Annotated in this window: 55 protein-coding genes; 20 read left to right on the top strand and 35 right to left on the bottom strand. The window is 69.7% G+C overall.

Features of this window, described 5'->3' with window-relative positions:
• Positions 1 to 276, bottom strand: a 276-nt coding sequence (locus tag NL1_RS25280; RefSeq protein ID WP_305781670.1) for a biotin/lipoyl-containing protein, incomplete at its 3' end; no start/stop codon positions are given.
• Between the two features lie 260 nt (positions 277 to 536).
• Here NL1_RS25280 and NL1_RS25285 point away from each other — a divergent pair.
• Positions 537 to 899, top strand: coding sequence for an oxidoreductase (locus NL1_RS25285; protein WP_067844254.1), 363 nt, complete (start codon positions 537 to 539; stop codon positions 897 to 899).
• A 67-nt stretch (positions 900 to 966) separates the two neighbouring features.
• Here the strand turns inward: NL1_RS25285 and NL1_RS25290 are convergent, their stop codons facing one another.
• Together NL1_RS25290 and NL1_RS25295 are read right to left on the bottom strand one after the other, a co-directional pair.
• Complete coding sequence (locus tag NL1_RS25290; RefSeq protein ID WP_067844257.1) at positions 967 to 2,478, bottom strand: leucyl aminopeptidase; 1,512 nt, start codon at positions 2,476 to 2,478, stop codon at positions 967 to 969.
• A gap of 9 nt (positions 2,479 to 2,487) precedes the next feature.
• Positions 2,488 to 3,297 (bottom strand): TetR/AcrR family transcriptional regulator, encoded by an 810-nt coding sequence (locus NL1_RS25295; RefSeq protein WP_067844260.1) that lies wholly within the window; start codon positions 3,295 to 3,297, stop codon positions 2,488 to 2,490.
• 88 nt (positions 3,298 to 3,385) lie between these two features.
• On the opposite strand from NL1_RS25295, the gene NL1_RS25300 reads away from it, so the two are divergent.
• From NL1_RS25300 to NL1_RS25310, 3 genes are all read left to right on the top strand, one after another.
• Positions 3,386 to 3,997, top strand: a complete 612-nt coding sequence (locus NL1_RS25300) for a GNAT family N-acetyltransferase (RefSeq protein WP_067844264.1) — start codon at positions 3,386 to 3,388, stop codon at positions 3,995 to 3,997.
• Between the two features lie 67 nt (positions 3,998 to 4,064).
• Positions 4,065 to 5,165, top strand: a complete 1,101-nt coding sequence (gene gcvT, locus NL1_RS25305) for a glycine cleavage system aminomethyltransferase GcvT (protein ID WP_067844266.1) — start codon at positions 4,065 to 4,067, stop codon at positions 5,163 to 5,165.
• 144 nt (positions 5,166 to 5,309) lie between these two features.
• The gene (locus NL1_RS25310; protein ID WP_067844269.1) at positions 5,310 to 6,410 is read left to right on the top strand and encodes a branched-chain amino acid aminotransferase; all 1,101 of its coding nucleotides are present in this window, start codon (positions 5,310 to 5,312) and stop codon (positions 6,408 to 6,410) included.
• 219 nt (positions 6,411 to 6,629) lie between these two features.
• Here the strand turns inward: NL1_RS25310 and NL1_RS25315 are convergent, their stop codons facing one another.
• From NL1_RS25315 to NL1_RS25340, 5 genes are all read right to left on the bottom strand, one after another.
• Positions 6,630 to 7,343: an MBL fold metallo-hydrolase gene (locus NL1_RS25315; RefSeq protein WP_067844272.1), complete on the bottom strand. Its 714-nt coding sequence runs from the start codon at positions 7,341 to 7,343 to the stop codon at positions 6,630 to 6,632.
• A 409-nt stretch (positions 7,344 to 7,752) separates the two neighbouring features.
• Positions 7,753 to 8,511 carry an adenosylcobinamide-GDP ribazoletransferase gene (locus NL1_RS25325; RefSeq protein ID WP_067844278.1) on the bottom strand — a complete coding sequence of 253 codons (759 nt, stop codon included), beginning with the start codon at positions 8,509 to 8,511 and terminating at the stop codon, positions 7,753 to 7,755.
• On the bottom strand, positions 8,508 to 9,584 hold the full coding sequence (gene cobT / locus NL1_RS25330) for a nicotinate-nucleotide--dimethylbenzimidazole phosphoribosyltransferase (protein WP_067844281.1): 1,077 nt from the start codon (positions 9,582 to 9,584) through the stop codon (positions 8,508 to 8,510). Before cobT ends, NL1_RS25325 begins: the two co-directional genes overlap by 4 nt.
• A 220-nt stretch (positions 9,585 to 9,804) precedes the next feature.
• Positions 9,805 to 10,356: a bifunctional adenosylcobinamide kinase/adenosylcobinamide-phosphate guanylyltransferase gene (gene cobU, locus NL1_RS25335; RefSeq protein ID WP_067844284.1), complete on the bottom strand. Its 552-nt coding sequence runs from the start codon at positions 10,354 to 10,356 to the stop codon at positions 9,805 to 9,807.
• 67 nt (positions 10,357 to 10,423) lie between these two features.
• A complete protein-coding gene (locus NL1_RS25340; RefSeq protein WP_067844287.1) occupies positions 10,424 to 11,398 on the bottom strand; it encodes a helix-turn-helix domain-containing protein in 975 nt (324 codons plus the stop codon).
• A gap of 86 nt (positions 11,399 to 11,484) precedes the next feature.
• Here NL1_RS25340 and NL1_RS37845 point away from each other — a divergent pair, with 86 nt between their 5' ends.
• Positions 11,485 to 11,640 carry a hypothetical protein gene (locus tag NL1_RS37845; RefSeq protein ID WP_156095035.1) on the top strand — a complete coding sequence of 52 codons (156 nt, stop codon included), beginning with the start codon at positions 11,485 to 11,487 and terminating at the stop codon, positions 11,638 to 11,640.
• Positions 11,641 to 11,695: 55 nt separating this feature from the next.
• Here the strand turns inward: NL1_RS37845 and NL1_RS25345 are convergent, their stop codons facing one another.
• A complete protein-coding gene (locus NL1_RS25345; RefSeq protein ID WP_067844290.1) occupies positions 11,696 to 12,367 on the bottom strand; it encodes a DUF3043 domain-containing protein in 672 nt (223 codons plus the stop codon).
• A 189-nt stretch (positions 12,368 to 12,556) separates the two neighbouring features.
• Between NL1_RS25345 and NL1_RS25350 the strand changes: the two genes are divergently transcribed.
• Together NL1_RS25350 and NL1_RS25355 are read left to right on the top strand one after the other, a co-directional pair.
• Entirely contained in the window at positions 12,557 to 12,907 is a 351-nt protein-coding gene (locus NL1_RS25350; RefSeq protein ID WP_067785873.1) for a HesB/IscA family protein, read from the top strand.
• Between the two features lie 128 nt (positions 12,908 to 13,035).
• Complete coding sequence (locus tag NL1_RS25355) at positions 13,036 to 14,004, top strand: carbohydrate kinase family protein (RefSeq protein WP_067844293.1); 969 nt, start codon at positions 13,036 to 13,038, stop codon at positions 14,002 to 14,004.
• A 162-nt stretch (positions 14,005 to 14,166) separates the two neighbouring features.
• Here NL1_RS25355 and asnB read toward each other — a convergent pair whose 3' ends face one another.
• Positions 14,167 to 16,143 (bottom strand): asparagine synthase (glutamine-hydrolyzing), encoded by a 1,977-nt coding sequence (gene asnB, locus NL1_RS25360; RefSeq protein WP_067844296.1) that lies wholly within the window; start codon positions 16,141 to 16,143, stop codon positions 14,167 to 14,169.
• A 436-nt stretch (positions 16,144 to 16,579) separates the two neighbouring features.
• On the opposite strand from asnB, the gene ctaC reads away from it, so the two are divergent.
• The gene (ctaC, locus tag NL1_RS25365) at positions 16,580 to 17,632 is read left to right on the top strand and encodes an aa3-type cytochrome oxidase subunit II (RefSeq protein WP_067844376.1); all 1,053 of its coding nucleotides are present in this window, start codon (positions 16,580 to 16,582) and stop codon (positions 17,630 to 17,632) included.
• 13 nt (positions 17,633 to 17,645) lie between these two features.
• A complete protein-coding gene (locus NL1_RS25370; RefSeq protein WP_067844299.1) occupies positions 17,646 to 18,062 on the top strand; it encodes a cytochrome c oxidase subunit 4 in 417 nt (138 codons plus the stop codon).
• Positions 18,063 to 18,122: 60 nt separating this feature from the next.
• On the opposite strand, the gene NL1_RS25375 is transcribed toward NL1_RS25370, so the two are convergent.
• The 16 genes from NL1_RS25375 to NL1_RS25450 form a co-directional block, all read right to left on the bottom strand.
• Entirely contained in the window at positions 18,123 to 18,953 is an 831-nt protein-coding gene (locus NL1_RS25375) for an SDR family NAD(P)-dependent oxidoreductase (RefSeq protein ID WP_084510936.1), read from the bottom strand.
• A 123-nt stretch (positions 18,954 to 19,076) separates the two neighbouring features.
• The gene (locus NL1_RS25380) at positions 19,077 to 20,354 is read right to left on the bottom strand and encodes an FAD-binding oxidoreductase (protein WP_067844302.1); all 1,278 of its coding nucleotides are present in this window, start codon (positions 20,352 to 20,354) and stop codon (positions 19,077 to 19,079) included.
• A 183-nt stretch (positions 20,355 to 20,537) separates the two neighbouring features.
• The gene (locus tag NL1_RS25385; RefSeq protein WP_067844381.1) at positions 20,538 to 22,094 is read right to left on the bottom strand and encodes an alkaline phosphatase D family protein; all 1,557 of its coding nucleotides are present in this window, start codon (positions 22,092 to 22,094) and stop codon (positions 20,538 to 20,540) included.
• A 254-nt stretch (positions 22,095 to 22,348) separates the two neighbouring features.
• Positions 22,349 to 23,926, bottom strand: coding sequence for an ABC1 kinase family protein (locus NL1_RS25390; RefSeq protein ID WP_067844305.1), 1,578 nt, complete (start codon positions 23,924 to 23,926; stop codon positions 22,349 to 22,351).
• Between the two features lie 85 nt (positions 23,927 to 24,011).
• Positions 24,012 to 24,842 carry a sporulation protein gene (locus NL1_RS25395; protein ID WP_245673523.1) on the bottom strand — a complete coding sequence of 277 codons (831 nt, stop codon included), beginning with the start codon at positions 24,840 to 24,842 and terminating at the stop codon, positions 24,012 to 24,014.
• 97 nt (positions 24,843 to 24,939) lie between these two features.
• Complete coding sequence (locus tag NL1_RS25400; RefSeq protein WP_084510937.1) at positions 24,940 to 25,599, bottom strand: phosphoribosylanthranilate isomerase; 660 nt, start codon at positions 25,597 to 25,599, stop codon at positions 24,940 to 24,942.
• Positions 25,600 to 25,673: 74 nt separating this feature from the next.
• Entirely contained in the window at positions 25,674 to 26,396 is a 723-nt protein-coding gene (locus NL1_RS25405; RefSeq protein WP_067844308.1) for a lysophospholipid acyltransferase family protein, read from the bottom strand.
• Positions 26,397 to 26,577: 181 nt separating this feature from the next.
• Positions 26,578 to 27,591, bottom strand: a complete 1,014-nt coding sequence (locus NL1_RS25410; RefSeq protein WP_067844311.1) for an ROK family protein — start codon at positions 27,589 to 27,591, stop codon at positions 26,578 to 26,580.
• Positions 27,588 to 28,751 carry a hypothetical protein gene (locus NL1_RS38790; protein WP_174553465.1) on the bottom strand — a complete coding sequence of 388 codons (1,164 nt, stop codon included), beginning with the start codon at positions 28,749 to 28,751 and terminating at the stop codon, positions 27,588 to 27,590. Before NL1_RS38790 ends, NL1_RS25410 begins: the two co-directional genes overlap by 4 nt.
• A 13-nt stretch (positions 28,752 to 28,764) precedes the next feature.
• A complete protein-coding gene (locus tag NL1_RS25420; protein ID WP_307623776.1) occupies positions 28,765 to 30,090 on the bottom strand; it encodes an ArsA family ATPase in 1,326 nt (441 codons plus the stop codon).
• Entirely contained in the window at positions 30,087 to 30,524 is a 438-nt protein-coding gene (locus NL1_RS25425; RefSeq protein WP_067844317.1) for an SRPBCC family protein, read from the bottom strand. The genes NL1_RS25420 and NL1_RS25425 overlap by 4 nt, the downstream gene beginning before the upstream one ends.
• A 224-nt stretch (positions 30,525 to 30,748) precedes the next feature.
• The gene (locus tag NL1_RS25430) at positions 30,749 to 31,153 is read right to left on the bottom strand and encodes a polyketide cyclase / dehydrase and lipid transport (protein ID WP_067844320.1); all 405 of its coding nucleotides are present in this window, start codon (positions 31,151 to 31,153) and stop codon (positions 30,749 to 30,751) included.
• 29 nt (positions 31,154 to 31,182) lie between these two features.
• The gene (locus NL1_RS25435) at positions 31,183 to 32,310 is read right to left on the bottom strand and encodes a glycosyltransferase family 4 protein (protein ID WP_067844323.1); all 1,128 of its coding nucleotides are present in this window, start codon (positions 32,308 to 32,310) and stop codon (positions 31,183 to 31,185) included.
• Between the two features lie 62 nt (positions 32,311 to 32,372).
• Positions 32,373 to 33,374 (bottom strand): hypothetical protein, encoded by a 1,002-nt coding sequence (locus NL1_RS25440; protein WP_067844326.1) that lies wholly within the window; start codon positions 33,372 to 33,374, stop codon positions 32,373 to 32,375.
• 6 nt (positions 33,375 to 33,380) lie between these two features.
• Positions 33,381 to 34,406, bottom strand: a complete 1,026-nt coding sequence (locus NL1_RS25445; RefSeq protein WP_067844329.1) for an NlpC/P60 family protein — start codon at positions 34,404 to 34,406, stop codon at positions 33,381 to 33,383.
• A gap of 248 nt (positions 34,407 to 34,654) precedes the next feature.
• On the bottom strand, positions 34,655 to 35,233 hold the full coding sequence (locus NL1_RS25450; protein ID WP_067844332.1) for a C40 family peptidase: 579 nt from the start codon (positions 35,231 to 35,233) through the stop codon (positions 34,655 to 34,657).
• A gap of 594 nt (positions 35,234 to 35,827) precedes the next feature.
• Here NL1_RS25450 and NL1_RS25455 point away from each other — a divergent pair.
• Together NL1_RS25455 and NL1_RS25460 are read left to right on the top strand one after the other, a co-directional pair.
• On the top strand, positions 35,828 to 37,618 hold the full coding sequence (locus NL1_RS25455) for a DEDD exonuclease domain-containing protein (RefSeq protein ID WP_067844390.1): 1,791 nt from the start codon (positions 35,828 to 35,830) through the stop codon (positions 37,616 to 37,618).
• Between the two features lie 4 nt (positions 37,619 to 37,622).
• Positions 37,623 to 37,898, top strand: a complete 276-nt coding sequence (locus NL1_RS25460; RefSeq protein WP_067844335.1) for an Lrp/AsnC family transcriptional regulator — start codon at positions 37,623 to 37,625, stop codon at positions 37,896 to 37,898.
• A 4-nt stretch (positions 37,899 to 37,902) separates the two neighbouring features.
• On the opposite strand, the gene NL1_RS25465 is transcribed toward NL1_RS25460, so the two are convergent.
• From NL1_RS25465 to NL1_RS25475, 3 genes are all read right to left on the bottom strand, one after another.
• Entirely contained in the window at positions 37,903 to 38,184 is a 282-nt protein-coding gene (locus tag NL1_RS25465) for a hypothetical protein (RefSeq protein WP_067844338.1), read from the bottom strand.
• 229 nt (positions 38,185 to 38,413) lie between these two features.
• Positions 38,414 to 39,475, bottom strand: coding sequence for an anthranilate phosphoribosyltransferase (gene trpD / locus NL1_RS25470; RefSeq protein WP_067844342.1), 1,062 nt, complete (start codon positions 39,473 to 39,475; stop codon positions 38,414 to 38,416).
• A 132-nt stretch (positions 39,476 to 39,607) separates the two neighbouring features.
• Positions 39,608 to 40,003 carry a hypothetical protein gene (locus tag NL1_RS25475; protein WP_067844345.1) on the bottom strand — a complete coding sequence of 132 codons (396 nt, stop codon included), beginning with the start codon at positions 40,001 to 40,003 and terminating at the stop codon, positions 39,608 to 39,610.
• 239 nt (positions 40,004 to 40,242) lie between these two features.
• Between NL1_RS25475 and ctaE the strand changes: the two genes are divergently transcribed.
• From ctaE to NL1_RS36815, 5 genes are all read left to right on the top strand, one after another.
• Entirely contained in the window at positions 40,243 to 40,854 is a 612-nt protein-coding gene (gene ctaE, locus NL1_RS25480) for an aa3-type cytochrome oxidase subunit III (RefSeq protein ID WP_067844349.1), read from the top strand.
• Positions 40,855 to 40,913: 59 nt separating this feature from the next.
• Positions 40,914 to 41,777: a cytochrome bc1 complex diheme cytochrome c subunit gene (gene qcrC, locus NL1_RS25485; RefSeq protein WP_067844352.1), complete on the top strand. Its 864-nt coding sequence runs from the start codon at positions 40,914 to 40,916 to the stop codon at positions 41,775 to 41,777.
• Positions 41,778 to 41,816: 39 nt separating this feature from the next.
• A complete protein-coding gene (gene qcrA / locus NL1_RS25490) occupies positions 41,817 to 43,004 on the top strand; it encodes a cytochrome bc1 complex Rieske iron-sulfur subunit (protein WP_067844355.1) in 1,188 nt (395 codons plus the stop codon).
• Positions 43,001 to 44,623, top strand: a complete 1,623-nt coding sequence (qcrB, locus tag NL1_RS25495) for a cytochrome bc1 complex cytochrome b subunit (protein ID WP_067844358.1) — start codon at positions 43,001 to 43,003, stop codon at positions 44,621 to 44,623. Before qcrA ends, qcrB begins: the two co-directional genes overlap by 4 nt.
• A 198-nt stretch (positions 44,624 to 44,821) precedes the next feature.
• The gene (locus tag NL1_RS36815) at positions 44,822 to 44,998 is read left to right on the top strand and encodes an antitoxin (protein ID WP_084510940.1); all 177 of its coding nucleotides are present in this window, start codon (positions 44,822 to 44,824) and stop codon (positions 44,996 to 44,998) included.
• 55 nt (positions 44,999 to 45,053) lie between these two features.
• Here NL1_RS36815 and NL1_RS25500 read toward each other — a convergent pair whose 3' ends face one another.
• Positions 45,054 to 45,542 (bottom strand): polyadenylate-specific 3'-exoribonuclease AS, encoded by a 489-nt coding sequence (locus tag NL1_RS25500; protein ID WP_067844393.1) that lies wholly within the window; start codon positions 45,540 to 45,542, stop codon positions 45,054 to 45,056.
• 180 nt (positions 45,543 to 45,722) lie between these two features.
• Between NL1_RS25500 and NL1_RS25505 the strand changes: the two genes are divergently transcribed.
• Positions 45,723 to 47,111, top strand: a complete 1,389-nt coding sequence (locus tag NL1_RS25505) for a class II 3-deoxy-7-phosphoheptulonate synthase (protein WP_067844361.1) — start codon at positions 45,723 to 45,725, stop codon at positions 47,109 to 47,111.
• 196 nt (positions 47,112 to 47,307) lie between these two features.
• On the opposite strand, the gene NL1_RS25510 is transcribed toward NL1_RS25505, so the two are convergent.
• Complete coding sequence (locus tag NL1_RS25510; RefSeq protein ID WP_067844364.1) at positions 47,308 to 47,784, bottom strand: MarR family winged helix-turn-helix transcriptional regulator; 477 nt, start codon at positions 47,782 to 47,784, stop codon at positions 47,308 to 47,310.
• A gap of 161 nt (positions 47,785 to 47,945) precedes the next feature.
• Here NL1_RS25510 and NL1_RS25515 point away from each other — a divergent pair, with 161 nt between their 5' ends.
• Together NL1_RS25515 and NL1_RS25520 are read left to right on the top strand one after the other, a co-directional pair.
• A complete protein-coding gene (locus tag NL1_RS25515) occupies positions 47,946 to 48,779 on the top strand; it encodes an SDR family oxidoreductase (RefSeq protein WP_084510941.1) in 834 nt (277 codons plus the stop codon).
• A gap of 30 nt (positions 48,780 to 48,809) precedes the next feature.
• On the top strand, positions 48,810 to 49,508 hold the full coding sequence (locus NL1_RS25520) for an enoyl-CoA hydratase/isomerase family protein (RefSeq protein WP_067844367.1): 699 nt from the start codon (positions 48,810 to 48,812) through the stop codon (positions 49,506 to 49,508).
• 9 nt (positions 49,509 to 49,517) lie between these two features.
• Here the strand turns inward: NL1_RS25520 and pknB are convergent, their stop codons facing one another.
• On the bottom strand, positions 49,518 to 51,494 hold the full coding sequence (pknB, locus tag NL1_RS25525) for a Stk1 family PASTA domain-containing Ser/Thr kinase (protein ID WP_218024486.1): 1,977 nt from the start codon (positions 51,492 to 51,494) through the stop codon (positions 49,518 to 49,520).
• A 167-nt stretch (positions 51,495 to 51,661) separates the two neighbouring features.
• Between pknB and NL1_RS25530 the strand changes: the two genes are divergently transcribed.
• Positions 51,662 to 52,030, top strand: a complete 369-nt coding sequence (locus NL1_RS25530) for an Rv2175c family DNA-binding protein (protein ID WP_067844401.1) — start codon at positions 51,662 to 51,664, stop codon at positions 52,028 to 52,030.
• Positions 52,031 to 52,098: 68 nt separating this feature from the next.
• Here the strand turns inward: NL1_RS25530 and NL1_RS25535 are convergent, their stop codons facing one another.
• The 3 genes from NL1_RS25535 to NL1_RS25545 all read right to left on the bottom strand — a co-directional run.
• Entirely contained in the window at positions 52,099 to 53,184 is a 1,086-nt protein-coding gene (locus NL1_RS25535) for a phytoene/squalene synthase family protein (RefSeq protein WP_067844370.1), read from the bottom strand.
• Positions 53,185 to 53,297: 113 nt separating this feature from the next.
• Positions 53,298 to 55,064 carry an alpha-(1->6)-mannopyranosyltransferase A gene (locus NL1_RS25540; RefSeq protein ID WP_067844373.1) on the bottom strand — a complete coding sequence of 589 codons (1,767 nt, stop codon included), beginning with the start codon at positions 55,062 to 55,064 and terminating at the stop codon, positions 53,298 to 53,300.
• Between the two features lie 84 nt (positions 55,065 to 55,148).
• Positions 55,149 to 55,863, bottom strand: a 715-nt coding sequence (locus NL1_RS25545; protein WP_174553466.1) for an FAD-dependent oxidoreductase, incomplete at its 5' end; no start/stop codon positions are given.

Genomic DNA, 55,863 nt, shown 5'->3' on the forward strand with positions numbered 1-55,863 from the left:
CTCCGGTGCGGGCGCGGGTGCGGCGGCAGGCGCCTCACCGGCGTCGCTGATCACGCCGAGCTCGCCGCCGACCTCGACCACATCGTCTTCCTGGGCGACGATCTTCGACAGCACACCCGCCGCCGGGGACGGGATCTCGGTGTCGACCTTGTCGGTGGAGACTTCGAGCAGCGGCTCGTCGACCTCGACCGTGTCTCCTTCCTGCTTCAGCCACCTGGTCACCGTTCCCTCGGTGACGCTCTCACCAAGAGCCGGCATCTGGACGGAGAAGGCCATGTCCGTTGACTCCTCTGACTGCTCGACGGGTTCTACAACAGTTGATCTCTGGCGGGTCGCTCGCCGCTGGTCGCGGTGAAAACCCGGAAGCCACCATCATTCTGAGTGGCACCGGAGATCGGTGCGGTTCTTGTACCGCGGTCCATCCTTGCACTCGTCCGCGTGGCGCGTAGCACAGGGCATGTGTCTACCGAGAAGCTGGCAATATGGGGAGGACCGGGTGTGAGCATTTATCCGGTGTAAGAAGGAGGTCGGCGTCCATGGGTTTGCTCGATCGTTTCCGTGGCGCTCGGAACCGCCGCGGACCCGCCGCACGTGCGTCGACCTCGGCCAACGAGGACGCCCGCTACCTCGCCGACTGGGTGCGCACCCACATCGGCGTCGAGGGGTACCTGGAGCCGAAGACCACTATGACGGATGTCACTGTCGTCCTGGTCGCCGCTGACGGAGAGTGGACGCGGCGGATCGTCGGCGAGCGCGGGGCTCAGCGGCTGGCGAGGGATCTGAGCATTCCGGTGTACGAGGTCCGCAAGACGGGGTATCCGCAGCGGATGCGGGATTACGACGCCCGGAAGCGGATCGAGCGCCAGCGGACGTTCGAGGCAGAGTTGCGGGATCTGTAGGGTTCCCACCCGTCCCTGTACCGCAGCCGGTGCGCCGCCCACAACCCCGGACGGCGCACCCGCGAACTCACTCCGCCGCGATGTCCTCGATCACCGCGATCAGCGTCCGAACCGGAACCCCGGTCCCGCCCTTCCCGATGTACCCGAACGGCCCGCCCGTGTTGTACGCCGGACCCGCGACGTCCAGGTGCGCCCATTCCACGCCCTCCGGCACGAACTCCTTGAGGAACAGTGCCGCGGAGAGCATTCCGCCCCAGCGGTGCTGGGCGACGTTGGCGAGGTCGGCGATCTTGGAGTTCAGGTCGGCGCGGAGTTCGGTGGGAAGGGGCATGGCCCAGCCGTTTTCACCGACTTCGCGGGAGAGGCGGGCGACGCGGTCGCGGAAGTCGTCGGTGCCCATCACGCCGGGGGTGCGGGTGCCGAGGGCGACCATCTGGGCGCCGGTGAGGGTGGCGACGTCGATCAGGTAGTCGGGGGAGTCCTCGGCGGCGCGGACGATGGCGTCGGCGAGGATCAGGCGGCCCTCGGCGTCGGTGTTGAGCACCTCGACCGTGGTGCCGCCGTACTGGGTGAGCACGTCGCCGGGGCGCTGCGCGGTGGCCGACGGCATGTTCTCCGCCATCGGGACGGTCGCCGTCACGGTGACGGGAAGGCCCAGCCGTGCGGCGAGCAGGGTGGTGGCGATGACCGCGGCGGCGCCCGCCATGTCCGAGGTCATGTTCTCCATGTTCTGCGCCGGCTTGATGGAGATGCCGCCGGTGTCGAAGGTGATGCCCTTGCCGACCAGCGCGATCTTCTTCGCGCCTCCGGAGTAGCTGAGCCGCACCAGCCGCGGCGGGCGCGAGGAGCCCTTGCCGACGCCGAGCACGCCGCCGTAACCGCCCGCATCCAAAGCCTTCTCGTCGAGCACCTCGACCTCGAGGCCCGCGGCCTCGGCCAGCACCTCGGCGCGGGCGGCGAACTCGGCGGGGAACAGGTGGCTGGGCGGGGTGTTCACGAAATCGCGCGCGGTGGCGACGGCCTCGGCCACCAGCTGCGCGCGGAACAGCGCCTCTTCGCCGAAATCGGCCTCAGGAACCAGGAACTCGATCCGGGCTACCGGTCGCTCGTCCGGCTTGGGTGCGGACTTCTCGGAACGGAACGGCGTGAACGAGTAGGCGCCGAGGTAGAAGCCTTCCACCGCCGCGCCCAGATCCAGACCCGACAGCGTCGTCACGACCAGCTCGGTGCCGTTGAGCGCGCGGCCCGCCACGCCGGCCGAGCGGCGGATCTGCTCCGCGTCCACTTTGTCGGCCGCGCCGAGGCCGACGGCGAGCACACTGGTGACGTTGTCCAGCCCGGCGGGCGCGGGCACCCGGGTCAGCTCCTCGGCTTTGCCCTTGGCGCCGACCGCGCCCAGCTGGTCCAGCAGCTCCGCGCGGACGTCGGCGGTGAGCACATCGCCGAACAGGTCGTCGGGCGCGATCGACGGACCGTTTTCCGAGGACGTCAATCCGATCACCAGCACATCGGTGTCCGGTCCGATGGTTTCGGTGCGCGCCAGTTCCGGTCCGAGTGAGCGATCTGCAACAGCGGTCATTGGCACAGGCTATTCGGTCTGCTCAGGGAGCCGCATGGCGACGCCGTCCAGCAGCAAGCCGACGCCCTCGCGCACCAGCTCGTCGAAGTCCAGCTCCGGGCCGGGCGGGCTCGCGCCGAAGAGTTTCCGCAGGACCGGCCTGGCGAGGATCAGGTCGATCAGGTCGGCGCGCGCTGCCTCGGTATCGGCGGGCGGTTGCGCACCCGTCAACCGTCCGCCGCGATCGGAACACCACAGCAGCGCAAGCCCCTGGATCAGGCCGGAGTAGGCGAGGTAGACGGCGAGCGCGTCGTCGCGGGACAGGCCGATACCGTCCAGCGCGGCGAAAGAGCGTTCCAGGATGTCGAGCAGAGCGGGGCCGACCGGCGGTGTGCTGCGCGCCAGTACCGGAAGCATCCAGGGGTGGCGCTGATAGAGCTGCCATTCCTGTTCGGCCTCGTGGGTGAGCGCGGCGCGCCAGTCGGCGGCAGCGGCAGGCGGCGGGCTCTCGGCGAGGACGAGTTCGGCCATCGCGCCCAGCAGCGCCTCGCGGTCGGGGAAGTGCCGGTAGAGGGCGGCGGTCGCGACGCCGAGCTCGCTGGCCAGGCGGCGCATGGTGAGCCCGTCGATGCCCTCGCGGTCGGTCAACTCCACAGCGGTGCGGGCGATTCCGACCGCGGTGAGCCGGGTCGGACGCGGACGGGCGGTGGGAACGCTCCGGTCGCGGCGGGCCCGGTAGGCGCGGGCCTGGCAGGAGCGCGAGCAGTAGCGGCGCCGTCGGCCGCGACTCGGGTGGATGAGCGCGTCTCCGCAGGTGGCGCAAGCCGGGGATTTCGACACACCAACAAGTGTGACGAAATGGTGGCCGGGCCGTGCCGTGCTCCCTAGCTTGGTGAACGACGACATCGTTCACTTCGGGAGGTCAACCATGCAGGTCACAGTGCGGCGGGCGGGAATTCAGGAGTTCGACGCCGTCGCGGCGGCGTTCGCGGAAGGGTCCGCCGACGAGGCCGTGACGGCTTGGGTGATCGCCGATCACCCCGAGGTCGCGGAGGCCTTCCGCGCCGAGCACGCGCCGCGCCTCGTCGAACGCGCGATCAACGACGACGAAGTGTGGCTGGCGGGCGCCGACGACGAGATCTGGGCGGTCTCGCTCTGGCAGACCGTGACCTCGGCCGATCGAGTCATCGCCGAGGCGGCCGAGATGCGCGCCATGGCCGAGGCGGTACCGGGTGTACGCCCGCTGGCCAGGCTGGTCGCCGTCACGTCACTGCTCGCCGAACACCATCCGCGCGAGTTCCCGCACCGGTATCTGCAGGCGATCGTCACCGTGCCCGAGCACCGCGGCAAGGGCGCGGGCGGCGCCATCCTCGCCGACCGTCTGAAGGCGTTCTCCGACACGTCCGAGACCGCGTTTCTGGAGGCGAGCACCGAACGCTCCTCGCGCCTCTACGCCCGCAACGGTTTCGTCCGCACCGGCGTCACGCATACGTTGCCCGATGACGGACCCACCCTGATCCCGATGTGGTTCCGAGGCTGACGCGACGTAGGTCCCCGGCTGACCCGCGTCGGCCTGTTCCGCCCGGTCCAGCGGTTAAGCTCGCCGGGTGACCGAAACGAACCTGCTGCAAGGCCCGATCCACGATGTCCACGTCGAGCTGGGCGCGACGTTCGCGCCGTTCGGCGGGTGGGAGATGCCGGTCTCGTACGCGGGAACGGTGGGGGAGCATCAGGCGGTGCGGACGGCCGTCGGTCTGTTCGACGTGAGTCATCTCGGCAAAGCGACGGTCGCGGGGCCGGGCGCGGCGGCGTTCGTGAATTCGGCGCTCACCAACGATCTGGGCCGGATCCGTCCGGGCAAGGCGCAGTACACGCTGTGCTGCACGCCCGAGGGCGGCGTGATCGACGACCTGATCGCCTATTACGTCAGTGACGACGAGATCTTCCTCGTCCCGAACGCGGCCAACACCCCGGCGGTGGTCGCGGCTCTGCGCGCCGCGGCACCCGAAGGGATCACGGTCACCGACGAGCACCGGGACTACGCGGTGTTCGCGGTGCAGGGCCCGCGCTCGACCGAGGTGCTCGCCGCGCTCGGCCTGCCCACCGACATGGAGTACATGGCCTACGCCGACGCCGAATGGGAGGGGCGTCCGGTCCGCGTCTGCCGCACCGGCTACACCGGCGAGCACGGCTACGAGCTGCTGCCCCGCTGGGCCGACGCCGGGGCGGTGTTCCGCGCGCTCGCCGAGCAGGTGAAGGCCGCCGACGGTCAGCCCGCCGGTCTCGGCGCCCGCGACACCCTGCGCACCGAAATGGGTTATCCGCTGCACGGACACGAACTGTCGCTGGAGATTTCGCCGGTGCAGGCACGGGCCGGTTGGGCGGTCGGCTGGAAGAAGCCGGAGTTCTGGGGCAAAGCCGCACTGGAACAGGAGAAGTCGGCGGGACCGCGGCGAACCCTGTGGGGACTGAAGGCGCTCGACCGCGGCGTGTTGCGCCAGGGCCAGTCGGTGCTGCGCGACGGCGAACCCATCGGCGAGACCACATCGGGCACCTTCTCGCCGACGCTCAAGGTCGGCATCGCGCTCGCACTGCTGGACACCGAGGCCGACCTCCAGCCGGGCAACGAGGTCGAGGTGGACGTGCGCGGCCGCCGTCTGCGCTGCGAGGTCGTCAAGCCGCCGTTCGTGCAGGCACGCACCGCCTGAGCCGCTGGGCCTCCGCGTATTCGGCCATGCACAGGCGGCGTGCCGTTGCGACCGTGCGACGGTCGTGTCACGGAGGATGGCGACGGCCGAGCCGTTTCCCGACAGGTGGACGGAAGAAAAACCCGCACGGATAGGATCACCAGCATGACCGTTGCCGCACAGTTCGCCCATGTTCCGCATCCTGCGCCCGCGCCGGCACAGCGGGTACAGGAGATTCTGGCGGCGCCGGGGTTCGGTCGTTTCTTCACCGATCACATGGTGTCGATCGACTACACCGCGGGCGAGGGCTGGAGCAACGCGCGGGTCGAGCCGTACGGGCCGCTGCCGCTGGACCCGGCCACCATGGTCTTCCACTACGGCCAGGCCATCTTCGAGGGTCTCAAGGCGTACCGGCAGAGCGACGGCAGCGTCTCCTGTTTCCGTATCGACGCGAACGCGACCCGCTTCCGCAAGTCCGCGCGCCGCATGGCGATGGCCGAGCTTCCGGAGGAATTGTTCATCGAGTCGGTGCGCCAGCTGCTCGCCGTCGACGAGCGCTGGGTGCCCGCCGCGGGCGGCGAGGAATCGCTCTACCTGCGGCCCTTCATGTTCGCCACCGAAGCGGGCCTGGGCGTGAAGCCCGCCGCCTCCTACAAGTACCTGCTGCTGGGTTCGCCCGCGGGCGCGTACTTCCCGCGCGGGGTGAAGCCGGTGCGGGTGTGGCTGTCCACCGAGTACGTGCGCGCCGCACCCGGCGGCACCGGCGAGGCGAAGGTGGCGGGCAACTACGCCGCCTCGCTGCTCGCCCAGGCGCAGGCCTCCGAAAAGGGCTGCGACCAGGTGGTGTGGCTGGACGCCTGCGAGCGCCGCTACGTCGAGGAGATGGGTACCAACAACCTGTTCTTCGTCTTCGGCTCCGGTTCCGAAGCGCGGCTGGTGACCCCCGAACTGTCGGGCTCGCTGCTGCCCGGCATCACCCGCGATTCGCTGCTCACCCTTGCCGCCGACGCGGGCTACGTCGTGGAGGAGCGCAAGGTTTCGGTGGAGGAGTGGCGCGAGGGAGCCGAATCCGGTGAGATCACCGAGGTTTTCGCCTGCGGCACCGCCGCCGTGATCACCCCCGTCGGCTGGGTGCGCTCCGCCGAGGGCGAATTCACCATCGGCGGCGGCGAACCCGGCGCAGTCACGATGGCATTGCGCGACACGCTGACCGGAATCCAGCGCGGCACCTTCGAAGACAAGCACGGGTGGATGCGCGGTATGTGAGGAAGGCCCGCCCGGGGGAGTGGGCGGGTCGGAGGCTCGGCTGAGGGGCAGCCGGGCCAGGGGGGCTCGTTGGTCGATCGGTCGCAGCCGGAATCGCGTTGGCAACACCGGGTGTTTCGGCCTGCGGGAGTGAAACCTCGGTGCCGGACACCACGCTTCGCGCCACGATGGTCGTACCGGCAGCGCGGGTGCCCGGGATACCCGATGGATCGCGGGCACTCAGCCCGGCATCAGCATCTGCCACTGCTCGAGGGTCTGCGGCCGCATGACGTAGTTGTTGTCGCGGATGGACGAGAGCGCCGCGCTGGGTTCGTGCGAGTACCAGTGGCCCGGGTAGACGACCGGGTCGCCCTGGAGCTCGGCGAGACGACGCAGGCTGCGGAACATTTCGTCGGAGTCGCCGCCGGGGAAGTCGGTGCGGCCGCAGCCGTCGACGAAGAGGGTGTCGCCCGCGATGAGGCGATTGTCGAACAGGAAGCACTGGCTGCCCGGGGTGTGCCCCGGGGTGTGTAATAGCTCGATCTCGAAGGCGCCGACCTCGACCTTGTCGCCGTGCTCGTGGCCGGTGAGTTCGCTGGGCGCGATGCCGGTGACGTTGGCGACCCAGGCCAGTTCCTGATTGTTCACGTGCACGGGGACGCTGGTCTTCTCCAGCAGTTCGCGCACGCCGCGCAGGGTGAAGCCGAGCATGGTGCCGCCGACGTGGTCGGGGTGATGGTGGGTGGCGAGGACGCCGGTGAGGCGTAGTCCGTCGGACTCGGCGATGGCCACCAGATCGCCCGCGGCGTAGGCCGGATCGACCACAACGCATTCGCCCGTCTCCCGATCACCGATCAAGTAGGCGAAATTTCGCATCTGCGTCGCGATCGGATCACCGACGGCGTAGTCCCGCCCGGACAGCAGTTGCCGAAAATAGAGGCGCTCGGAAGACATACCGCCCACATTAGATCCTGACCCAGACGGTTTGCTCGCCAGTGCGCGAAAGATTCCGTTGGGTCGGATCGCAGTGCGCGCAAACCGGTGGCGAGTGGGTACTGTTGCCGCCTTCGCGGGCGTGTCGAGTGTTGCGATCGTCACATTTCGGGCGGGGTGAGTCGATCGGTGGATCGATTTCGCCTGTACGCCAATGGTTTTCCCGTCTTGCGAACGTGGTGCACGAATGGGGGGCGCGCATCGCCGCGTGCCGGAGGTCCGGCGTTGTCGCGCGAAATCGGTGGTCGGCGAACTGCACCGCAACACGAGTGCGCCGATTCGCGGTGCGCGCTGGAGAGACGAAGTTCATACACTGTCGAACTCGATATTCATCGGAAGTGATACCGACGGTTACGTGAATTTCTCCGAATTACCCGGCGAGTGAGAGTCCGGCCGCGGCGACGGTGACCGAAATCTCGATCCCGGCGCCGAGCACGTCGCCCGACAGACCGCCGAACCTGCGCACCATGTGCCGGATCGCCAATGTCGCGATGCCCACCGATACCGCGACCGCGACCGGCCCGAGCCAAGGGTGCTCCGGCACCGCGAGGACGGCGCAGCCCAGCGCGACGACCACCCATCCCGCACCGATCAACGGCGACTGGGTGTCCGACACGAGCGCGCCGAAAGCGGTACCCGGCGCGGCGGGCACCCCGCGACGACAGGCCAGGACGACGACCACCCGCCCGGTCGCGACGGCCAGCGCCACCGCGAACCACCGTCCCGCGTCGGCCAGCGCGGCGAAGGCGAACGACTGCACCCCGATGGCGAAGATCAGCGCCGCCGCCCCGAACGGCCCGACCCCGCCGCTCTTCATGATCTGCCGCGCGCGCTCCGGCGGCCCGTAGCTGCCGAGTCCGTCCATCGCGTCGGACAGACCGTCCAGGTGCATGCCGCGGGTGAGCAGTGCCAGCGCCGCCACGGTCACCAGTCCGGCCAGCGGTGCGCTCGCGCCCGCGCCGGTCAGCGCCCACAACAACGCGGCAGCACCGGCGCCGAGCAGCACGCCGACGACGGGCGCCAGCGCGATCGCGCGGCTCGCAGCGGCCCGATCGACCTCCTCCGGGCCGCGCACCGGAAGAACGGTCAACCAGGAGACGGCCAGGCGAATCCCGGCGGCACGGGTCATTTGGTCAGATTCGGCGGGGCGGTCTCGGCGTCGGCGGTGCTGACGCCCGCCTCGCCGAACGTGGCCATGTCGGTGAGCGCGGCGACGGCGGCGCGCAGGATGGGCAGGGCGGTGAGCGCGCCGGACCCTTCGCCGAGCCGCATGCTCAGGTCCACCAGTGGTTCCATGCGTAGCTGCCGCAGCGCGAGCTGGTGCGCGGGTTCGGTGGAGCGGTGTCCCGCCAGCCACCAGGCGCTTGCGCCCGCGGCCAGATCCTCGGCGACCAGCGCGGCCGCGGTGACCACGACGCCGTCCAGGATCACCGGCGTGCGGCGCGTCGCGGCCTGCGCGAGAAACCCCGCCATCGCGGCGAGGTCGGCGCCCGCGGCGACGCGCAGCAGATCCACCGGATCCTTCACGACCGGCCGGGCGCGGCGCATGGCATCGCGAATCGCGGCGACCTTGCGGCACCAGCCCGCGTCGTCCACGCCGGTGCCGCGGCCGACCGCGGCGATCGGCTCGGTGTCGGTGAGCGTGGCGATGAGCACGGTCGCCGGCGTGGTGTTGCCGATGCCCATATCGCCCGCGACGAGCAGGTCGGCGCCGCCGTCGATCTCCTCGTCGGCGATGGCGCGGCCCGCGGCGAGGGCGGCCTGTACCTCCGCCTCGCTGAGCGCGTCCTCGCGGTCGATGGAACCGCTCGAGCGGCGCACCTTGTGCTTGCCGACGACCGGATCGGTCTCGGTGTCCACCGAGATGTCGGCGACCCGCACGGTCGCGCCCGCGATCGCGGCCAGCGCGTTCACCGCCGCACCGCCGCCGAGGAAGTTGGCGACCATCTGCGCGGTCACCTCGCTCGGATACGCCGACACACCGTGGCGTGCGACGCCGTGATCACCGGCGAAGACGACGACCCTGGCGCGCTCGAACTGCTTCGGCGGGCACACGCCCTGGCAGGCCGCCACCCAATTGCCCAGCGTCTCCAGCCTGCCCAGCGCCCCAGCGGGTTTGGTCAGCTGCGCCTGCCGCTGCTCGGCGGCCGTGCGACTCTGCGCGTCGGGGGGCGCAACCGGTCCGAATCCGTGTGTCACCATCGAGCCTCTCCGGTCGGGCGGCGTCTGCCGCACGTGCTTCCGACGCCCAATCTTGCCGGGAACGCGCCGCATGTACCGCACCCACCCGGCTGTCGCGGTTCGTTTTCGACCCGCGCCGCCGCCATTTCTCTCTCGAGCGGAGTCATATGGATTCGGCGGGAGTCGAACGGCGGTTCGACACGCGCGGCCGAGCCCCCCTTTCTCTCGGGAACTTTCGGGTCTACTTCAGGCGGAGGGGAAGTCCGGCGACGATCAGGAACGCTTCGTCGCAGGCCGCGGCGAGGCGCTGGTTGAGCAGGCCGATCTCGTCGCGGAACAGGCGGCCGGAGCGGGTCGCCGGGATGACGCCCATGCCGACCTCCGGGCTCACGATGATCAGGCGGTCTCGGTAGGCGGCGACGGCGGACACGAGGGCGTCGGCGTCGGGGGTGACGGTGCCGCGCGGGGAGTCCCACGCGTCGAGCGCGTCGATGCGGGCGGTCAGCCAGGTGCCGATGTCATCGACCAATGTCGCGACTCCGGGGGCGGGATCGGCGAGAACCGCTGCGGCGTCTGCGCTTTCGACCACGGCCCAGTCGCCGGGACGACGCTCGCGATGGCGGGCGATGCGTTCGGCGAAGTCGTGGTCGTCGGGGGCGGGCATCGAGGTCGCCACGTAACGAACGGCTCCCGTCGCCGCGGCGAGTTTCTCCGCGAACGCCGACTTCCCCGAGCGAGCCCCGCCGAGCACAAGCGTCCGTAGCGGACGCGCGGTTCCGGAATCCTGCGACACGCCAGCACGCTACCAACCAACCCCGCCACCTCAGCTCTGGCCTGAAGCCTGAAGCCTGGTGGGGACCTCAGCCCACCGCCGACGTGGCGCCGAAGCGACGGCGATATTCGGTCGGCGAGATCCCGACGAGGCGCTGGAAGTGGTGGCGGAGCAGGGCTCCCGAGCCGAAGCCCGCGCGGGCGGCGATCTGCTCGAGACCCTGTTCGGTGTCTTCGAGCAGGTGCTTGGTGTAGAGGACGCGCTGGTTGGTCAGCCATTTCACCGGGGTCGTCCCGGTCTCGGCGGCGAAGCGGCGGGCGAAGGTGCGCGTCGACATCATCGAGCGCGCGGCCAGTTCGTCGACGGTGTGCGGCAGGTCCAGGTTCTCGCTCATCCACTGCAGGGTGGGGGCGAGGCTGTCGGAGGTGCAGGCAGGGACCGGGCGTTCGATGAACTGGCGTTGCCCGCCGTCGCGCTGCGGCGGCACGACCATGCGGCGGGCGATGCCGTTGGCGGCGGCGCTGCCGATCTCCCTGCGCACCAGGTGCAGGCAGGCGTCGATGCCCGCGGCGGTGCCCGCGCTGGTGATGAGGTTGCCCTCGTCGACGAACAGCACGTCGGGGTCGACGGTGGCAGACGGGTAGCGCTCGGCGAGCTGATCGACGTAGCGCCAGTGCGTGGTGCATTTGCGTCCGTCGAGCAGGCCCGCCGCGCCCGCGACGAATGCGCCGGAGCAGACGGTCAGCACGATCGCGCCTGCGTCGGCCGCGCTGCGCACGGCGTCGACGATCCGCGGGTCCAGCCCCTCCGCCAATGCGGTGGCCGGGGCGGCGGGGATCGCCACCAGGTCGGCCTTGGGGAGTTCCTCCAGTCCGAACTCGGGAGTGATCGTCACGCCGGGCGTGGTGGAACGCAGCGCCCGGCCGGGTTCCGCCCCGCAGACCTTGAAATCGAAGCCGGGCAGTCCGTCGGCGGTGCGGTCGAGCCCGAAGACCTCGCAGACCACGCCGAACTCGAACATGGCGAGCTTCTCGAACAGCACGACGGCGACCTTCGACAGCATGCTCCGAGGGTACCTGGCCGGATCTTTGCGGACAATGGCTTTGCTGCCACTTTCGGCGGAAAATCAATCAGCGCAAAATTTCTGCCATGCTGACTTTCTTCCTCATCGCGACAGTCATCGTGGCCGTGTCCGTCCTCTTCGCTCGCGGACGCGGACTCGCCGGATCCACCCACGTGGTCGACCGGGACGCACAGCGTCTGCGGGCCGAGTTGAATGCCATGCGCGTCTCGCACCACCGCTGAAACGCGGAACGGCCGTCCGTGGCATTCGCCACGAACGGCCGTAGGCCGGGAGAACTCAGACCGCGTCGCCGGGGCCGACCCGCGGCTTCGGCGCCCGCATCTTGCGGATCTGCGAGGCGCGCACGAAGGCGTACCAACCGAGCCGGAACCCGGTGTCGGGGGTGTCGGGGAACCGCTCGCGAACCCGGTTGCTCACCATCCGGCCGAGGACAACGCCCTCGATTCCCATGAACAGCATCATCACGAGCATGGCCAATGTCACGATCGTCTGCAGGCCGGGCGCGGCGAACATCGACAGGATCAGCACCAGGGCCATCGGCATGAACAGGCCGACCAGGTTGCGCCGGGCGTCGACCAGATCGCGCACGTAGGCGCGGACCGGGCCCTGATCGCGCGGCAGCAGGTACTTGTCCTCACCGGCCAGCATGCGGGCCCGGCGATCCTGGGCCGCGAGCCTGCGCTCGGCGCTGGCGGTCTTGCGCTCTTCCTTGGTGCCGCGGACAGCCTTGCGGCGGGCCCGTGCCTCCTTGGCGGTCAGCGGCGCCGGTGCGACCGGTCCGCGCCGCTTTCCTTCCGCCTCACGACGTTTCGGGGTGGGACGGCCTTTGCCCGGGGTGACCGGGGCGGTCGTCTTGGTGCTGAGGGCGGTCGAGCCGCCGTCCGCGTCCGCCGTGGTGTCGGCGGTCGCGTCGGTGGTGCTGGACTCGCCGCGACGGAACAATTTCACAGCAACCAGGCTATTCGATGCGGCAGCCAGCAGGAAATGCGGTCGTGGGACAGGCCACGCAACACCGAGGTTGTGGCAACGCGCGAGTGGCCGAGTGGCAAGATGGGGAATAGCAGCCCGCTGAGTGGTGTTGACTCCACGAGCCGTGCGCTGTTCACGGGTTGACCACAGCTGTCCTTAGGAGAGTTCATGACTGTGCCGAACGAGACGACCACCCACGGTGTGACTCTGACCGATGCCGCCGCCTCGAAGGCCAAGGCGCTGCTGGATCAGGAGGGCCGCGACGACCTGGCGCTGCGCATCGCGGTGCAGCCCGGTGGTTGTGCGGGCCTGCGCTACCAGCTCTTCTTCGACGACCGCTCGCTCGACGGCGACCTGACCGTCGACTTCGGCGGCGTCACCCTGGCCGTCGACCGGATGAGCGCCCCCTACGTCCAGGGCGCCTCGATCGACTTCGTCGACACCATCGAGAAGCAGGGCTTCACCATCGACAACCCGAACGCCACGGGCTCCTGCGCCTGCGGCGACTCCTTCAACTGACCCGCGAAAGAGGCCGGTGCGTCTAGCGCTAGTGCCTCTGGAGCGCACCGCGGATCGGCTACGGTGGGAGCGGAGATCTCGATCTCTGCTCCCACCGCCTGTCGCCTACCGTTGAAGGGCTCACCTTCGTGTCTATCGCCGTGTCCGCGTCCATTGCGACCGACCACCTCATGCGTTTCCCCGGACGGTTCGCCGATGTGCTGCTGGCCGATCAACTCGACCATGTTTCGCTGAGTTTCCTCGTCGATGACCTCCAGATCCGCCGCGGCGGCGTGGCGGGCAACATCACCTACGCCATGGGCGTGCTGAACCGCGAGCCGCTGCTGGTCGGCGCGGTCGGCGCCGATTTCGCCGAGTACCGCGCCTGGCTGGAGCGGCACGGCGTCGACTGCTCCACGGTCCACATCTCCGATCGCGCGCACACCGCCCGCTTCGTCTGCACCACCGACGACGACATGGCCCAGCTCGCGTCCTTCTACCCCGGCGCGATGAGCGAGGCCCGCGACATCTCCATCGCCGAACTCGCCGAGACCAGGAAACTGGATCTGGTGCTCGTCGGCGCCAACGACCCCGAGGCGATGCTGCGTCACACCGAGGAATGCCGCGAACTCGGCATCCCGTTCGCGGCCGACCCCTCCCAGCAGCTCGCCCGCCTCGACGGCGACCAGGCGGTGCGCCTGATCGACGGCGCCGCATACCTTTTCACCAACAAGTACGAGTGGGCGCTGCTGCTGCAGAAGACCGGCCTGAGCGAAGACGAGATCGCCAAGCGGGTCGGAATTCGCATCACCACCCTCAGCGCCGACGGCGTGCAGATCGTCGACAAGGACGGCACCGAAATCCACGTCGGTGTGGTCCCCGAGCGCACCAAGGTCGAGCCGACCGGCGTCGGTGACGCCTTCCGCGCGGGCTTCCTGACCGGCCACACCGCCGGACTGAGCCTGGAACGCTCCGCCCAGCTGGGATCGCTGGTCGCGGTGCTGGTGCTGGAGACCATGGGCACCCAGGAGTGGACGCTCAACAAGGACGAGGCGCTCGAGCGTCTCACCCTGGCCTACGGCGCGGCGGCCGCGGCCGACATCAAGCCGCTGCTCTGAGCCTGTCTCGGGCGAAGCGCTGATCGGAGCCCTCGGTCACTCGGCCGGGGGCTCCACCGCGTCGCGGGGGTCATTTCGCGGCGGAACCGCGATAGGCCCGCGCATGCCGTGCGCTCGCCCGTCAGGCCGCCCCGGCCGATCCGCCGGGGCGTCCTCGGGTCTTTACAACGAGACCGGGTAGACCGGCTCCTGGATCTCGGGCTTGATCCGGTCCTCCACGAAGATGCCATGCCAGACCATGAACACCAGCAGCGTCCACAGCCGCCTGCTGTGGTCGGAACGACCGGCGCGGTGGTCGTCGAGCATCGTCTTGATCGCGGCCTTGTCCAGCAGGTGGTCGGTCTGCGAGTCGGCGATCTGCGCCTGCGCCCAGTCGAAGAGCTCGGTGCCGCGCAGCCAGTGCCGCAGCGGGACCGGGAAGCCCAGCTTGGCGCGGTGCAGCACGTGCGGGGGCACGATGCCCTCCAGCGCTTGGCGCAGCGCGTACTTGGTGGTCTCCTTGGTGATCTTCTGCTCGAAGGGCAGCTGCTCGGCGACCTTCAGCACCTCGGCGTCCAGGAACGGCACCCGCAGCTCGAGCGAGTTGGCCATGGTCATCTTGTCGGCCTTGACCAGGATGTCGCCGCGCAGCCAGGTGAACAGGTCCAGGTGCTGCATGCGCGCCACCGGGTCCCAGCCGCGGGACTGGGCGTAGAGCGGGGCGGTGACGTCCTGGTGGGTCCACTCCGGACGGAATTCGCGCAGCACGGCGCGCAGCTGAGCGTCGTTGAAGCTGCGGGCGTTGCCGTAGTAGCGCTCCTCCAGCGTGAGCGAGCCGCGGTGCAGCAGGCTCTTGCCGCGGGTGCCGTCCGGAATGCGGTCGGAGAGCTTGCCCGCCAGCCTGCGCACGCCCTTCGGCAGGTATTCGAAAGGCTTCAGCGACAACGGTTCCCGGTAGATGGTGTAGCCGCCGAACAGCTCGTCGGCGCCCTCGCCGGAGAGCACCACCTTGACGTGCTTGCGCGCCTCCTTGGCCACGAAGTACAGCGGGACCAGCGCCGGGTCGGCCACCGGGTCGTCCAGGTACCAGACGATCTCCGGGATGGCGGCGGCGAATTCGGCGGGTGAGACCACCTTCACGATGTGGCGGGCGCCGATCGCCTCGGCGCTCTCGGCGGCCACGTCCACCTCGGAGTAGCCCTCGCGTTCGAAACCGGTGGTGAAGGTGATGAGCTTGGGGTTGTGCCGCATGGCCAGCGCCGCGACCGCGGTGGAGTCGATGCCGCCCGAGAGGAACGACCCGACGGTCACGTCGGCACGCATGTGCTTGGCGACCGAGTCCTCCAGCGCGGCGGCGATCTCGCGGTAGCGTGCGGATTCCGAACCCGGCGTGAACGGGCGCACCTTGAAGCCCGGCCGGAAGTAGCGGGTGAACTTCGGCTCCGCGCCGGGGCGGACCGTGGCGTAGGTACCGGACTCCAGCCGCCTGATGCCCTTGTGCAGCGTCTCGGGCTCCGGCACGTACTGCAGCACCGTGTAGTGCTCCAGCGCGCGCGGGTCCAGCTCGTCGGACAACCCCAGCGCGGGCAGCAGGTCGAGCAGGCTCTTCTTCTCGCTGCCGAAGGCCGTGCCGCCGGGGCCGGTGGCCAGGAACAGCGGCTTGATGCCGAACGGGTCGCGGGCCAGGAACAGCTCGCTGGTCTCGGTGTCCCAGATCGCGAAGGCGAACATGCCGCGCAGCCGCCGCACCGCCTCGGCGCCCCAGTAGTGGAAGGCCGCCACGATGGCCTCGCTGTCGCCCTCGGTGGCGAACATCTTCCCGTCCGGGAACTCGGCGCCGTGCGCGGCCGCCAGCTCCTCGCGCAGCTCGATGTAGTTGTAGATCTCGCCGTTGAAGGTCAGCGCGTAGCGCTCCGGGTTCTCGGCGGGACCCCAGCGCAGCGGCTGGTGCGAGTGCTCGATATCGATGATCGACAGACGGTTGAAGCCCAGGACCAGGTGGACGGGAGCGGAGTCCGCCGAGCGACCATCGGTTCCGTCGTGCCAGGTGCCGCGCTCGTCGGGGCCGCGGTGGCGCATGCAGTGCAGCGCGTTGTAGACCTGGTCGACCACGTCGGATGTCGCCGCGTCAGATGTCAGGAATCCGAGCAGTCCGCACACGGTGTCGGCAACCTCGTTTCTCCGATGGGGACGCCACCTGCGCGGGCGTCCGAATGGCTGGGGGTGCTGCGGCGCGCGCCACGCACACCGCGGGCCGAAATGTTGTGTCCGAGTATGCCGCACGCGGGGGATCCGCGCGCCGCGCACGTCCTGTCCTGCGCGGATACGCTGGTGACCGCCCTCGGCCCCGCATCGGTGGAGTGTCGAATCCGACCCGACGACAATGAGGACGCCGGTTTGGTCTACGCTGCGTAGTACTCAGGCCATTCTCAGGCGACGCGTGCGCGGAGTCGGATGCCCGCCGGGACGGCCTGACATGTGCTTGAAAGTGTCGTCAGGGCGGATCGCGGCCCGGCGGCGCACTGTCGGAATGTGTGGCGACCAGGAAGGCGTGAGCGTGGCGCACAAGGCGAGCGAAGAGATCGGGGCACGACCCGTGAAGGGACGGCAGGGCCGCGTCCTTCGGCGGGCCGGGCTGGCGGTGTCCTTGGGGATCACCGCGATGCTCGTCTCGGGCTGCTCGATCGACAATGTTTGGCTGCGGTTCGGCTGGCCCTCGGGTATCACGCCGCAGGCCACCCGGATGCGGGAGCTGTGGACCTGGTCGGTCGTGGCCGCGCTGGTGATGGGTGTGCTGGTCTGGGGTCTGACCTTCTGGACCGTCGCGTTCCACCGCAAGAAGAAGGACTCCCCGGAGTTCCCGCGGCAGACCGGTTACAACGTGCCGTTGGAACTGACCTACACGGCGATCCCGTTCGTCATCATCGCGGTGCTGTTCTACTTCACCGTCGTGGTGCAGAACTACGTCCACGAGAAGGTGGACAACCCGGACGTCACGGTCGACGTGACCGCCTTCCAGTGGAACTGGAAGTTCGGCTACCGCGAGGTCGACTTCAAGGGCGGCTACCAGTTCAACGGCATCGACTCCGTCCGCGAGGACGCCGCGCAGGCGCAGCTGGAGGAGTACGAGGAGCGGACCGTGGACGGTCACCCGCGGCCGGGCCCGGTGCACGGCAAGCCGGAGAACGACATCCTGTCCTACCTGCACTACGACACCGTCGAGACCTTCGGCTCCAGCAGCGAGATCCCGGTCCTGGTGCTGCCGACCGGCAAGATCATCGAGTTCCAGCTCGCCGCCGCCGACGTGATCCACGCCTTCTGGGTGCCGGAGTTCCTGTTCAAGCGCGACGTGATGCCGAACCCGAAGGAAAACCACTCGGACAACGTCTTCCAGATCACCAAGATCGAGAAGGAAGGCGCGTTCGTCGGCCGCTGCGCCGAGATGTGCGGCACCTTCCACTCGATGATGAACTTCGAGGTCCGTGCCGTCTCGCCGGAGAAGTTCACCCGGTACATGGACGAGCGTCGCGCGGGCAAGACCAACGCCCAGGCACTCGAGGCCATCGGTGAGTCCCCTGTCGCCACCTCCACCCGGCCGTTCAACACCGACCGCTCGGTCAAGAGCGCGGCCGCGCCCGAGACCAAGTGAGGACTGATCTGACATGAAGATCGAAGCGCGCATTTTCGAACTGCTCACGGTGTTCTTCGTCATCGTGGGCGTCGTGTACGGCTTCTTCACCGCCCAGTCGCGCACCGGCGTCGAGTGGGCGGGAACCACCGCGATCGTGCTGACCGCGGGCCTGTCGCTGATCATCGGCACCTACTTCCGGTTCGTCGCCCGTCGTCTGGACCTGCGTCCGGAGGACTTCGAGGACGCCGAGATCGTGGACGGCGCAGGCGACCTCGGCTTCTTCTCGCCGGGCAGCTTCTGGCCCATCTCCCTGGCGGCCGCCGGTTCGGTCACCGCACTGGGCCTGGCCTTCTTCGAGCCCTGGCTGATCGGCGTCGGCGTGCTGTGCGTGCTCGCCGCGGCGGCGGGCCTGGTGTTCGAGTACCACCTCGGCCCCGAGAAGCACTGAGACGACACACGAAGCGCCTCACCGATGAACCGGTGGGGCGCTTCGTCGTTTCCGGGGGCGTCAGAATCCGAATGCGTGGCGCAGGCGTGTGGTGGAGCGGGGTGCGACGCCTGCCAGTCCGCGCAGTGTGCGGGCCAAGCGCGGGTGTTCGTCGTCGCGGTCGGTGAGGGCGGTCTCGACGGCGCGGGCCACCTCGGCAGGGTCTCGGTCGTACTCGTCGGCGAAGCCGGGGTCGTCGGTGTGCAGCGCCGGATAGTCGATCGCGGTGAGGTGGATGCCGTTCGGCCCGAGTTCGGCCTCGGCGCACTCGGCGAAGGTGGTCCACGCGGCCTGAGAACTCGCGTAGGAGGCGAAATTGGCCGCCGCCGAGGGGTTGCGGTGGGTGGGGCCGACATTCACGACGTGGCCGGAGCCGGAGCGGATCATCGCGGGGAGCAGCCCGAGGGTCAGGCGCAGCGGCCCGAAGTAGTTCGCGGCCATCATGCGCTGATAGTCGCGGAAACGGTCCAGCGATTGCGCGACGGGACGGTGCACCGGGCGGCCCGCGTTGTTGATCAGGACGTCGACCGAGCCGAATTCTTCGAGCACCCAGGCGACCAGCTGGTCGACATCGCCGAGCGCGGAGGTGTCGCAGCGAAACCAGTGCGCACGGCCGCCCGCGTAGGTGATCTCCTCGCAGGTCGTGATGAGCTGATCACCGCGCCGGGCGACCAGGAGCAGCTGGGCGCCGTGCTCGGCGAGCCGGACGGCGGTCGCGCGGCCGATGTCGGAGCATGCGTCGGTGACGAGAATTCGCTGATCAGCGAGGGATTCGGCGGCAGACTGGTCGGCGCGCGGCACACGGAGCTTGCGTTCGACGAAACGGGCCGGGGCAGGGCGGAATTCGAGCATCGATACAACCTCGCATCGGATGACATGCTGAACGAACCCATCGACACCCCGCCGACAGTGCCGAGTCGGCCGCGGTCGCCGAGCGGTGGTTACCACTCAGCGACTTGTGCGGCGCGACACAGTTTAATCGGCAGACTCGTAGCGCATGGCGTGTTCCGACGCGCAGATCTCATCGATTCCCGAGACGATGTCGCGCAGCAGCTCCGAGGGCAGCGCGGATGGACGCAACCGGCAGGTGAAGGTGATCAGGCCGTGGTCCTCGGCGGGCAGGTTGCGGGCGGCGGCCTCGGCGCGCAGGTAGGTCGAGCGCACGCCGTAGGTCATCGCGGAGATGACGGTGAAGCAGCCGGTGCGTTCGCGGTGGCCGGAGAACAGGTCGTGCAGCCGGTAGAACACCGAGGCGTAAGTCGACAGCGGCGCGAAAATGCCCACGCGGTAGGCGGGTCCGCGCTCCGAGGAGCTGATCACCGTGTCGGCGAGGTACTCCGCGTCGCGCAGTGTGAGCACCTTGGGGGCGAACATCAGCGCGCCCGCCGCGGCGTTGCGCACCGGCATGCCCGCCTTGCCGCCCGCGTGCGAGGCGATGGCGCCCAACGACTTCCGGGTGCGGGTGCCGACCTCGCGGCGGGCACGCAGCGAACGGGTCGGCGTGGTGGGGTAGAGGCTGGACCACTGACCGAAGCGCACGGTGCCGAGCTGCACGTGCCCGGTGCCGACCGGCCGCGCCACCTTCAGCGGTGCGGTGTCGACCCAGCGGCCGACCTGCAATGCCGCATTGCCGGGGCGCAGGATCTCGGCGTGCGCGTGCTCGACGAAGGAGTCGAAGTCGAGGAACCGGTCGGCATCGGTGGTGAGCCAGGTGTGGTCCTTGTCGATGTCGACGGCGTCCAGGGTGAGCGCGGTGATGATGCCCGCGCGCCCGCCCGCGCCGAGGATGCGGTGGAACCGCTCGGTGTGGTGGTTGCGGCCGCAGGTGCCGATGCGCCCGTCCGGGTCCACGTACTCCAGATCCACGATCTGGTCGGTGAACAGCCCGTACCGGTGCGAGGCGCTGCTGACGCCGCCGACCGAGGCGAAGCCGCCCGCGGTGATGTCGCGGTGGTCGCCGACGATGGGCAGGCCGAGCCCGTGCGCGCCGAGGCGGCGGTCGATGTCGGAGAGCTTGGCGCCCGCCTGCACGCGGACGGTGCGGCGACCGAGGTTGATGTCGAGCACCGAATTCATCCGGCGCAGCGAGACAACGGCCCGCTGATCGGGCAGAGCCAGGCTGTCCTCGAGCGGCTCGCCGCCGCGGACCGTGAGCCGCTCGGCGCGACCGCGTGAATCCCGCACGGTGCGAACGACATCCGCGGTGTCACGGGGTAGATATTCTTCGGCGGAGACAGTCTGCGGCGTGCTCATGGCACGACAGCTAACCACAGTCTGGCCCTCGGTGTGCACCCGAAGTCGGAGGCTCTTTTCCCGCACCCGAACAACCCCTTCCGACCTGCGACGATGCGGACGTCTTCCACCCCGGTGACCGGGGCCGTGGACACGCGGCGGAGCGTCCGAATCCGCACCACCGCACCGGCACCCGATTCCGGCTCAGCGGCCGGGCGCGGGCAGGCGCTGACTGAACAACACCGCGCCCGTCGCGTCGCACAGATCCACCGTGAGTTCGGCGGAGCGGCCATCGATGCGAACCTCGCCGAAATGCTGATAGGCGCCGTCCAGGGGCGAGGTGTTCGGCGCAGGCGGTGCGTGCAAGAAGACCGCCTCGGGACCGAAGGTGGGGTCGAGCTGGTTGGGGCCGAAGGCGCCCGCATTGAGCGGTCCGGTGACGAACTCCCAGAACTCGTCGAACTCGGTGAACGCCGCACGCTCGGGGGAGTAGCGGTGCGCCGCGGTGTAGTGCACGTCGGCGGTCAACCACACCACGCCGGTGACCCGGTTCGTCTTGATCGCCGAAAGCACCTGAGCGATCTCGGTCTCGCGGCCGGACGGCGCGCCGGGCGCACCGTTGGCCGGGCCCTCGAAGGCGGTCTTGCCGTCCGGCACCACCACGCCGAGCGGTAGATCGGCTGCGACGATCTTCCAGGTGGCCCGGGACTCGCGCAGGCCGTCGATCAGCCATTTCGTCTGTGCCGCACCGAAGATCCTGCCCTCGTGCGCGGTGTTGGCGCCGTTGGCGTCCTTGTAGGTGCGCATGTCGAGGACGAACACGTCCAGCAGCGGGCCGTAGGAGACCTTGCGGTAGAGCCTGCCGTCGACGGCTTCCTTCGGGTCCAGCGGCATCCACTCGTGGAACGCCTGCCAGGCGCGGGTGGCCAGGGTGTCCATGCTGCGTTCGGTGTAGCCCTTGTCCGCGGCCACGGTGCCGCCGGGATACCAGTTGTTGACCGTCTCGTGGTCGTCCCACTGAACCAGTTGCGCCACCGCGGCGTTGAACCTGCGGTAGTTCTGATCGGTCAGGTTGTAGGCGTACTGGCCGCGGAACTGATCGAGGGTCTGTGCGACCGCGCTCTTGGCCTCGGTGACGGTGTTGCGCCAGATCCGGCCGTCGGGCAAGGTGACCGACTCCTGGAGCGGACCGTCGGCGTAGACGACGTCGCCGGAGTGCAGGAACAGGTGTGGGTCGCGGGCGGCCATGGTCGAGAAGATCGTCATCCCGCCGAGGTCCGGGTTGATGCCGTACCCCTGGCCCGCGACATCGCCCGACCACTGGAGCCTGATGTCGCCCGCGCTCGTCGGGGCGGTGCGGAAGACGCCGGTCAGCGGTTCGGAGGTGGCGCCGTCCTCGGCTTCGAGGGTCACGCGGTAGTGCACCAGCGAGCCGGAAGGCAGCCCGCCGACGCGGACGCGTCCGGTGCCATCCGTGCCGGGGGTGAGCAGCGGGCCGGTGAAACGGCGCGCGTCGGTGAAGGATTCGGTGGCGGCCGTCTCCACGATCAGCGTGGCGGGCCGGTCCGAGCGGGCCCAGAGGAGCGCGCCGTCCGAGCGCGGGTCGCCCACCGCGACACCGTGCGTGAGGTTCGGACGCTGCCGGACCAGGCCGGGGCCGTCGTCGGCGCCGCAGGCGGCCAGCGCGGGCGCAGCCACCAAGCCGAGCGCGGAGGTGCGCAGCAGAGTGCGCCGGGAGAGTTCCGAACGACTGAGTGCCATGAGCGCCACCCTCACGCAGCTACCTCAACGCCACGTGAACGTCGGCTGTCGGCTCGACCAATAGGGCGGGCCGTGCGGTCGGGTCGGCGGGTCGGGCAGCTGCCGAGTTCGGGTTCGGGCGCGGGTCTGCTTGCGGTCCACGGTGTTCGGGTTCGGCTGTTGGTTTCGTCGGGTAGCAGCGGCCGTCCGTCACGCGGAGGGTTGGTGGTGGCTCTCGGAGCGACGCCAGCCGCTCTCGGTTGGGTGGCGGGTGTTCAGTGTTCGGGTTCGGCAGTTGGTTGCGTCGCCGGGCTGTCAGTGGCTGCGGCCCGTCGCGCGCCGGGGCCGGGAACGATCGTTGGCCGCGTGTGGTCGTTGGTGGCGGCCGCCAGGTGCGGTTTCGGTGAGGTGGTAGGGGCCGGTCGGCGCAGCGGCTCGGTCGGGTTGTCCGCCATCCACGGGCAAGCCGGGTCGTCGAGTCCGAGGGCCGCGACCACGTCGGGGAACCAGCGGGTGCATTCGGTGCGCAACGGGAGCTCGGGCTGGAGTTGCGACATCACGCTCACGCCCGCGAGGAACGTGCGCAGCATCGGGGTGTGTTCGGCGGGCATGGTCAGCTGCCGGATCACGTTGGACAGGCTCAGATCCACCGTCGCCGAGACTCGTTTGCGCAACCACTCGGTGGTCAGGCGGAAGGTCGGGTCGAGCATGGCGTCGCGCATCGGGGCCAGCTGCTCGAGCACGGTGTGGCTGTCCAGCGCGCGGTCCGGTTCGACGTAGCCGCGGCGGCGGATCGCGGCTTCCAGATCGGTCGGGTCGCCGGAGAGGATGGCGCGGGCGATATCGGTCAGCGCGTCCAGATAGCCGGGCGGGAAGGGCGCGCACGCGCCGAAGTCGACGACCCCCAGCCTGCCGTCGGGCATGATGCGGAAATTGCCGGGATGCGGATCGCCGTACAGCAGACCGGCTTTCGTCGGACCGGACAGCAGGAAGCGCAGCACCAGCAATCCGATCCGGTCGTGGTCGAACAACCCGCCCTGTACGAGCGTCCGCGACAGCGAGACGCCGTCCAGCCATTCGGTGATCAGCACGTCGCCCTGCTGCGCCACCACGTCCGGCACCACGAAATCGGGGTCGTCCGCATACGCCGCGGCGAAGCTGCGCTGATGCGCGGCCTCGATCTCGTAGTCGAGTTCCTCGCCGATGTAGGCGCACAGCGCCTCGATCACCGCGCGCGAATCCGCGCCGGGCAGCAGGGCGGTGAACAGCGGGGCGATCTGACGCAGCGACTGCAGATCGCTGAGCACCGCCTCGCGCGCGCCGGGATACATCACCTTCACGGCCACCCGGCGACCGTCGTGCCACACCGCCTGGTGCACCTGCCCGACGGAGGCCGCCGCCGCGGGCCGGTCCTCGAACTCCAGGAACAGCTTCCGCCATCCCGGGCCGAGCTGGGCGGCCAGCGCCGAATGCACCATCGGCGGCAGCATGGCGGGGGCCGAATCCTGCAGCTGGTTCAGCGCGTCGCGGTACGGCGCGGCGAAATCCGCGGGCAGCGCCAGCTCGTACAGCGACATCAGCTGCCCGAGCTTGGCCACGCAGCCCTTGAGCTCGCCGAGCACATCGAACAGGTGCTGGGCGGTCCTCGCCTGGATCTCGCGGTTCACCTCGTCCGCGGAACGGCCGAGCATGCGCTTGCCCGCCCCCGCGACCCGCCTGCCCGCGAAGGCCACCGGTAGTCCGGCCAGCTTCGTGGTACGGGCGAGCCGGCCCGTCGGCGGATCACCGGCGGGCTCGGCGTCGACACGCCTGGGCAGCTTCAGAATTCGACCACCGGTGTCGCGGCGGACCATGCTCACCTCACTCGCACGCCGAGCAGACCACCCCTACCCGTGGTCCCGCGTCGACGTTGTGCGTGACAAGGTTACCAACGAGGACTCAGTGCGCGAGGCGCCCCAGGCGTTGATGCAGCTCGCCGGCCCAGTCGATATCGCCGAGGCGCTGGTAGTCGACCCACAACGCGTCGAAGACGTCGCGACCCTCGGAGATCCAGCCGCCGCGCTTGTCCGCCTCGAGCACCACGCTCATGCCGGTCTCGGTGGCGACGAAGGTGACCTCCAGCTGGTTCAGCCGCGGGTAGTGGGGCGAACCGGCGAACTCGATCTCCTGGTAGAACGGCAACGTCTGCGGCGTGTTGTGCACCCGGCCCGCCTCCACATCGGCGCTGCGCAGGTGAAAACCCAAGCGCTCCACGGCCTCCAGCAGCACGTGCTGGGCGGGCAGCGCGCCGACGCCGATCGGATCGGTGTCGGCGGCGTCCACCGCGCCGTGGATCTCCACGATCGTGCGCAGCGAGACCACCGTGCCCGGCAGGTGCCTGCCGTTGTAGAACGTGATCGGCGTTTCCATCGGCGCGCGCGCCGCGAAACGGAAATCCAGCACCGCCCCGGGCGGCAGGTGCAGCGGACCGTGCACCCCGGTGCGCCCGAACGGGATATCGCGTAGGCCCTCGTGATCCTCGTACTCCTGCTCGGCCCTGGTCACGAATTCCACCGCGATCTGCGCGATGTCCTGCCCGACCTTCCCGCCGCGCAGCCGAACCACGCCCTCGACCATCCCACCGGGCTGCACCCCCGGCGTGAACAACTCGGTCTCGACCTCGGCCCCGCCGACCCCCGCCGCAGCAAGCAACTTCTTGAACATGCCCGAAGTCTCCCCGCCCGCACTGAACAACGCCTTGGCGATCGCTTGCGCTGTGACGAAGGTCATTGGCCTCGCAGAGGCTTCATACGCCTCGCAGACCGTACAGCCGCTGCGAGGCGTGTGCAGGGGCTGCGAGGAACATCCGATCGGGGTGGGTGGGGGGTCAGAGTGGGGTGGTGTGGGCGGCGGTGACGAAAGTGGCGCAGGCCTCGGCGGATTTGTCGCCGGAGGGGTGTTCGACCCCGCTGTTGACGTCGACGGCGAACGGGCGGACCGTGCGGATGGCGTCGGCGACGTTGGCGGCGTTCAAGCCGCCCGCGAGGACGACGGGGTGCCCACGCTGATGCAGCTCGTCGACGATGGCGGCGCTCACGGACCAGTCGTGGGTGCGGCCCGTGCCGCCGAGTCGATCGTCCGTGCGCGAATCCAGCAGGACCGCATCGCAATCCGCCGCCGCCGCGCGGGCGGCGTCGACGGCCTCGGGACCGGTGACGTGCACGGCTCGGATGATCCGTTGCCTGGCGGCCGAGCGGACCTGCCGGACCGTCTCGTCGGTCACCAGGCCGTGGATCTGAATGGCGTCCACACCGATGCGCTCGGCGAGATCCACGATCGCCGCGGCGCTCTCGAGATGGGTGACCAGAACCCGGGTGACGAAGGGCGGCGTGTGCCCGGCGAGCCACGCGGCCCGGTCGGCGTCGAGCGCGTCCTCGCTGACGTGGGTGATGCCCGCGATGAATCCGACCGCGTCGGCGCCCGCCGCGACCGCGATCCGCAGGTCGCTCTCGGACCTGATTCCGCACAGCTTCGCACGCACCGGCACCGGGCCACGATACCGCCGCGAAAACGAGAACGGCCCCGGGACCTTGATGGTCTCCGGGGCCGGTCGGGGGGAGGTCAGCTGGCGGCGGTGTCCGGGATGCGGGCGGCTTCGGGCTTCGAGCCGGAGGGGACGCCCTTGAGGCTGTGGGCGTAGACGTCGACGTACTCCTGGCCGCTCAGGCGCATGAGGTCGTACATGACCTCGTCGGTGACGGCGCGCTCGACGAAGCGGTTGCCGCTCATGCCCTCGTACCTGGAGAAGTCGATCGGGGTGCCGAACTTGATGGTGACCTTGCGGCGGCGCCACTTGAAGGGGCCGGGCGGGGAGACCTCGTTGGTGCCGATGACGGCCACGGGGATGACGGGTACGCCGGTCTCCAGGGCGAGGCGGGCCAAGCCGGTCTTGCCCTTGTAGAGGCGACCGTCGGGCGAGCGGGTGCCCTCGGGGTAGAGGCCGACCAGGCGGCCCTCGTCGAGCAGCTTGCGCGCGGCGTTCAGCGCGTCCTCGGCGGCGTCGGCGCCGCTGCGATCGATCGGGTACTGGCCGGTGCCGCTGAAGAAGAACTTCTGCAGGCGTCCCTTGAGGCCGGGGGTGGTGAAGTACTCGGCCTTGGCCAGGTAGTTGATGCGCCGCGGGCTCGTCAACGGAGCGAACAGCCAGTCGGCGAAGGAGAGATGGTTACCCGCCATGATGGCCGGCCCGTCCGCCGGGATGTTCTCCACGCCTTCGACGGTGGGCCGATTGTAGAGATGAATGAACGGTCCCAGCAGCACGAACTTCAGCAGCCAGTAGAACATGACGTCCTTCCCCCGGGACCGGGATAGTAGCGGGCAACCTGCGTCAGTTGCCGACTTTACCGCTGGCTGGAGATCACATCCAATCGCAGCGGTGTATCTCACCACATTCGGATCGACGCAGGTACCGAAGGCCCCTCCGCGGCGGTCTCATTCGAACGGATGTGCCCGTGCGCGCGGGAGGTCAGCGCCCGCTGCGGGCGACCCGCGATGCGCGTCGTCCCGGCTCCGCGAGCACGGCGCGCGCCAGTTCGGCGGCGCCGATCATGCCCGCCGCTTCACCGAGCTGGGTGGTGCGGATGCGCGCCAGCGGCCGGTGCCCGGCGCCGGTGACGGCGCGGGCGTACTCCTCGCGCGCCTCGTCGAGGAACAGCGGGGCCGAACTGCTCACGCCGCCCGCGATGACGACGAGATCGGGGTCGAAGATGTCGCTGACGAACGCGAGCCCCAGCCCCAGCCAGCGCGCGAAATCGGCTATCGCGGCAAGCGCGACGGGGTCCCCGTCCTGGGCGGCGCCCGCCACCCGCCGTCCGGTGAGCGAACCGGGATCGCGGCCCACCTCCCTGGCCAGCACCGTCGAGCGGCCGGGGTCGGTGGCCAGCAGCTCGATCGCGGTGTCGGCGAGCGCGGTTCCGCTGCAATACCTTTCCCAGCAGCCGCGCTTGCCGCACGGGCAGGCCCTGCCCTGCGGAACCACTTGCAGATGGCCGAGTTCCGGTGCGATGCCGTGCGAGCCGCGGTAGAGCGTGCCCTCGATGAGCAGCGCCGCGCCGATGCCCGTGCCGATCGCGACGAGCACCACGTTGTGCCCGCCCGCCGCCGCGCCGAACCGGTACTCGGCCCATACGGCGGCGTTCGCGTCGTGCTCGAGGATCACCGGCAGTTCCAGGCGCTCGGTGAGCCGCGCCGCGACGGGCGCGTCCTGCCAGGGCAGGTGCGGTGCGAACCGGACGGTGGAGCGGTCGTCGCTGATGAAGCCCGCGACGGCGAGGCCCACGGCGCCGATCGGGTGGCGGCGGCGCAGTTCGCGCACCGCGCGGTCGAGGGCGTCCTCCAGGGCGCGCGCGCTGTGCGGAGTCGGCGACTGCACGGTGTCGAGCACCTCGCCGTCGCCGTCCACCACCGACGCGCGAATATTGGTGCCGCCGACGTCGATACCGACGGTCAGCGGGAGCGCATCTGCCACCCGGTGCGTCATGCCTTGATTGTCACCGGGATGCCGACGTACCCGGACCGCTTGCCCCCGGAGCGGGAGCGCGTGGGCTGCTCCGGCGTATCGGTCGCGGGGGTGTGCTGGTCATCGGAGTGCACGGCGTCGGAGTGCTGGTCGTCGGAGGGCGCGGTGTCGGAGTGCTGGTCGTCGGAGCGCTGGTCGGCCGGGTGCGCGGAGTCTGTGCGCCGGGACCTGTGGTCGGAGCGGGAGCCGTCTGCGCGCTGGTGACCGTCGTCCGTGCCCGGGACACCAGAGCGCGCGGCGGCACGGCGGTCGGTCGAACTCGACGGGCCACCGGAACGGGACGCGCTGTGGCCACTCGAGCGTGCCCCGGCATCGTGCTGGTCGGTCGAGCTGGACGGGCTACCGTGCCGGTCTCCGGGGCGTGACGCGTCGTGGCTACCCGAGCGAGCTCCGGACTCGTGCCGGTCGGTCGATGGTGACGGGTTGCCGTGCCGGTCTCCGGAGCGGGTCGCGCCGTGGCCATTCGAGCGGGTGCCGACATCGTGCCGGTCGGTCGAGCCAGACGGGCTACCGTGCCGGGTTGCGCTGTGGCCACTCGGGCGGGCCTCGGCATCGTGCCGGTCGGCCGAACTCGACGGGCTACCGTGCCGGTCTTCGGGGCGAGACGCGTCGCGGCTAGCCGAGCGAGCTCCGGACTCGTGCTGGTCGGTCGATGGTGACGGGTTGCCGTGCCGGTCTCCGGGACGAGACGTGCCGTGGCCATTCGAGCGTGCCCCGGCATCGTGCCGGTCGGCCGTGCGTGAGGCGCCGCCGTGTCCGTCACGCGACCTCGGCGCGTTCCGATGTGGCGCGCCGCCGGATCCTGGATGCCGGTGCCCCACACCGGTTTCCGGATCATCGTCCGGCAGCAGCGGATCGACCGGTACCCCCGCCAGCGCTTCGCGCAGCACTGTGACGATCGCGGTGCCGTGATCGGCGATCGCCGAGACCACGTCGTGGTGTTCGCCGCGTACCAGCGCGGCGGCCGCGCAGACCGGGCACCAGCTGCACGCCGACCAGTCCGGCTGCCCCTGCGTCGCACTGCGCCGCAATACCGGTTCGACGCGTTCGAGCATCGCCTCCGCGAGCAGCTTCAGCTCCTCGGCGAATTCGCTGAGCCCGTCGCCGTGCGGGGCCGACATCCCGTGCTCCATGTCAGCGGCTCTCGGGCGTCAGCGGCCACACGTCCGGATCCGGGCGGAATCGCACGACCAGGTATCCGCTGTCGAGTTCGGCGGCGTCGACCGTGCACCGCCGCAACACCGGAGCCAAGCGCACCCGGCGCCGCAGCCCGTCCGCTCCCACGATCAAATCGTCCTCCACTCGTCCCAGTCGCAGTGTCGCCGGATCGACGACGGGCAGGTGCATCCGCATCGCGTACACCGAATGCAGACCCGTGCCCGATTCCAATCGAACCACCGGTTCCCCGGAACGTGTGCGAACCTCCGCTGGATTGTCGCCCAGCATAAATGCTGTTCCGGCGTCCGACGCGCCGGAACCGACCGCATAGGAAAGCGCTTGGAGCGAGCCGAGTCCCACCGGTTCCGCGCCGGTGTGCTGGGCGATCAGCACCGGAATGTCGCGCATGGCTTTGCCGAGCGCCTCGATGACGTCGAACTGTTCGGCCCTGCGGTTGTGGTACCAGTGCACCGCGGGGTGCACCGCCTCGGCCGGGCCGGACGGTTCGGGCATCGGCGGCAGCACCTTGTTCACGATCACCGCGTCGAGCCGCAGCTCCAGCAACGCGGCCGCCGAACGCACCCGCCCGGACTCGGCGAGCGCGACCCGTTCGGCGACGGTGACCAGTCGCGCGCCGGTGCGGTCGTGATCGGCGAGCAGATCGCGCACCTCGCTGACGGCCTTGACGATCCGATCGACCGTCGCGGCGAGCACCGCCCGCCGCAGGTCGGTGCTGATGGTGCTCATCGCCCGGGCGTGCGGGGGCCAGATCCGTTCCAGATAGCCGAGCAGCGTGTCGGGCGCGGTGACGATGCGCAGCATGTCCGCCGAGGGCGGGCAGTCCACAACGATGACGTCCCAGTCGTTCTCGTCGGCGAACTGCGCGATCTCCACCAGCATCAGTAGTTCCTGCACGCCGGGCAGGCCGGTCAGCTCGGCGGGGTCGAGCGCGGCCAGATCGATGCCGTGGTCGTGGGTGTGCGCGCCGCCCGCGGACAGCATCCGCGTCACGTCGCGGAACCGATCCTCCAGCAGCGCCAGCGAATCCACCTCGATGACGTCGAGTCCCGGCAGCACCCTGGCGATTCCGGTGACCGTGCCCGGGTCGTGCGGGAAACGGAAACCGAGTGCGTCGCCGAGCGAATGCGCCTGGTCGAGGGAGGCCAGCAGCACTGTCTGCCCGGCGCGGGCATAAGCCATGGCGGTCGCGCAGGCCAGCGTGGTCTTGCCGACGCCCCCCTTGCCGACGTACAGCTCGAGCCGGGTCCGCTCGCGTCCGCCGGGCTTCCGCTCGGCGGTCAGCCTTCGACCCGCTTCTTCAGTTCCTTCAGCGCGGTGTCGGTGATGACCTTCTCCGCCTTGCGCTTGAACATGCCGATCATCGGGATGTTGAGATCCACGGTGAGCTCGTAGATCACCTGGGTGCTGCCGTCGGGCTGCTCGACGAGTTCGTAGGTGCCGTCCTGCGCCTTCTGCAGGTCACCGCTGATCAGCTTCCAGCTGACCGCCTTGTCGTCGGCGCGCCAGGTGTAGGTCAGCACGTAGGTGTCCTTGACGACGCCCGCGTCGAGCACGAAACGAGCGGTGCGAGCCCGGCCGTCGGGGCCCTTCTCCAGCACCTCGACGGACTTCGCCGCCGAGACCCACTCCGGGTAGGACTCCAGATCGGCGATGACGGACATCACCCGCTGCGCGGGGGCCTCGATGAGGATCGACCTCTGGGTCCGGTCGGCCATGGTGGTCAACGGTTCCTTTCGGTGTTTGTCGGCCGCGCGGGCGCGGCGGGTTCGCGGCCCTTGATGTCTCGCGTCCGAGCGGTCGAGACTTGCGCCTGCGGCGCGTGCGTTTCGACCGCTCGGACGCGAGACGGCCGCGAACGGTCGCTCGTAAGACTCGCTCCGTGCGGGCCGGGTTGGGTCTGGATTGTCCTCGTCGGAGTGCTTCCTCTCCTGCGGTGCCGCTACGAGTCTCGGCCTGCTTGTGTCGCGGCAGGTGTCACCCCGGCTGGACGGCCCGCCTCGAGCCGCGCCTTGATGTCGAACGACATGTCTTTGCCCGCGACCCGGCGAGCCCGGTTGACGGCCGACAACTCCCGCGGCGACATCCGTTCGACGCCCTGCGGTTCGCAGTGCAGGAAGTAATGCAGGATGACCCCGTCCAGCGAGGGCTGCAGCCACACCTCCATGGTCCCCGTCAGAGCTCCGGACACCGACCAGCGAATTCCCTTGTCGCCGCGGTCTTCCCGGACATCGAGGGTGAGGTCCGGCCACCACTGGCGCCATTTGGTGGGACCCCCGAGCACCTCGGCGACCGCCGCGCCCGAGGCGGCGACGAACGTCTGGTCCGCGACCTGAATACTGCTCACACCGCTGAGCGTAGTTGATCGGGGTTCCCTCAGCGGAGGAGGTGGCGAAGGCGCGCGCCGAGGGTGTCCCAGCGCCAGTTCTGCTCCGCCCAGGCGCGGCCCGCGGCGCCCATGGCCGCGGCGGCGTCGCGGTCGGCGAGGATGCCGACCAGGGCATCGGCGATCTCGCTGACCTTGCGTCCGTCCACCACCCGGCCGGTCTTGCCCTCCAGCACGGTCTCCGGTGCGCCGCCGGAACGGCCCGCGACCACCGGAACGCCCGAGGCCGAGGCTTCCAGGTACACGATGCCGAGGCCCTCGACATCGAGCCCGGCGCCGCGGGTGCGGCAGGGCATGGCGAAGACGTCGGCGATGGTGTGGTGCGCGGCGAGTTCGGCCGAGGGCACCCGGCCGGTGAAGACGACCGCGTCGGTGACGCCGAGCGCGGCAGCGAGACCGCGCAGCTTGTCCTCGTGGGGCCCGCCGCCCGCGATCACCAGCACCGCGCCGTCGACGCGATCCCGGATCTCGCGCATCGCCGCGATCAGCGCGTCCTGGCCCTTGCGCGGAACAAGCCGGGACAGGCACAGGATGGTCGGGCGGTCGCCGAGCCCGTAGCGCTCGCGCAGTTCGGCGCGGGCCGCGGGGTCGGGACGAAACACCTCGGTGTCGACGCCCGGCGGCAGATACTCCAGGGCGGCGTCGGCGCCGAAGGCCGAGGCGAACCGGCCGCGGGTGTACTTGCTGACGTAGGTGACGACGTCGGTGTGCTCGCCGATCGCGCGCAGCGCCTGCCGCGCGCCGGGCAGCATCGACCAGCCGACCTCGTGCCCGTGCGTGCTGGCCAGAATGCGCTCGGCGCCCGCCCGGCGCAGCTGCGGCGAGAGCAGCGCAAGCGGCGCCGCCGCGCCGAACCAGACGGTGTCGCACTTCTCGTCGCGCAGCAGCCGCGCGGCGCGGCGTAGGACGAGCGGAGTGGGCAGCATCAAGGTGGTGGGATGGCGCACCACCTGGAACTTCTGTTGGGCATCGAACTTCAGGTGCGAGTCACCGCGCCAGCGCGGCGCGTAGACCACCAGATCGTCGGGCGGCAGCTGTCCGGTGAGCGCCTGCAGATACGACTGGATACCGCCCGGCCGAGGCGGGAAATCATTGGTAACCAGCAGAGTTCGGGCCATGAGGACAACCTACTTGGTGCGATCGGCGCGCCGCCGATCCGGTCGGGCTCCGCCGAGGCGGTTCACACGACCTGAGACGAGAGCCAGCTACGCCAGTCGGCGACGAAGTCGGCGCGCCCGATGCCGAGCACCTCGCGCAGGACGCGATCCTCGCTCGCGGCGTCCTGCCGCTGCTCGGCGAGGCGTCGGTAGAGCTCGACGAGACGGGTTTCGTCGTACTTCTCGGCGACGAAAGCGCAGGCGGTCCACGCCTCCTCGTAGGCGGCGACGGCGCTCGCGCCCGCGAACGCGGTGTCCTGCGGCAGGTCGCCGGGAAGCGTTCCGGCGTGCAGCGCGGCATTCACCGTCGGCGCGATCTCGGCGAAGTGGTGGCCTCGGCCGCGGTGGGCGGCGTACTCGGCGAAGCCCTCCAGCATCCACTGCGGGGCGCCATCGGCGGTCTCGGCGCGGGCCGCGATGTGGGTCAGTTCGTGGCGCAGCAGCGTGCGCAGTCCGTCGGGGGACAGGCGACGGCCCGCGTCGGGGCTGAACACCACCCGCTGACCGGTCGGTTGTCTGCCGCGTACGAACGGATCGGACACCGAGGCCGCGGCGACCTCGCCGGGCATCTCGGCGCCCGCCCGCACCAGCGCGGCGAACTCCGAGGGGGTGGCGGCGACCACGACGAGCGCCGACTGCGCCCAGTTCGGTCCCCACAGTTCGGTGATCGCGGCCGTGGCGGCGGGCAGTTCGCCCGCGAGCACCTCGAGGTCGGCGCGGTGGCCGGGGTGGCCGACCACCAGCGATGCCGTGGCGTCATCGCCGGGGACGCGGATCGACTCGATCGGGCCGAACGGTTCCAGGGTGCGGCGCACGGCGGCCAGTCGCGGGTCGTCGGCGGGCGCTTGGCCCAAGCTCTCGGTCGAGGCCTCTTGGGCGGCGCGGATTTTCGGCAGCGCCCACTTGGGCGCCATGGCCAGTGCGCAGCAGAGGCCCGTCAGCAGGGTGACCATGGCGACGGTGAGAACGAACTGACACCGCCCTTTGGCCATGCACCAGCCGCGTGCCCGTCGCCAACGCTCCATAGCGGATCAGTATCGCCTAGCGGAGTGGTACGGCGTCGACCCCATCGGCGCTACGGCCACGGGCACGCCGAAAGTGGAGGCGTGCAACATGAGTCCGTTGCCCGCGTAGATGCCGACGTGCGAGATGTCGGAATAGAAGAACACCACGTCACCGGGCTGCAGCTCGTCCTTGTCCACCAGCGTGCCGTAGGACGCCTGCGCCGAACTGGTGCGCGGCACGTTCTTGCCGACCTGTTTGAACGCCCACTGCACCAGGCCCGAGCAGTCGAACTGGTCCGGTCCGGTCGCGCCCCAGACGTACGGGTCGCCGACGCGGGTGAGTCCGGCGGCCAGCGCGCTGGTTCCGCTGCCGGGGACCAGGCCCTGCAGCAGCGTGTCGCGATCGAATCCGGGCGGGAACGGCGAGCCTGCCAGCGCGGACTTGTCCTTGCTGGACAGCGCGCCCCACGCCTCGACCACCTGGGCGACCGCACCGCCCAGTTCGCTGCGCTTGCGTTCCAGATCGGTGCGCGCCTGGTCGGCCTTCTCGGCGGCGCTGCGGGCCGAATCGGCGGCGGCGCGGGCGGCGGACTCGGCGGACTCGGCGGCGTCGGTGGCCTTCTTGAACTGCCGCAGCTGATCGGTGGTCTGCGCGCTCAGCACATCCAGCGTGGACATCTGATCGAGCAGCTTCTGCGGGGAATCGCTGACCAGCACGGCGTAGATGCGGTTGGTGCGCGCGCCCTGATAGGCGGCGATCGCGGTGCGGTCGATGACCGGTTGGAATTTGCGCACCTCGGCGCGCGCGGCGTCGGCGACCTCGGTGGCCGCGGCCAGCTTCGCGTCGGCCTCGTACTGCACGGAGAGTTTCGCCTCGAGGTCGGCCTGGACGCCGAGCGCCTGCTGATTCAGCTGCTCGGACTGTCGGGAGAGGTCGACCATCCGCTGCACCGCCTCACTAGCGGTGGTCGGCAGCGCCACGGGGTCGGCGATCGCGGGACCGCTCGCGTGCAGCGCCGTGGCCAGCAGTCCGGCCGCCAGCACCCCGCCCACCAGACGATTCGTGCGAAGTCTTCGGTGACCGGCTGCCACTGGCGTGCCCCGTTCTCTCGTATGCCGACTCGTGAAATCGAAAGCGACGCCGTCGCCAGGCACGCAGTTTCGCGGCTCTGCGACCCTGGTAGGTCTCATTTAGGTTACGAAACGCCGACGGTCGGTGTCCAGTGGAGAACGATCCGATCACGGCCGGTGGGGAAGCGTCGGGCCGGGTCGCGCATGGCGGCCCGGCCCGGCTCGAGCGATCAGAAGCGGCGTGCGCCCGCGAACGGCATCGACGAGATCGAGGCGATCATCACCGGGGTGCCGGAGGTGGAGGCGTGGATGACGTTGCCGTCGCCCGCGTACAGGCCCGAGTGGCCGCCGCCGTAGAACGACACCAGGTCGCCGAGCTGCAGGTCGTCCATCGAGACCGCGGTGCCCGCGCCCAGCTGGGCGCCGCTGGTGCGCGGCAGCTCCATGCCCGCCTGGCGGTAGGACCACTGCACCAGGCCGGAGCAGTCGAAGGAGTTCGGGCCCGCGGCGCCGTACACGTACGGGGAGCCCAGCTTGCTCATGGCGGCGTCGAGCGCGACCTCGCCGAGGGTCTTCTGCGGCGCGACGAACGGCAGCGGAGCGCCGGGCACCGTGCCGAGCTGCACGCCGGGGATCTCGGCCGGGATCGGGATCTCGTTCGGAACCTCGAACGTTCCCACGCCGGGGATGGTCACCGGCTGAGCCGACGCGGGGGCGGCGGGAAGGAGGAACGCGCCGATGGTGGCAGCGCCGACGGCTCCGGCGGCAACGGCACGCTGCGCCTGTCGCTTGACGGTGGTGGTCGCCATGATGCGGGTACTTCCAATCTGCCCCACGACGCCACACCCGGTGGTGCAGCGGACTGCGTGCTGCCGCTCCGTTCGGTGCGGCGGACTCCGTGAGGTCTCGAAAAGGTTACGAAGATGTCACGGTGGTTTGTAAAGCCCGGACCATCCGAAATAGCGGTGCTCAACTATTTCCGCCAGGCATATCTGCGATGTATCTCACAGCAATCACGAAACGATAACGGCGGCCGGTTATCCGCCCGCGTCCCCGTCGTTACCCCCAGCTGTCCCAGGTGGTGATGCGGCTCATGCATGGTGTGTATCACTACTGTTTCCGCAGGTGGAGACGCTCGAGGTGACGCTTGACGCGTCGTGCGACCGGACGTCCGACCGGGATGCGTCCGGCAGCGCGGCAGCATGCCCGGGAGGGTGGGTCAGCTGTACCGGACACGCCCGGGCGCTGATTCATTCGTGACGGAAATGTGATCTGGGTCGCTTTCGGGTGTTCTAGATCATTTCGCGGGTATCGCAACGAAATCCTCGCGCGAAAAATCGGACGAAACGCGCACGGTTCCGCGCGCCTCGAGGTTGTCGTACCCGACCCCTACGCTGCTCGCCGTGCCCGACCCCGTGCCGCGCCAGGCCGCCGCCAAGCAGCTGGCCTTCGACGAACTCGATACGCCGCTCTACGACACCACGTTCGTGGTCGTCGATCTGGAGACCACCGGCACCAGCGCGGACGGCGACGCCATCACCGAGATCGGCGCGGTCAAGGTGCGCGGCGGCGAGGTGCTCGGCGAGTTCGCGACGCTGGTGAACCCGGGCCGGGAGATACCGCCCGCGGTCGTGCACGTCACCGGGATCACCACCGCCATGGTCTACGCGGCCCCGCGTATCGAGTCGGTGCTGCCCGGGTTCCTGGAGTTCGCCGCGGGGGCGGTGCTCGTCGCTCACAACGCCCGATTCGACATGGCCTTCCTGCGGGCCGCCGCGGTGCGCTGCGAGACCGACTGGCCCAAGGCGCCGGTGCTGTGCACGGTGAAGCTGGCGCGGCGGGTGCTCGGCAGGGACGAGGCGCCCTCGGTGCGGCTCGCGTCGCTGGCCCGGTTGTTCGGCGCGAGCACCCAGCCGACGCACCGCGCCCTGGACGACGCGCGCGCCACCGTCGACGTGCTGCACGCGCTCATCGCCCGGGTGGGAAACCAAGGGGTGCACAGCCTCACCGAGCTGATGGACTACCTGCCGGGCGTGAGCTCCGGGCAGCGCGCCAAGCGGGTGCTGGCCACCGACCTGCCCGCCGCGCCCGGCGTCTACCTGTTCCGCGGCCCCGCCGACGAAGTCCTCTATATAGGCACCGCGGTGAATCTGCGCCGGCGCGTGCGCAATTACTTCACCGGCTCGGAGACCAGGGGCCGGATGAAGGAGATGGTCGCGCTGGCCACCCGCGTCGACCACGTGGTGTGCGCGCACGCCCTGGAGGCCGGGGTGCGCGAGCTTCGGCTGCTCGTCGCGCACGCCCCGCCCTACAACCGGCGCTCGAAATTTCCCAAGCGCGGATGGTGGCTCACGCTGACCGACGAGCCCTTCCCGCGTTTCGCGATCGTCCGCACACCGACGCGGGATGCGCTGGGGCCCTTCACCTCTCGTCTGGACGCCGCTGATGTCGCGGCCACCGTCGCCGAGCACGCCGGACTGCGCACCTGCACGGCGCGGTTGGCCCGCGCAGCCCGCCACGACTGCCCGTCTGCGGTGGTCGGCGGCTGCCCCGCGGCCACCCCCTCCGGAATCCCTATAGATACAAAGGAATACGCCTCCGCTCCCGCCGCGGTGCGCGCGCTGCTGCGCGGCGATTCCGACGCCACCCTGCGCGCAATGCTCGACCGCATCGAAAGCCACTCCCGCGCCGAGCATTTCGAGGCCGCGGCGCGGCTGCGCGACCGCACCGTCACGGTGATCAGGGCGATGCGCCGCACTCAGCGGCTCGCGGCCGTGGCCCGCATCGCCGAACTGATCACCGCGCATCCGGATGGTGCGGGCGGGTGGGAGTTCGCCGTCATCCGGTACGGCCGTCTCGCGGGGTCCGGTGTGGCGCGCCGCGGCACGCCGCCGATGCCGATCGTGGAACAGATCGTCGCGGCGGCGGAGACGGTCGTCCCGGATGGCGCCGGGTCCTTCGCCGACGGCTGCCCGGATCTCGTCGACGCACCGCCGCTGCGGGGCGCTTCGCCGGAGGAGGCGGGGCTGATCGCGCGCTGGCTGGCGCGACCCGGCGTACGAATCGTGCGCAGCACGGAGGGGTATCACGAACCGCGCTTCGGCGCGGGCCGGTGGCTGGGCTGGGCCGAGGTGGCCGACGCGGCGGCCCGGACCCGATCGGCGGAGTCCGACTACGCCGAGCGCTTAGGCTGACAGCATGATTAACGCGATCGTGCTGATTCACGCCGACAACGCCCGTATCCCGGAGACCGCGCAGGCGGTCGCCGACACCGAGGGCGTCGCCGAGGTGTACTCGTGCGCGGGCGATGTGGACCTGATCGCGATCGTGCGGGTGCGCGATCACGAGCAGGTCGCCGAGGTGGTGACGCACCGGATCGACAAGACGCCCGGCGTACTGCGCACCACCACCCACATCGCGTTCAAGTCCTACTCACGTGCCGACGTGGAGGCCGGCTTCTCGCTGGGGGAGTGATCGATCAGGACACCGCGATGGACGCGCCGTTGATCTCGACGGATTCACCCTGCGCGACCACGGCCGTCACCTCGCCCTGACAGTCGGCTTGGGTGTACACCATGGCGGTGGCGTTGGTGTTGTTCTGTACCGAGACCTGGTCGGATTCCGCGGGGGTGATCGGAACGCAACCTGTCGGGTTCTGGATCGCCGTCCCGTTCACGACCAAGTCACCGTCCGCCGCATGGGCGAGCGGCGCGGCGAGCAGCGTGCAGGCGGCAACGATTCCGAATAGTGCGTGCTTCATAGTGAGCTCCTCACGTGTCGGAAATGGCGCGCCGACCCTCGTGGGGGTACGCGCCGGATGAATGCCGCGTAACGACGGCGGTCGAGCGGCCGCCGGAAATCGCGACATGCTGACCAGTTGCGTCGGGCGCATCGCTGCGGCCGATCCGTCCCGCGCCGAACTAGTCTAACTATCCGTCACCTGTGTGGAAGCGATTCGGCGACACTCGAATCGAGCGTTTGCCAAAAGTTCACCGATCGCCGAGCGTGTGCGAAAGCTTGGCCCAGCTGTCCAGGAGCGCCGCCGCCTGACCGCCGTCGATCGCGGCGGACGCGCGGTCGATGCCCGCGGCCAGTGCGTCGTGCACGTCGGCTTCGGGATCGCCGACCCCGCGCGACAGGTCGTAGGCGACGATCGCGGCGGCCGAGTTCACCAGCACCGCGTCGCGCACGGGGCCCGGTGTGCCCGCGAATACCGACCGTGCGACACCGGCGTTGACCTCCGCGTCACCGCCGCGCAGCGCGTCCAGCTCGACGCGCGGGATGCCGAGGCGGGTCGGGTCGATGGTGGTCCGGCGCTGACGGCCGTCCGATACCACCCACGCGTCGGTGGTATCGGACGTGGTGATCTCGTCGAGGCCGTCGTTGCCGCGCACCACGAGGGCGCTGGCCCCGCGCTCGGCGAACACACCCGCGATCACCGGAAGCAGTTCGGGGAAGGCGCAACCCACCAGGCCCGCCCGCGGCTGCGCGGGGTTGGTCAGCGGGCCGAGCACGTTGAAGACGGTCGGAATGCCGATTTCCTTGCGCGCCGGGCCCGCGAAGCGCAGCGCGGGGTGGAACAGCGGGGCGAAGCAGAATCCGATCCCCACCTCGCGGACGCACTGCGCCACCGACTGCGGGCCGAGGGTGAGCCGCACGCCGAGCGCCTCGAGCACGTCGGCGCCGCCGCTCTTGGACGAGGCCGCCCGATTGCCGTGCTTGACCACCGGCACGCCCGCCGCGGCCACCACGACCGAGGACATGGTGGAGATGTTCACCGAGCCGGAGCGATCGCCGCCGGTGCCGACGATGTCGACCGCGTCGCCGTCGATGTGCACGAGGCGCGCGTGCGAGAGCATGCCGGAGGCCATGCCGGAGAGTTCGGCAGGCGTCGGCCCCTTGATCTTCATCGCGACGCCGAAGGCCGCGATCTGGGCCTGCGTCGCATTGTCGGTGAAGATCTCGTTGATGACCCACGCCGTGTCGTCCGCGGCCAGGTCGCCACCGTCGGCGAGGGTTCCGAGCACCTGGGGCCAGCTGCGCACGCTCATTCCATCTCTCCCGTCACACTGGTTCGCCCAGCTCTGTCTGGAGCAGCCTAGTAGGCGCAGGCCGCCGAAGCCCCCCGATAGCTTGCGCACGACGGGAGCGTAGGCGGAGCTACGCCTGGCGAAAAGGCGTTTTCAGCGCGGTGCGATCGCGGGTTGCAGGACGTCCCAGCCGTCGGCGATCCCGTCGTGGCGCTGGGCCAGCCCCGCCATCCTCGACTTCTCCTGCGCGCAGTGCAGCGCGTCGACCAGTTGCACGCGCTGGAGGATCAGTGCCTCCAGTTCGCCCGGCGCCGCGGCGGTGGGCGGGGCGGGCGCGTACCCGTCCTGCGCCGCGATCTCGCACACCCGCTGGACCTGTGCCGCCGGAATCCGCAGGTGATGGCGCAGGACCGCGGGTGCGTCCTCGGTCAGTCCTTCGGCCCTGGTCAGCACGGCCGAGCAGGACTCGGCGTCGTCGAAACCCGCCGCGACCACCACCAGGTCCGCACGGGCCGGGTCCAGCGGCGCCGGAGTGTCGCGCCCGAACATCCGTCGCCAGATTCGCGGTGCCACATCGGCCTCCTCGTCTCAGCTTCTACTTACTCTCGCCTGTCATCATGGCCGCGTCCGCGCAGGTCGGCGCGCCCGGTACGCGACGTCTCCCCGAGGCCGGGCCAAGCGACGCCAACGCCATCCGGACCCGGTCCGTCCGTGCGTTTTCCGACACGGGCGGCCAAGTTTCATACCCGGCTATTCCTGTCGTACTACGACGAGTCATACTTACCCCCGTGACGACCGCAGTAGGGACCCCAGGATCGGCCATTACCCAGCGTGTGCACTCGCTGAACCGGCCCAACATGGTCAGCGTCGGTACCATCATCTGGCTGTCGAGCGAGCTGATGTTCTTCGCCGGCCTCTTCGCCATGTACTTCGTCGCGCGCGCGCAGGCCCACGGCAACTGGCCGCCGGAACCGACCGAGCTGAACATGAAGCTCGCCGTGCCGGTCACGGCCGTGCTGGTCGCGTCGTCGTTCACCTGCCAGATGGGCGTGTTCGCCGCGGAGAAGGGCGACGTGTTCGGCCTGCGCCGCTGGTACGTCATCACCCTCCTGATGGGCGCGTTCTTCGTCGGCGGCCAGGGCTACGAGTACTTCAACCTGGTCCACGAGGGCACCTCGATCTCGAGCAGCGCCTACGGCTCGGTGTTCTACATCACCACGGGCTTCCACGGTCTGCACGTCATCGGTGGTCTGATCGCGTTCGTGTTCCTGCTGATCCGCACCAAGATCAGTAAGTTCACCCCGGCGCAGGCCACCGCCGCGATCGTCGTCTCGTACTACTGGCACTTCGTCGACATCGTGTGGATCGGGTTGTTCGCCACGATCTACTTCGTCCGCTAGTCGGCGCCAGCCCCCAGTCTTTTGCACAAGTCGGTTCCGTCTACTCCAAAGGGACACAGATGAGTTCATCTCCCCCGTCAGCGCCTGAGCCCGCCAGCCCCGGGAACGGCGAGGCCAGCAAGACCCGCAAGCAGCGCCGCCTCCGCAGGCGCATCGCGGGCGGTCTCGCGCTCCTGGTGGGTCTGGTCGGAGCCGGCTTCCTTGCGACGGCTCTCACGCCCGAGCCCCAGGTGGCGACGGCCCACCAGGACCAGTCCGCGCTGATCCGCGAGGGCAGGCAGCTCTACGACACGTCCTGCATCACCTGCCACGGTGCGAACCTCCAGGGTGTGCAGGACCGCGGCCCCAGCCTGATCGGCGTCGGCGAGGCCGCCGTCTACTTCCAGGTGTCCTCCGGACGCATGCCGCTGGCCGCCAACGAGGCCCAGGCCACCCGCAAGCCCCCGAAGTTCGACGCCCAGCAGATCGACGCGCTCGGCGCCTACATCGCCTCCAACGGCGGCGGTCCGACCGTGGTGCGCGACGCCAACGGCGAGATCGCCCAGGAGTCGCTGCGTGGCGACGACATCGCCCGCGGTTCCGAGCTGTTCCGCATGAACTGCGCGTCCTGCCACAACTTCACCGGCAAGGGCGGCGCGCTGTCCTCCGGTAAGTACGCGCCGCCGCTGGAGCCCGCCAGCGAGCAGCAGATCTACGCGGCCATGCTGACCGGCCCGGAGAACATGCCCAAGTTCTCCGACCGTCAGCTCACGCCGGAAGAGAAGCGCGACATCATCGCCTACATCAAGAACGCCTCCGAAGAGAAGACCCCGGGTGGCTACGGCCTCGGCGGCTTCGGCCCCGCGACCGAAGGCTTGGCGATCTGGGTGGTCGGCATCGTGCTCACCGTCGGTGCTGCTATGTGGATCGGATCCCGGTCATGACCGGTCAGGGCGTCCGGACATGGCCGAAAGGACACAGTCATGAGTGAACAGGAGCGAGACGACGTGAGTCGCCCGGATGAGGGGACGGAGCTGTCGAAGGGGTCGGTGAACCCCCCGGCCGACCCGACCGAAGACGAACTGGACGCGATGTCGCGCGACGAGCTGGTCAAGCTCGGTACCGAGCGTGACGGCGTCGACGTCGCCTACCGCCGCGAGCGCTTCCCGATCCCGGGCACCCGGGCCGAGAAGCGCGCCGAGCGCGAGGTCACCTTCTGGTTCGCCATCTCCGGTCTCGCCGCTGCCGCGCTGATCGGCGTCTTCCTGTTCTGGCCCTGGGAGTTCAAGGGCTCGAACGAGGAAGGCCACGAGGCCTATTCGCTGTTCACGCCGCTGATCGGCCTGACCTTCGGCATCTCGGTGCTGGTCATCGGCATCGCCGTGGTGTTGATCCGCAAGAAGTTCGTCCCCGCCGAGATCTCCATCCAGGACCGCCACGACGGTCCGTCGCCGGAGGTCGAGCGGCGCACCCTGGTGGCCGAGCTGTCGGACGCGCTCGACACCTCCACCCTGGCTCGTCGCAAGATGATCACCCGCACCGCGGGCGCCGGCGTCGGCGTCCTCGGCCTCGGCACGCTGTTCCTCTTCGTCGGCGGCATGATCAAGAACCCGTGGGCCAAGGGCGACAAGTCGCCGCTGTGGGTCTCGGGCTGGACGCCGGACTTCGAGGGCGAGACCATCTACCTGCGCCGCGACACCGGCCGTCCGGACGACATCGTGCTGGTGCGTCCCGAGGACCTGGACGCGGGCGCCATGGAGACGGTGTTCCCGTGGAAGGAGAAGTGGCGCGGCGACTCGCACGAGACGCTGCAGTCGCTGCGCGGCATCCGCAACGCGGTCATGCTGATCCGTCTGCGCACCGAGGACGCCGAGTCGGCCATCAAGCGCAAGGGGCAGGAGAGCTTCAACTTCGGCGACTACTTCGCCTACTCGAAGATCTGCACCCACCTCGGCTGCCCGACCTCGCTGTTCGAGCAGCAGACCAACCGGATCCTGTGCCCCTGCCACCAGTCGCAGTTCTCCGCGACCGAATGGGGTAAGCCGATCTTCGGTCCCGCCGCTCGCGCACTGCCGCAGCTGCCGATCACCGTCAACTCCGAGGGCTTCCTTGTCGCCAACGGCGACTTCATCGAGCCGCTCGGACCGGCCTACTGGGAGCGCCGTTCATGAGCCCTTCTGTCGCAGCCCAAGCCAACGAGCTGGACGAGCGGTATCGCGCCGCGGCGTTCATGAAGAGGTCGATCAACAAGGTCTTCCCGACCCATTGGTCGTTCCTGCTCGGTGAGATCGCGCTGTACAGCTTCATCATCCTGTTGCTGTCGGGTGTGTATCTGACGCTGTACTTCGACCCGTCGATGGCGCATGTCACCTATGACGGCGCTTACCAGCCGTTGCGCGGTGTGGGTATGTCGCGGGCGTACGAGACCGCGTTGAACATCTCCTTCGAGGTGCGCGGCGGTCTGTTCGTGCGTCAGGTCCATCACTGGGCGGCGCTGCTGTTCGCGGCGTCGATCATCGTGCACCTGTTCCGCATCTTCTTCACCGGCGCGTTCCGCAAGCCGCGCGAGGCGAACTGGGTGATCGGTTCGCTGCTGCTGATCCTGGCGATGTTCGAGGGCTTCTTCGGGTACTCGCTGCCCGACGACCTGCTTTCGGGCACGGGTCTGCGGGCCGCGTTCTCCGGTATCACGATCTCGATTCCGGTGATCGGCACGTGGATGCACTGGCTGATGTTCGGCGGCGATTTCCCCGGCGACATCATCATCCCGCGCCTCTACATCGCGCACGTGCTGCTCTTCCCGGGCATCATCCTGGCCCTGATCGCCGCGCACGTCGCGCTGGTCTGGTACCAGAAGCACACGCAGTTCCCCGGCCCGGGCCGTACCGAGAACAATGTGGTGGGCGCGCGCATCGTGCCGGTGTTCGCCGCGGATCAGGGCGCGTTCTTCGCCTTCACCCTCGGCATCGTCGGCATCATGGGTGGCGTGCTGCAGATCAACCCGATCTGGAACCTGGGCCCGTACAACCCGGCGCAGGTCTCGGCGGGTTCGCAGCCGGACTTCTACATGATGTGGACCGACGGCATGGCGCGTCTGATGCCGCCGTGGGAGCTCTACATCGGCAACTACACGATTCCGGCCGTGTTCTGGGTCGCGCTGATCATGGGCCTGGTGTTCACGCTGCTGATCGCCTACCCGTGGATCGAGAAGCGCCTCACCGGCGACGACGCGCACCACAACCTGCTGCAGCGTCCGCGCGACGTGCCGGTGCGTACCGCGATCGGCGCCATGGCGATCGCCTTCTACGTGGTGCTGACGCTGTCCTGCGTCAACGACATCATCGCGCTGAAGTTCGACATCTCGTTGAACGCGACCACCTGGATCGGTCGTATCGGTCTGCTCGTCGCCCCGCCGGTGGCATACTTCGTCGCCTACCGGTTCTGCCTCGGCCTGCAGCGCAGTGACCGTGCGGTGCTGGAGCACGGCATCGAGACCGGTGTGATCAAGCGTCTGCCGCACGGTGAGTACATCGAGGTGCACCAGCCGCTCGGCCCGGTCGACCACCACGGTCACCCGATCCCGCTGGAGTACCAGGGCGCCCCGGTGCCCAAGAAGATGAACAAGCTCGGTTCGGCGGGCAAGCCGGGCACCGGTAGCTTCCTGCGACCCGACCCCCGCGAGGAGTCGGAGCGGAACTTCGAGCTCGAGCACGCCGAAGAGCACAGGCAGCTCGCGGTGCTGCAGAAGGCACAGGAAAAGGCCAACGGCAGCGGCAAGCACAGCCACTGACCGTCAGGTCACCGCGAAGGCCCCGAGTCGAATCCGGCTCGGGGCCTTCGCTTTTTCCGTGCCGTGGACGTGGTGCCGCCGGTTCGTCGAGTAATAGCAAAAGTGGATAACCGGGGGTGGGGCGCGTAGGGTTCCACGCATGGGCGCGGGGGGTCATTCGGACATCCGCGCACGCCGACGAACACCTAGGAGGGACGCATGTCGATCATCGACAAGCTCAAGGAGTTGGTGGGCAAGAACCCGGACCAGGCCAAGGGCGGCGTCGACAAGGCGGGCGACGCGTTCGACCAGCGCACCGGCGGCAAGTACGCCGACAAGGTCGACGAGGGTCAGCAGAAGGCCAAGGACTACATCGACAAATCGAAGCCCGAGTAGCTTCGACCGCGAAGGCCCCGAGTCCGAGACTCGGGGCCTTTTCGTGCGGCTCGGCTCAGCGCCTGCGCGCCGCCTCGATGGCCTCGAACTTCGCGTAGTTGTGCCGGGCGTCGGCCAGCGCGTCATGGGCGTCGGGCGGCACCGGCGGCAGCGTGGGGCGGCCGTGCGCCTCCCAATGCTGGCGCAGTTCGTTGGTGTAGCGGGGGAGCGCGGTGGGCAGGTCGACCATCGAGCCCCACAACTGACACAGCGCTACGTGGTCGTAGGCGCCGACCCAGGCCCACAGCTCGGGCTGTACCGAAGGCCGCGGGAGCAGGAACTTGTAGAGGTCGTTGCGGATCTGTTCGCGGCTGCGCCACCGCGGGGAGGCGGGCGGCGGCAGCTGCGGCAGCACGTACTTGCGCACCCAGTGCCCCGCGCGCTCGGGATCGAATTCGGTGGACACCGCGTAATACTCGCGGCCGTCCTCGCAGACGACGCCGATGGACACCAGGTCGATGACGACCCCGTCCTCGATGAACTCGCAATCGTAGAAGTATCTCAGCGAGATCGACCTCTCCTCGGTCGGGCGATAGTGGCATGTGCCGGTCGATGCCACCCTATGCGGCGATGTGGGCGGCGTCTGCGACGGGCTACTCCGGGTGGGGATCGCTCACCCCTCAGGGTGCGATATCCACCCCACCTCCGGCTGTCTGCACGGCCGCGCGGTCCGTATTCTGAACTCGTGAACTGGACCGTCGACGTACCCATCGATCGCCTGCCGGAGCTGCCGCCGCTGCCTGCCGAACTGCGCCGCAGGCTGGACGACGCGCTGGCCCGCCCGGCGTTGCAGCAACCGTCGTGGGACCCCGAGCAGGCGGCGATGATGCGCACCGTACTGGAGAGCGTGCCGCCGATCTGCGTGCCCGCCGAGGTGGAGGAGCTGCGCGGACAGCTCGCCGAGGTGGCGCGGGGCGAGGCCTTCCTCATGCAGGGCGGTGACTGCGCGGAGACCTTCGCAGACAACACCGAACCGCACATCCGAGGCAACATCCGCACTCTGTTGCAGATGGCCGTCGTGCTGACCTACGGCGCGAGCCTTCCGGTGGTGAAGGTTGCGCGCATCGCGGGCCAGTACGCGAAGCCGCGCTCCTCCGACACCGACTCGCTCGGCCTGAAGTCCTACCGCGGCGACATGGTGAACGCGCTGGTCGCCGACGCGGGCATGCGCGAGCACGACCCGTCCCGGCTGGTGCGCGCCTACGCCAACGCCAGCGCCGCGATGAACCTGGTCCGCGCGCTGACCGGCGCGGGCATGGCCGACCTGCACAAGGTGCACGACTGGAACCGCGACTTCGTCGCGCAGTCCCCGGCGGGCGCGCGCTACGAGGCGCTGGCCGAGGAAATCGACCGCGGCCTCGCGTTCATGACCGCCTGCCGGGTGAACGACCCCAGCCTGCAGTCGGCCCGCATCTACGCCAGCCACGAGGCGCTGGTGCTCGATTACGAGCGCGCGATGCTGCGCTTGAGCGAGCACCCGGTGTCGGGTGAACCGGTGCTCTACGACCTGTCGGCGCACTTCCTCTGGATCGGGGAACGCACCCGTCAGCTCGACGGCGCGCACATCGCGCTCGCGGAGCTGCTCGCCAACCCGATCGGCCTCAAGATCGGCCCGACCACCACCCCGGACCAGGCCGTGGAGTACGTCGAGCGACTCGATCCCAACAACGAGCCCGGCAGGCTCACCATCGTCTCCCGGATGGGCAACGGCAAGGTGCGCGACGTGCTGCCGCCCATCATCGAGAAGGTGCAGGCGACCGGGCACCAGGTGATCTGGCAGTGCGACCCCATGCACGGCAACACCCACGAGGCCTCCACCGGTTTCAAGACCCGCCACTTCGACCGCATCGTCGACGAGGTGCAGGGCTTCTTCGAGGTGCACCGCGCGCTGGGCACCCACCCCGGCGGCCTGCACATCGAACTGACCGGTGAGGACGTCACCGAATGCCTCGGCGGCGCGCAGGACATCTCCGACATGGACCTGTCCGGCCGCTACGAGACCGCCTGCGACCCGCGCCTGAACACCCAGCAGTCGCTGGAGCTGGCGTTCCTGGTCGCCGAAATGCTGCGCTGAGTTCGAACGTCGCTGCGCTGGGCCGAGGTCGCTGCGCCGGGGCCGAATGCCGTTGCGCGGGGTCGAAGCCGCTGCGTGGTAGGCGTCGAGCACGAGAACTTCGAGATCCGCACCGGATTCCCGCCGGTGCGGATCTCGTTGTCCGGGGAATCTTTTCGCCGCGGTCCGGCTCGATCTCGCTGACGCGCGGAAACTTTCAGCCGCGAGGCGCGTCGAAGCGTGCGCGCAGGCTCGCCGAGTCGTTCAGCTCGCCGAGGATCTCCGCGAGCACGGCGCGCCGTTCCTCGGGCAGGTCGGCGAACATCTCCTCGTGCACCTCGCGCAGGATCGTCTCGATGTCGGTGAGCGTCTCGCTGCCCTTCTCGGTCAGGATGACCAGGTAGCGCCTGCGGTCGCCGGGGTCGCGTTGCCGCTCGGCGTAGCCGTGCCGTTCCAGGTCGTCGAGTGTCGAGACCATGGTCGCCGAGTCGATGCGCAGGTAGCCGCCGAGTTCGGCCTGCGCCATGCCGCCGCGGTCGGCGAGCGTTTGGAGCACGCTGTAGTGCCGGATCCGCAGGCCGATGCCGAGCAGGCGTTCCTCGGCGAATCGGAAGGCGACCTGTCCCATCTTCTGTAGCAGGCACACGGTGTGGCTGCCGATGGTTCCTGGAACCAGCGGCGCGTTGTCGGACATCGTTCACCTCCCGTCACATCATGCCCAGCGCCCCGCGCGCTTGACAAACCGTTGCGTCTATAAAACAGTAGTAGTGCAAACGATTTGTTAAGCCAATTATATGTAGTGCTTCCCGGTTCGGCCCGGGAACGCTGCCGCTTCGGCAACCGGAAGGCACCCTCGTGACCACACAGACTCTGTCCGGCCGCACCCTGTTGATGTCCGGCGGCAGCCGGGGCATCGGCCTGGCCATCGCCCTCGCGGCCGCCCGCCGCGGCGCCAATGTCGTCCTGCTCGCCAAAACCGATGTACCGCACCCGAAGCTGGAGGGCACCGTGCACACGGCGGCCGCGGAGATCGAGGCCGCGGGCGGATCGGCGCTCGCCGTGGTCGGCGACGTGCGCGACGAGGAGTCGGTGCAGGCCGCCATCGAGCAGGCCGTCGAGCGCTTCGGCGGCATCGACATCGTGGTCAACAACGCCAGCGCCATCGACCTCCAGGCCACCGAAACGCTGCCCGCGAAGAAGTTCGACCTGATGCAGCAGATCCAGTTGCGCGGCACGTTCCTGCTCACCCGCGCCGCGCTGCCGCACCTGCGCAAGTCGGAGAACCCGCACGTGCTGTCGCTGTCGCCGCCGCTGAACCTGGATCCGAAGTGGCTCGGCGCGCACCCGCCCTACATGCTGGCCAAGTACGGCATGACGTTGCTGACCCTCGGCGTGGCCGCCGAGCACCGCGAGTCGGGCATCGCCGCGAACTGCCTGTGGCCGGAGACGCTCATCGCCACCGCCGCGGTGCGCAACCTGCTCGGCGGCGAGAAGGTCGTCGCCACCGCACGCACCCCGGAGATCGTCGCCGACGCCGCCGTGCTGATTCTGGAGAGCCCGGCCGCGACCACCACCGGCAACACCTACCTGGACGTGGAAGTCCTTGCCGCCCACGGCATCACCGAGCTGTCCGGCTACGGCCCGCGCGGCGACATCGCCTACGACATCTTCGTCGACCCGCCCGCCTGACCCGAAACAGACTGCACCCAGGGAGTATTCATGCCGCACCTACGCCGCGAAGACGCCGTCTTCGTGCTCGATCTCGGCGAACCGGATCGGATCGACACCGAGAACCGCTTCACCCCCGAGTGGATGGACGCCCTCCATGCCTGCCTCGACGAAGTGCAGGCGGCCGACGGGCCGAAGGCTCTGGTCACCACCGGATCCGGGAAGTTCTACTCGAACGGTTTCGAACCGGAGCGGTTCGCCGGGCCGGATGCCGCCGGCTACCTCCTGGCCGGACAGCGGGTGTTCGAGCGCCTGCTGACGTTCCCCGCGCCGACCGTCGCGGCGGTCCAGGGGCACGCGTTCGGCGCGGGCGCGATTCTCGCCGTGGCCCACGACGGCCGGGTCATGCGTGGCGACCGCGGCTACTTCTGCCTGCCCGAGATCACCCTGCCGCTGGCGCAGTCCGACGACGGCCTCGTCATCCCCGGCGGCATCGCCGACCTGCTGACGGCCCGGCTGCCCGGTCCCGCCGCGCACGAGGCGATGCTGACCGGTCGGCGCTACGGCGGGCACGACGCACTCGCCGCGGGCATCGTGGAGGCGGTCGAAAAGCACGAGCGGGTGCTGCCGGTCGCGCTGACCCGGGCGGGCGCGCTCGCAGGCACCGCGGGCCCCGCGCTCGGGGCGATGAAGCGGTGGATGTACCGCGATGTCGTCGCGGCGCTCGGCAAGGTCACGCTGACCTGCTGAGCGCGCCGGTCAGGGCAGTGCGGTGAGGGTGACGGTGCTGCCCGGCTGGACCTTGGCCGCCGCGCCGGGGCTCTGGCCGATGACCACGGAGCCGTCCGACGGGGTCAGTTGCTGGACCTGGACGCGCAGGCCGAGGCTCTCCAGCTTCTGGCGCGCCTCGCCGACACTGTCGCCGACCAGGAAGGGCAGTTTGACGGCGTTGGAGACGATCAGCGTAATGCCCTCGCCGGAGTTCACCGTGCTGCCTGCGGCCGGGTCGGTGCCGATCACCTGGTCGGCCTCGATGGCCTTGTCGTATTCGGCGCGGGTCTCGCGGACCTTGATGCCCGCGGCGGTGAGCGCCTGCACGGCTTCCTCGGTCGTCTTGCCGCGCACATCAGGGACCTTCACCGGCTGCGCGCCGTTGCTGCGGAAGACCTTGACCTGCCCGCCCATGGGCAGCACGATCCCCGGCGCGGGCTCGACCTTCGCGACGGAACCCTTGGGCGCCTGGCTGCCGACCTCTCCTGCGTCGATCGGCTGGAGTCCGGCGTCCTTGATGAGCTGATTCACCTTGCGCACGTCGTCGCCGGGCTTGATGTCGGGCACCCGGGGCTTGCCGCTGGAGACCAGCACCGACACCGTCGTGCCCTTGGTCACCTTCGAGCCCGCCGACGGGTCGCTGCCGACCACGCCGCCGACCGGGATGGTGTCCGAGGCCTTCTGTCTGATCTCGGTCTCGAAGCCCGCCTCGCGCAGTGCCGCGGTCGCCTGCTCGCTGCTCAGCCCGGCGATCGGGGGTATCGCCTCGTAGCGGCCGACGCCGAGCCACCAGCCGGCGACACCGACGATCAGGGTGAGGACGGCGACGATCGCGACCCAGATCAGGGTCGTCCTGCGCGACTTGCGGCGGTCGTCGTCGAAGGGCTGGAACGGCGGCTGACGCAGGCCGGCCGCTTGCGGATCGTGGCCGGTCGGCGGCCCGTAGTCCCCGTGCTGCCCGTACTCCCCGGACGGTCCATAGTCGGGCACCCGCGGTCGCTGCGCGGTGACCACCTTGGTGTGCTGCGTCGGCTGCGGTGTGTGCGGGTCCGGCGCGGGTCGGCCCAGATCGGGCGCGGCGCGGAAACTGGCGCTCAGATGCCCGGCCGACTCCCGTGGCGCGGGCACCCGGTAAGGCGGCAGGCTCAGCGCGGCCGCGATCGAGCGCAGTTCCGCGGCCATCTCGTTGGCGTCGGCGAAACGGTGCGCGGGCTCCCTGTTGGTCGCGCGTGCGATCAGCTCGTCGAACTCCGGCGGCACGCCCGCGATGAACTGGCTGGGGCTCGGCACATCGTTCTCGATGCGCTGGTACGCCACCGACAGCGAGGTGTCGCCGATGAAAGGGACGCGGCCGGTGAGCATTTCGAAGATCAGCACGCCGAACGCGTACACGTCGCTGCGCGAGTCGGCGGTGCCGCTGGTCACCTGCTCGGGAGACAGGTAGGCCGCGGTGCCGAGGATGACGCTCGCCGAGGTGGTCGTCGCGGCCGCCACGGCGCGCACCAGGCCGAAGTCGGCGATCTTCACCTCGCCTGCATCGGAGATGAGCACGTTCTCCGGCTTGACGTCCCGGTGCACCAAGCCCGCCGAGTGCGCCACGCCGATGGCGGCGAGCACCGGTTCGGCCACGGCCCGCACGGCGTGCGGCGGCATCGGCCCGCGTTCGCGCAGTAGCTCGCGCAGCGTGCCGCCCTCGACCAGCTCCATGATCAGGAACGGGTGGTCGCCGTCCACGCCCTGGTCGTACACCGCCACCAGCCCGGGATGCTTGAGCTTGGCGACGGCGCGGGCCTCGAACTCGAATCGGGAGAGGAACTGCGGGTCGGCGGCGAACTTGGGGTCCATCACCTTGATCGCGACCGGGCGGTCCAGGCGGGTGTCCTCGCCGCGGAAGACCATCGACATCCCGCCCCGAGCGATCGGCGCGTCAATCCGGTAGCGCCCTTCCAGCATCTGCCCGATCAAGTGATGTCCTCCGACTTTCACAAAAGTGCTCACCCCTCGCTTGTCACGCGAACAGCGACAGGCCGCCCCGTGCGGCCCCCACGATCGTAACTGTGCCTGGCGGCCGAACCGGTCTGTCGCCCGGGTGTCACACGACGCGCGCCGCCCTACCGTCTACCGTTGTGCGGGTGAGTGCATTTCCCTGTAGCGAGGATGTTCTTCCGGAGTCCGTGGCGATGCTGCCGCTGCCCGAGGTGGCCGACCGGCTCGGGATCGTGGTGACGCGGGTGCATCAGATGCTGCGTGACCATCAACTTCTCGCCGTGCGCCGCAATGGCGTGGCGAACGTCCCGGAGGTCTTCTTCGACGACACCGGCGCGGTCGCCAAGCACCTGCCCGGGCTGATCACCGTCATGAAGGACGCCAAGTACACCGACGAGGAGATCCTCGAATGGATCTTCACCGACGACGCCAGCCTCCCCGGCAAACCCATCGACGCCCTGCACGGCCCCCTCGCCCGCGAGGTGCTTCGCCGCGCCGCGGCCGATCCCTTCTGAACACCACACAGAGTTTGCGCGCCTCGCAGAGCCGATGGCTCTGTGAGGCGCGTGGAGGGTTTGTGGGATCACCCACGCCTTGTGGTCAGTGTGCTTGTCAGCAGTTCGCCGCTTGCGATGAGCAAGCGCCGCGAGGTCGGCACTACCGCTCGGCTCCGGAAGACCGCGTACCCGGTTTCCTCCACTCGGTCGAGGATTTCCGCGTAGAGCGCGCTCGCCGCGCGGATTGCCGGGCGGACCCGGGGGTGTAGCAGGTCGATTCCGGGATCGGCGGCCCGATAGAGGTCGCGGTTGATCGCGATCAGGTGGGCCAGCGCGCGGCGTACCCGCGGATCGGTGTGGCCGGTGCGGCGGCAGTGGACGAGCAGGTCGTCGTCCACACCGAAGGCCGACAGGTGGTCGGCGGGCAGGTAGACGCGCCCGCGGTCGAGATCCTCGCCGACATCGCGCAGGAAGTTGGTGAGCTGGAACGCTTCACCCAGCGCGGCGGCCGCGGGTTCGGCGTCGGCCCGCGGCGCGACGGTGCCGAGCACGGGAAGCAGTTGCAGGCCGATGGCCGCGGCCGATCCGCGCATGTACTCGCGCAGCTCGGCCATCGTGGCGTAGCGGTCGCGGAAGCAGGGGGTGGCCGGGACGTCCATGCGCATGGAGTCCAGGAAGGTCCAGAAGTGCGCCGGATCGATGTCGTAGCGACCGACGGTATCGGCGAGCGCGGTCAAGACCTGGGCGCGTCGCAGCGGAACCGGTCCCGCGGATGCGGCCTGCGGCGCGAATGCGCCCTGTTCGAGGACCACTCGCAGTTGCTTCTCGATCAGATCGAGTTCGCCGGCGGGGCCGTGCTCGGGCGTGCGCCGGGAATCCGGCGATGTGGAGCCTGCCGCCGCGTCGGATCCGTGCGATGCCCCCGCCGAACTCGCGCGCGTGTCCTGGTGCGGCGTCCCTTCGGGGCTCGGCTGCCATCCATGACCGGCATCCGCGTGGTCGACGATGTCGTCCACCATCCGAGCGAACGCGTAGAGCGCGTGCACCGCCGGTCTTCGGGGTGCCGACAACAGCCTGGTCGCGAGGAAATACGTGCGGCCGTGCTCCGCGGCGATCGCCCGGCACACGCGGTAGGCGGAGGCGAGGAGTATCTCCTCTTCCGCTCCGGTCATGCGTGGAGCTGTGGACGGGTTGTGTCCGGCTGCGTCTGCGTCCGGACGAGGAACGAGGAACGGACTTCGTCGCGATGCGCCTGCCAGCTCAGGTTCGCCGGGTCTCGCGGCGCTCATGGACGCGAAGCGGTGGCCGCGACGTCGACGCGCGGGGCTTCCACCTGCGGCGGCGTGGCGCGCAATCGCAACGGGTCCACCGTGCGCAACGCGAGCGCGGCGACCACTGCGGCGAAGGTCGCCGCCGCCACGTGCCAGAAGTTGTAGAGGCCGATCGAGCCGTCGGGCTGGAACACCAGCATCAGCCAGGTGCATAGGCCGACCAGCACCATGAGTGTCGTGGTCGACAGCGCGAAGGCGGCGGCCAGCGCCAGCGGCCACGAGTAGTACCAGGGCAGCGCGGCGGGGGAGAGGATCACGATGCCGACGAACGCGATGAGGATGCCGAACACCGCTTCGCGCTCGCTGTGCCGGAACCGCCACCAGGTCCACACCAGCACCGCCACCAGCGCCAGGGCGCACAGCGCGCGGGTGACGGTGAGTACCGACTCCATGCGCAGCGGGGTGATCCAGGTGGTGGCGTGCGCCATGATGGTCGGCAGCGAGAGCCAGTTGATGATCTTCTTCGAGCCCGACAGCGCGGTCAGCCAGCCGATGCCGACGCCCGCGATGGCCGAGGCCGCGACGAAGACCACCGCGAACACGCTCAGCCCGAGCCCGGCGATCTTGGCGAACGTCATGGCCGGGTGCGGCATGTCCGGGCCCGCTTTCGCGGCGTCCGGAGCGCCGTTCGCGGGAGTCGAGTTCGGATCCGGCGGTGCGCTCGGGTCCGCGGCCGCGCGTTCGGCCGCGCGACGCTCCCGCTCGTGCAGCATCCAGATCCACACCAAGAACGGCAGCGCGATGCCCGCGGTGGCCTTGATCGCCACGCCGATGGCGACGACCACGATGCCCGCCACGTGGTGGCGCTCCAGCACCAGCGCGATGCCCGCGCACATCAGGCCGACCATCAGCATCTCGTTGTGCACGCCGCCGATGAGATGGATGAGCACCAGCGGGTTGAGCACCGCGAGCCACAGCGCGACCGTCGGCTTGCCGCCGAGGTGTTTGGTCAGGTACGGGACCGCCCACATCATCAGCGCGAGGCCGGGCAGCATCACCAGCCGCAGCGCGATGGTGCCCGCGACCACGTTCTCACCGGTGATCGCGGTGATGGCGCGGCCGAGCAACAGGAACACCGGGCCGTACGGCGCGGTGGTGGTGGTCCAGACCGGGCTCACATTGTCCAGCAGCACACCGGGATTCGCGACGGGACCGACCTGGTAGGGGTCGAAGCCGTCGCGCAGCAGCGCGCCCTGGGCCAGGTAGGAGTACGCGTCGCGGCTGAACATCGGCACCGCGAAGAGCAGTGGGAAGATCCAGATTCCGACGATCGCGCGTAGCTCGTTGAGCGTCACCGCCGCGCCCGCCCGGTTGCCGAGCCCGAGTGTGGTGCGGCCGAGGCGAACCCACGCGGTGATCATCAGCAGCACGCCGACCCAGATGAGCATGCTCGACAGCGCGTAGCCGTGCCCGAACCGCAGCCAGGACAGGTTCATCGCCTCGAGCAGCGGATCGCGCTGGCGCACGCTGCCCGCGCCGAGCCCGCCGAAGGTGATCATCACCGCACCGAAGAAGCCGAGCAGCGCGGCGTGGCCCTCGGGGCTGCGCGCGAAGTCGGCGTAGGTCTGCATCCGGTCCCGGAAGCTCATCCGGTCGGCGCCGTCGGCGAGGGATCGTGGTGCGCTGGACCCCGGGGTGCTCGAGGTGCTGGTGCGACTCGGCACGTGGGCGGCGGTATCGGTCGACGGTGCGGCTGCGGCGCTCGTGTCGGCGGGATGCATGTGGTGTCGGTCCCCCCGGCAAGGTCGGCGGTCGCAACCGCGAGCGAATAGGTCGGCGATCAGTTTAATGGTTCGCGGAGAACACTATCCCGCTGGTACGCGCGGTTCATCCCGAGTATCGGCCGGTGCGCCGGTAATGCGGTTTGCCGCCAGTTTCCCCGAGAGCAGCGCGGTCGGCACTCCGACGCCCGGCGTGGTGCCGCAACCGGCGATAACCACGTTGTCGCTGAACTTGGGGAAATTGCGCGGTCGAAAAGGTCCGGTTTGCCGGAACAGATGCGCGACGGAGAACGGCGTGCCCGCGATCATGCCCTGATCGCGCCAGGTCTGCGGGGTGTCCAGATGGTCGACGGTGAAGTGCTCGGCGATCCCGCGGTAGCCGCGCGCCTCCAGCACGGCGAGCAGCTCGCGCAGGTAGGGGCGGGCCAGCCGGTCCCAGTCGAGCGGGGCGCTCGCCAGATTGGGGCAGGGCGCGAGCAGCGAGAACGGCTCGTGGCGGCCGTCGGGTCGATCGATGTAGAGCCCGGGATCGGTCAGCGCGGGGCGGGTCAGCAGCAGCGAGGGATCGCGCATCAGCCGCCCGCGCGCGGTGAGCCGCCCGCCACGGCGCGGTGCGGCGGCGATCTCGTCGAAGGTGGTGTCCCACGCCGCGCCGAACTCGATGGTGTGGTGCGCCTGCACCGGCCAGGCCGCGGCGATCTCGGCGGGCACGGTGCCGTGCGCGACCACCGCCGACGGCGCGGCTCGCAGCCCGCGCCTGCGCCGGCCGCCGAAGCGCTCGATCGAGCCGAGGTCCGCG

Source organism: Nocardia lijiangensis NBRC 108240 (assembly GCF_001613045.1).
GTDB classification, from domain to species: Bacteria; Actinomycetota; Actinomycetes; order Mycobacteriales; family Mycobacteriaceae; genus Nocardia; species Nocardia lijiangensis.

What these genes read in the sequence shown, in the direction of transcription:
- NL1_RS25285 (WP_067844254.1), top strand. Translation starts at nt 537, where the DNA reads ATGGGTTTGCTCGATCGTTTCCGTGGCGCTCGGAACCGCCGCGGACCC.
- NL1_RS25290 (WP_067844257.1), bottom strand. Translation starts at nt 2,478, where the DNA reads ATGACCGCTGTTGCAGATCGCTCACTCGGACCGGAACTGGCGCGCACC.
- NL1_RS25300 (WP_067844264.1), top strand. Translation starts at nt 3,386, where the DNA reads ATGCAGGTCACAGTGCGGCGGGCGGGAATTCAGGAGTTCGACGCCGTC.
- NL1_RS25310 (WP_067844269.1), top strand. Translation starts at nt 5,310, where the DNA reads ATGACCGTTGCCGCACAGTTCGCCCATGTTCCGCATCCTGCGCCCGCG.
- NL1_RS25315 (WP_067844272.1), bottom strand. Translation starts at nt 7,343, where the DNA reads ATGTCTTCCGAGCGCCTCTATTTTCGGCAACTGCTGTCCGGGCGGGAC.
- NL1_RS25325 (WP_067844278.1), bottom strand. Translation starts at nt 8,511, where the DNA reads ATGACCCGTGCCGCCGGGATTCGCCTGGCCGTCTCCTGGTTGACCGTT.
- cobT (WP_067844281.1), bottom strand. Translation starts at nt 9,584, where the DNA reads ATGGTGACACACGGATTCGGACCGGTTGCGCCCCCCGACGCGCAGAGT.
- NL1_RS25340 (WP_067844287.1), bottom strand. Translation starts at nt 11,398, where the DNA reads ATGCTGTCGAAGGTCGCCGTCGTGCTGTTCGAGAAGCTCGCCATGTTC.
- NL1_RS37845 (WP_156095035.1), top strand. Translation starts at nt 11,485, where the DNA reads ATGCTGACTTTCTTCCTCATCGCGACAGTCATCGTGGCCGTGTCCGTC.
- NL1_RS25350 (WP_067785873.1), top strand. Translation starts at nt 12,557, where the DNA reads ATGACTGTGCCGAACGAGACGACCACCCACGGTGTGACTCTGACCGAT.
- NL1_RS25370 (WP_067844299.1), top strand. Translation starts at nt 17,646, where the DNA reads ATGAAGATCGAAGCGCGCATTTTCGAACTGCTCACGGTGTTCTTCGTC.
- NL1_RS25375 (WP_084510936.1), bottom strand. Translation starts at nt 18,953, where the DNA reads ATGCTCGAATTCCGCCCTGCCCCGGCCCGTTTCGTCGAACGCAAGCTC.
- NL1_RS25380 (WP_067844302.1), bottom strand. Translation starts at nt 20,354, where the DNA reads ATGAGCACGCCGCAGACTGTCTCCGCCGAAGAATATCTACCCCGTGAC.
- NL1_RS25385 (WP_067844381.1), bottom strand. Translation starts at nt 22,094, where the DNA reads ATGGCACTCAGTCGTTCGGAACTCTCCCGGCGCACTCTGCTGCGCACC.
- NL1_RS25390 (WP_067844305.1), bottom strand. Translation starts at nt 23,926, where the DNA reads ATGGTCCGCCGCGACACCGGTGGTCGAATTCTGAAGCTGCCCAGGCGT.
- NL1_RS25395 (WP_245673523.1), bottom strand. Translation starts at nt 24,842, where the DNA reads ATGACCTTCGTCACAGCGCAAGCGATCGCCAAGGCGTTGTTCAGTGCG.
- NL1_RS25405 (WP_067844308.1), bottom strand. Translation starts at nt 26,396, where the DNA reads ATGTTCTACTGGCTGCTGAAGTTCGTGCTGCTGGGACCGTTCATTCAT.
- NL1_RS25410 (WP_067844311.1), bottom strand. Translation starts at nt 27,591, where the DNA reads ATGACGCACCGGGTGGCAGATGCGCTCCCGCTGACCGTCGGTATCGAC.
- NL1_RS38790 (WP_174553465.1), bottom strand. Translation starts at nt 28,751, where the DNA reads ATGTCGGCCCCGCACGGCGACGGGCTCAGCGAATTCGCCGAGGAGCTG.
- NL1_RS25425 (WP_067844317.1), bottom strand. Translation starts at nt 30,524, where the DNA reads ATGGCCGACCGGACCCAGAGGTCGATCCTCATCGAGGCCCCCGCGCAG.
- NL1_RS25435 (WP_067844323.1), bottom strand. Translation starts at nt 32,310, where the DNA reads ATGGCCCGAACTCTGCTGGTTACCAATGATTTCCCGCCTCGGCCGGGC.
- NL1_RS25440 (WP_067844326.1), bottom strand. Translation starts at nt 33,374, where the DNA reads ATGGAGCGTTGGCGACGGGCACGCGGCTGGTGCATGGCCAAAGGGCGG.
- NL1_RS25450 (WP_067844332.1), bottom strand. Translation starts at nt 35,233, where the DNA reads ATGGCGACCACCACCGTCAAGCGACAGGCGCAGCGTGCCGTTGCCGCC.
- NL1_RS25460 (WP_067844335.1), top strand. Translation starts at nt 37,623, where the DNA reads ATGATTAACGCGATCGTGCTGATTCACGCCGACAACGCCCGTATCCCG.
- NL1_RS25465 (WP_067844338.1), bottom strand. Translation starts at nt 38,184, where the DNA reads ATGAAGCACGCACTATTCGGAATCGTTGCCGCCTGCACGCTGCTCGCC.
- trpD (WP_067844342.1), bottom strand. Translation starts at nt 39,475, where the DNA reads ATGAGCGTGCGCAGCTGGCCCCAGGTGCTCGGAACCCTCGCCGACGGT.
- NL1_RS25475 (WP_067844345.1), bottom strand. Translation starts at nt 40,003, where the DNA reads ATGTTCGGGCGCGACACTCCGGCGCCGCTGGACCCGGCCCGTGCGGAC.
- qcrC (WP_067844352.1), top strand. Translation starts at nt 40,914, where the DNA reads ATGAGTTCATCTCCCCCGTCAGCGCCTGAGCCCGCCAGCCCCGGGAAC.
- qcrA (WP_067844355.1), top strand. Translation starts at nt 41,817, where the DNA reads ATGAGTGAACAGGAGCGAGACGACGTGAGTCGCCCGGATGAGGGGACG.
- qcrB (WP_067844358.1), top strand. Translation starts at nt 43,001, where the DNA reads ATGAGCCCTTCTGTCGCAGCCCAAGCCAACGAGCTGGACGAGCGGTAT.
- NL1_RS36815 (WP_084510940.1), top strand. Translation starts at nt 44,822, where the DNA reads ATGTCGATCATCGACAAGCTCAAGGAGTTGGTGGGCAAGAACCCGGAC.
- NL1_RS25510 (WP_067844364.1), bottom strand. Translation starts at nt 47,784, where the DNA reads ATGTCCGACAACGCGCCGCTGGTTCCAGGAACCATCGGCAGCCACACC.
- NL1_RS25520 (WP_067844367.1), top strand. Translation starts at nt 48,810, where the DNA reads ATGCCGCACCTACGCCGCGAAGACGCCGTCTTCGTGCTCGATCTCGGC.
- NL1_RS25535 (WP_067844370.1), bottom strand. Translation starts at nt 53,184, where the DNA reads ATGACCGGAGCGGAAGAGGAGATACTCCTCGCCTCCGCCTACCGCGTG.
- NL1_RS25540 (WP_067844373.1), bottom strand. Translation starts at nt 55,064, where the DNA reads ATGCATCCCGCCGACACGAGCGCCGCAGCCGCACCGTCGACCGATACC.